This window comes from Peribacillus sp. FSL K6-5616 (assembly GCF_038008245.1).
Classification (GTDB): Bacteria; Bacillota; Bacilli; order Bacillales; family DSM-1321; genus Peribacillus; species Peribacillus frigoritolerans.
This window is the reverse complement of sequence record NZ_JBBOYT010000001.1, coordinates 1142558-1200228: the sequence shown is the minus strand read 5'-3', so window position 1 is coordinate 1200228 and position 57671 is coordinate 1142558. Positions and strand designations below refer to the sequence as shown.

Sequence of the window (57671 nt, the reverse complement as noted above, 5' to 3'; positions counted from 1 at the left end):
ATGGTAAAAAAACCAGAAGAGAATGAACTCTTCCGGCTTACAATTTTCCCTTAAACCTCTTCTTTATCGATGATATCAGCAAAAAGGCCATAAACATATTTCTCGGCATCGAATTCCTGTAGATCATCCATTTTTTCACCTAGCCCGACAAATTTAACGGGAATGGCCAATTCATTGCGAATCGCCAAAACAATTCCACCTTTTGCGGTGCCATCAAGCTTTGTTAAAACAATACCGGAAACATTTGTCGCTTCCTTGAATGTCTTGGCCTGGATAAGGGCATTTTGCCCAGTTGTCGCATCAAGGGCAAGCAGCACCTCGTGTGGTGCACCTGGTACTTCACGTTCAATTACACGTTTCACCTTTTCCAATTCCTTCATTAAATTCACTTTATTCTGCAAGCGACCGGCAGTGTCACAGATAAGGATATCCGCTTTTCGTGCCTTGGCGGCCTGAATGGCGTCGAACATGACAGCTGCTGGGTCAGAGCCTTCACCCTGTTTGATTACACTGACACCGACACGCTCACCCCAAACCTCAAGCTGTTCAATCGCACCGGCACGGAAGGTATCCCCTGCAGCCAATACGACAGATTTTCCTTCTGTTTTGAATTTGTGGGCAAGTTTACCAATGGTCGTCGTCTTACCTACCCCATTAACCCCTACAAACAAAATGACCGTCAAACCTTCTTCTTGTATATTCAGGCTAGAAGTCGCTTCATCATCACCTTGGTAGATTTCAACAAGCTTTTCGGAAATAACGGACTGCACTTCCCTCGTATCAGAGATATTGCGAAGCTTGACTTCCATTTTTAATTGATCAATCAGTTCCATCACAGTATCAAAGCCTACATCAGCCTGTATCAGGATTTCTTCAAGTTCTTCAAAGAAGTCCTCATCCACTTTCCGATAACGGGCAACAAGTTCATTAACCCTTCCAGTAAAGGAATTCCTCGTCTTTGTCAAACCTTGTTTGAATTTTTCCCCAATGGATACTTCTGCTTCAACTGATTTTTCTTTTTCTTCCTGAGTAGTAAATTTCTCTTTTAACTTTTTGAAAAAACTCATTGTCCCACTTCCTCTAATTCATGAATTTTAAACTTCCATAAAGTTTTCTGATTCTTCCATCCGGACGGAAACAAGTTTGGAGACGCCTGACTCCTGCATCGTAATGCCGTATAGGACATCTGCCTCTTCCATCGTGCCTTTGCGGTGAGTAATCACGATGAACTGCGTTTCCCTGCTGAACTTTCTTAAAAATTGGCTGAACCGGACGACATTCGCCTCATCTAGCGCTGCCTCGACTTCGTCAAGGATACAGAAAGGAACAGGACGCACTTTTAGAATCGAGAATAAAAGGGCTATGGCTGTCAATGCTCGTTCTCCGCCGGATAAGAGGCTCAAATTTTGCAGTTTTTTTCCGGGAGGCTGTGCAATGATATCCACCCCTGTATTTAGCAAATCATCAGGATTCGTCAGTTTCAGCTCCGCTCTGCCTCCGCCAAATAAAGCTTTGAAGACTTGTTCGAATTCTTTACGGATCGAATAGAAAGTATCCGCAAAGCGGCGTTTCATTTCATCATCCATTTCATCAATGACTTGGAATAATGTATCTTTCGCCTGTTGAAGGTCTTCCTTTTGACTAAGAAGGAATTCATAGCGTTCAGCTACACGTGCGTATTCATCAATTGCACCTAAATTCACCGTCCCCAGTTCCTCGATTGCAAGCTTGATGAGCTTCACCCTTTTTTGAGCTTCGTCGGCAGGCATCATCAATGGATACCGTTCTTTAGCACCTTCAAAGGAAAGGGTATATTCTTCTCGCAAGTGGTCGAGGCGATTTTCCAGTTCGACATCCAGACGAGTTAATTTCACTTCTTCATCCTTTATCACTTCGACAATGCCTCTATAAAGTCGATTTTCTTCTTTCAAGGACAGTTCGAGCGTTTCAACTTCCATTAGAAGCTCGTTTTTTTCCTGTTTTTTTATGGTGATTCCTTCAATTGCTCCATTTTTATCGAGCAATTTCTGCTGAGCCATATCTTCCAGGGACTCTTCCCCGCTTGAACTGTCTGTCATTTCATTGGTCAGGAGCCCTAAATCATCTTTGTTTTCAGCAAGCCTGCTTGATTCCTTAGAAAGATCCGATTCAATGCGTTCCATCTTCTCTTTTTGGTTTTGCAGCTGGCCACGCTTGGAAGCGAGCATTACCTTCAGTTCATTCGTTTCTTCAGCAAGACTCTCTTTTGAAGATTGTTGTGATTGCTTTTGTTCGGTCATTTCGGAAATCAACCGGTCCAGACCTTCAATTTCCGATTTACATGATTCCAAAAGTTCTTCCAGCTCTTCAAGTCTTGCCGTTTTTTGCTGTTGTTCTTCTAAATATGAATTTTTATCCAAATCATAAAGATGCAGCCGTTCATTCACATTTCTTTCCTGAAGCTCCACTTCACGGAGTTCCCCTTTAAGGGTTTGTTCTTGTAATCGAAGTCTCTCTCCCGTTTTTCTGGTTTGTTCAAGCGTTCGCTCTTGAACACCCACATCCACTTTGAGCTGTTTGACTTGCTTTTCAAGCTGATTCGTTTTGACTTCCATGGCAGCAAGTTTTTGTTGGAGCTCCTCCAATTCCGTTTTCCTTGAAAGCAGGGAGGTCGTTTTTTGCTTTAAGGCTCCACCAGTCATTGAACCACCTGGATTGACGATATCCCCTTCAAGTGTTACGAAGCGGAAACGATGCTGCATCATTTTTGCCAGGTCATTTGCCCCTTTTAAATCCGTGGTGATAATCACTGTTCCTAATAGGTTTTCAGCAATCGCTGCATGCCTATCATCATATTGGATCAATGAGGAACCAGTCCCTACAAAAGCTGAATGGCTCTTCAGCATCGATAATTGGTTAGCTGATATCTCTCTTGCCTTTATGACTGATAAAGGCAAGAAAGTCGCACGCCCGTACCTATTTTTCTTCAAGAAGGAAATGGCTTCCCGTGCATGCTCTTCGCGTTCCACGACAACATGCTGCATCGCTCCGCCCAAAGCCGTTTCAATGGCCGTTTCATATTCCTTTGGAACCTTTATCAATTCCGCAACTGCCCCTTCAATGCCTCGAAGGGTTTCTTTCGCTTTCAAAACCTCTTTTACACCCTGAAAGAAGCCTGCATAATCATCTTCCATTTCTTCAAGCAGTTCCTTACGCGATTTAGCCTGTTGAAGGAATTGATAGGCCTTATAAAGGGTGGTTTCTTGTTTTTGATACGTATCTTTTGCCGCATTCAATTTATTCTGCTGATTTCGGAAATAAGTGACATGCTCTTCAAGCTGCTTGGTCATATTGTCCATCAGCTGTGAATATTCCATTTTTTTAGCAGTGATATCCATTCTTTCAGTTAAGAACTTTTCATTTTCCATATCAAGTTTTGCATTTTTATGTTCCTGCTGCGCAAGCTGCTGAAGCAGGTATTGTTTTTCGTTTTTGGCCGAGGCCTGCTTGTTCAACCACTCGATATAGTCACTCTTTTTCGCTTCGATCACCGCTTCGATATCACTATTGAATAGACCGAGGCTTTTTTGTTTTTCATGTAAGGTTTCAGAAATCCCTTTCACTTCCAAGTTCAGTGCATGAAGGATTTCCGTTTCTCTTTCCTTTTGCAAAGACAAACGCTCGACAGCAGCCTCACCTTCCACAATCGCTTTTTCCAGCTGTGACTTGTTTTGGGCGGCATTTTTTTTCCGTTCTTTCAAAACTTCTTTACGGCCTTCAAGCTTTTCAAGTTCTTCGCTGGCATTCAGGAGAATCTCCTGAAGGCCATTGATCGATGTCTCAAGCGTCGCAAGACTATCCCTTAACTTTTTGAGATGTGCTTCCCTGTCCTGAAGCTGTCCTGCCATTTGCTGTTCCATTTCATTATGTTTTTCAAGTTCCTGTGATAGTTTTTCCCATTTTTCATAAAGCTCTTCAATTTCATAAACGGTTAAAGCCACTTCTATTTGCTCTAGCTCGTCTTTCTTCGCCAAAAATTCCTTGGCGAGGGAAGACTGAATTTTCAACGGCTCCACCTGCCCCTCCAATTCATGGAGGATATCATGGACACGGTTTAAGTTATCCTGTGTTTCCGTCAGCTTCGATTCCGCTTTTCGTTTTCTCGTTTTATACTTCAGGACACCGGCTGCTTCTTCAAAAATCACTCGTCTTTCTTCAGCCTTGCTGCTAAGGATTTCTTCCACTTTCCCTTGGCTGATGATGGAAAACGCTTCTCTCCCAAGACCGGAATCCATGAAAAGGTCTATGATGTCTTTCAGACGGCAACCTTGATTATTAATGAAAAATTCACTTTCTCCCGATCGATATACACGCCTTGTCACACTGACTTCATGAAAGTCGATCGGCAGGGAATTGGTCTCGTTATCAAGGGTCAATGATACTTCCGCAAAATTCAACGCTTTCCTCGTGTCACTTCCCGAAAAGATGATATCTTCCATTTTTGCTCCACGCAGTGATTTCGCAGACTGCTCTCCAAGGACCCACCGGACTGCATCGGTCACATTACTTTTACCGCTTCCGTTTGGTCCAACCACTGCCGTGACACCAGGTACAAAATCTATCGAAATTTTCTCTGCGAAAGATTTAAATCCTACAACGTCCAAACGTTTGAGGAACATGACCTTTCCCCCTCTACTGTTCAACTATCTTGTTGATTTTTTTCTTTTAAAACGATCAATGCATGCTCGGCTGCATGCTGCTCCGCTTCTTTTTTGGACTTTCCTATTCCAGAGCCAAGTTCTTCCCCATTCAGGGAGACCGTCGAAACAAACTCCCGATTATGGGCCGGTCCTTTTTCCTGCAAGATCTTATATTGCAGGACACCGATGGCATCGCGCTGGATCAGCTCCTGAAGCTGGCTCTTATAATCCATCACATGAGAAAAAGCACCCTCGTCTATCTTCGGAAACACGACATTCGTCAAAAACTGCACAACTGGCTCTAATCCTTGATCAAGGTACAAAGCACCAATATAGGCTTCGAATACATCCGCAAGCATGGCAGGGCGTTCCCTTCCACCTGTCATTTCTTCCCCTTTTCCGAGTAATACATATTCCCCGTAAGAAAGGCTATTGGCAAAAGCAACAAGTGAAGGCTCACATACAATGGCTGCCCTTAGTTTGGTAAGTTCACCTTCGCTCATCATCGGATATTTTTGATATAAGTATTTAGAGATGGTCAGTTCAAGTACAGCGTCCCCCAAGAATTCAAGCCTTTCATTATCTTCATAAGGCTTACGGCGATGCTCATTCACATAAGATGAATGTGTAAAAGCTTGTTTCAATAAGTTTTCATCTTTAAAATGAAAACCCAGATTTTCTTGCAACTGTTTGAATTTATTTTCCTTGATTGATGGTTTACGATTATTTCCGTTCCTACGCATCACACAAAACCCTCCACGGTTCAAAAAGCATATTTTTCCAATATATAAAAAGAAACCTGGCAGGAATTCCTGTCAAGCTTTCCTATGTACCATCATACATGATTATCCGCTTAAAGAAAACTAAAGGCAAAAGACACTGCATGCAGGCGGAGCATACCCGTGAACATGCTCATTCCGTTATCTGCCGCTGAATCAAACTTCTTTAAGCAATAAGAGAAAGCCCCGTTAAAAAACGGAGCTTTTAGTCAAATGACAATTCATTACATAGTGCTTTGTATGTAATTCACAGCATCACCTACTGTGGCGATTTTTTCAGCGTCATCGTCCGAAATTTCCATATCAAACTCGTCTTCGAATTCCATGACTAGTTCAACTACATCAAGGGAATCGGCACCAAGATCTTCTTTGAAAGAAGCTTCAAGTTTTACCTCTGATTCTTCTACGTTCAAACGATCTACAACGATTTTAGTTACTCTTTCTAATACATCTGCCAATGTGTTCACCTCCCCTCAAGACATTATAAATTAATTTCGAAAAAAATCAAAGAAAACTTACATGACCATGCCGCCATCTACATGAAGAGTTTGCCCAGTCATATATTTGCTTGCATCGGAAGCAAGGAAAGACGCCACTGCAGCAATATCTTTAGGGTCACCGAAACGTGCAAGCGGAATTTGGTCCAGCATGGCTTTTTGAACGTCTTCAGGCAATTCCCCAGTCATATCCGTTGAGATGAAACCTGGGGCAATCGCATTGACCGTAATGCCTCTTGATGCAAGTTCCTTTGCCGTCGTTTTAGTCAAACCGATGACACCTGCTTTAGCCGCTACATAATTAGCCTGCCCTGCATTTCCGCTGACGCCGACGATCGATGCCATATTTATGATCCTGCCGCTGCGCTGCTTCATCATTTGCCTTGTAACAGCTTTGGTGCATAGGAACACGCCTTTAAGATTCGTATTGATAACAGAATCCCATTCATCTTCTTTCATGCGCATCAAAAGGTTATCACGTGTGATGCCGGCATTATTAACCAGGATATCCACTCTGTCAAATTGTTCGACGACTTCTTTCATCATGCTTGTCACTGATTCACTATTTGCAACATCGCATTGGATGGCGAATGCTTTCCGGCCCAATGCCTTGATTTCATCAACCACTTCATTCGCTTTTGCTTCACTGCCGGAATAGTTAATGGCAACGTCTGCTCCCTGACGGGCAAGTTCCAATGCAACTTCCCTGCCAATACCTCGTGATGCTCCCGTTACAAGTGCTTTTTTACCTTCGAGGATCATGCTTGTACCCCCTTCAATGTTTCAATTGTTTTAGTTAGAGTATCTATATCGGATACCGAATGAATTTGAACGGAACGATCAATTTTCTTTATCAATCCGCCCAACACTTTCCCTGGGCCAACCTCGATGAACGTATCCACGCCCAATTCAAGTAGATTTTTCACACTGTCCTCCCAAAGGACCGGTGAATACAGCTGTTCGATTAATTTTTCTTTTATTTCGGCAGGTGCTGTAATGGGCTTAGCCGTTACGTTTGAAATGACAGGAATTTCTGCCTGTTTGAAGCTTACTTCATCAAGGACACCCTGTAACTTTTCTGCTGCCGGTTTCATTAATTCAGAATGGAACGGTCCGCTCACTTCAAGAGGAAGAGCCCGTTTAGCCCCATTTTCCTTGGCTTTTGCACTTGCAAGTTTAACCCCTTCGGAGGTGCCTGAAATGACGATTTGCCCTGGACAATTAATATTGGCCAATTGAACGGATTCACCTGTGGCCGTAATTTCAGAAGTGACTTCAGATAGAGCTTCACGGTCCATTCCCAAAATCGCAGCCATTGAGCCTTGACCATTCGGTACCGCAGCTTCCATGAATTCACCGCGTTTACGCACTGTATATACGGCATCTTTAAAAGAAATTGCACCAGATGCCACTAATGCCGTATATTCACCTAAACTGTGCCCGGCAGTATAATCGGGTTTGATTCCCGCTTCTTCCAACTCCCTGACAAAAGCATAACTCGTAGTCAATAAGGCTGGCTGTGCATTATAAGTCACCGTTAATTCTTGTTGTGTGCCATTAAAGATCAATTCCGTAAGCGGAAAATCAAGTTTTTCATCTGCTGATCGAAAAATTTGCTGAGCACGCTCTTTTTCCTGAAATAAGCCATGCCCCATTCCTATTGATTGTGATCCTTGTCCTGGAAAGACAAAAGCAATTTTACCCATCTGTTACTCCCCTGCCTCTATGATTTATTATTGTTTTTCTATTGTCTCCGCAATTGTCGATATGACGTCATTTCCAACCATATCGCGAGTCTGGCGTATAGCATTATAGACCGCATTCGCATCTGAAGAACCATGCGCCTTAATGACAGGGGCCTTCAAACCGAAGAGGCCAGCACCGCCATACTCCGAGTAATCCATTTTATTTTTTATGACTTTTAGTTCTGGCTTTACCATCGCTGCAGCCAACTTACTTTTGAGGTTGCTCATCAAGGCAGCTTTCACCATTTTGAATACGCCCATAGCAGTACCTTCCAGCGTCTTTAACACCATATTTCCCGTGAAGCCGTCCGTCACGACAACGTCTGCCGGCCCGTTTAGGAGGTCCCTTGCCTCTACGTTACCTATAAAGGATATCTCCGATGATTGCTGCAGTAATGTAAAGGCATGCTTAGTCAGTTCATTCCCTTTTTTTTCTTCTGTTCCGATATTAAGTAATCCGACACGAGGCTTTTCGATTCCCCGCACTTTTTGGGCATAAACAGACCCCATTATGGCGAATTGAAGGAGATGCTCCGGTTTAGCATCGGAGTTCGCGCCTACATCCAGTAATACAAAACCCTTGCCATCGATCGTCGGAAGGGTGGGAGCCAATGCCGGACGTTCAATGCCTTCTATCCTTCCGACCACAAACAAACCTGCAGCCATTAGCGCCCCCGTATTGCCTGAAGAAATGCATGCGTCCGCTTCTCCGTCAGCCACCTGCTGTGCAGCCAATACCATCGATGCGCTTTTCTTGCGGCGAACCGCACGAACAGGTTCATCGGTACTTAATATCTTTTCATCAGTATGTATAACCCTTATTCGGCCATGCTTCGCTAAGTATTGGTTAATCTCGGATTCTTTGCCTATCAAGGTAATTTCCACATCGGAAAAAGCCTCGACAGCTTTCATCGCTCCCAAAACCTGTGCCTTGGGAGCATTATCGCCACCCATTGCATCTATCGTTATCTTCATTTTTTTTCATCCTTTACTAGCAAGTTAAGAGCGATACATTTCGAACTCGCCTTTAAAAACCAGTTCATTACCTACGTAGCTTCTAACCTCAACCACGGAACGATCGTTGGTGTGGTCCACGTTTTTAACCCTCGCTTTAGCTACCACTCTTTCATTTTCCTTTACAGAACGAGTGAATAAAATGGATGCTTTCGCAGTTAATGCCAATTCATCATTTATGACTGCCACAGCCAATGAGTTTGCTTGGGCAAAAAGGTGATGTCCCCTTGCGATTCCATTCCGCTTAAAGACATGCTCTTTATTTATATCCAAAATCGAAATTGCATTATCATCTAAATTAAGATCAATTACTTCCCCGATGATTTCATCCAAAGGCAATGCCCTGATTTCGTCACTGAATTTTTTCTCGGCCACGCTTTTAATCCGTTCACGCAGTTCCGGTATCGATAATTCAAGACGGTCAAGCCTAATGGTCTGGACGCTCACCGAATATTTTTCAGCCAGCTCCTCATCCGTTACAAAAGGATTCTGTTTAATCGTTTCGATTAATAATTGCTGGCGTTCCTTCTTATTTCTTCGCATTTGAAGGTCACCATCCGTAGTATTATGACTAGGTACTAATAGTAGTATATATATTTTAAAAACAGATTGCAAGATATTGCGTAAAATCTCACAATCTGCTATTGGTTTTTTATTCAGTTCAGTCCAGCTTTTCTCCCGTAAATACTCCCGTTCCCTCTAAATAGTCCCGCAAAGGTGCATACTCCGGGGAATGCCAAAAGCTTTGGGACGCAATTAATTTTGCTGCATCCATCCTTGCCACTTCAAGGGTCCTGTAATCATGGACCATGTCGGCTACCTTGAATTCGGGAAGGCCGCTTTGTTTTTTACCGAAGAAGTCCCCGGGTCCACGGAGTTCCAAATCTTTTTCGGAAAGGGCAAAACCATCGTTTGTCTCAGTCATGATTTTCATCCGCTCTTTGCCGACTTCCGTTTTCGGATCAGCCAGCAGGATGCAAAAGGACTGATCGCTCCCCCGTCCAACCCTTCCCCGTAGCTGGTGCAACTGTGAAAGTCCAAAGCGCTCCGCATCATAAATGACCATTACCGTTGCATTTGGAACATTCACCCCAACCTCGACGACGGTAGTGGAAACAAGGATTTGCGCTTCATTGGCACTGAACTGCTGCATCACTTCTTCCTTTTCATCCGCGGGCAGCCGTCCATGCATAAGACCCACTTTGTACCTGTTCGCAAAGTATTGTGTCAGCATTGCATGAACATCAAGAACATTCTGTAAAGAATCGAGTTTCTCCGACTCCTCAATCAATGGACAGATGACATAAGCCTGTCTCCCTTTCTTTAGTTCCTTTTCGACAAAGGATAAGATCCGATCAAGCATTTGGTGTTTCGCCCAATAGGTCTCTATCGCTTTACGCCCGGCAGGCATTTCATCGATCGTCGAGACGTCCATTTCCCCAAACACTGTAATTGCGAGAGTTCGCGGAATTGGTGTAGCCGTCATGAAAAGTACATCTGGATTGGTACCTTTTTCACGAAGGATGCGGCGCTGCTCCACTCCGAAACGATGTTGTTCATCCGTTATGACAAGACCTAAGTTCCGGAAATTCACTTCATCTTGAATCAATGCATGAGTTCCTATCAAAAGATCCAGTTCCCCGGATTCCAGCATTTGCAATAGTTCCTTGCGCTTTTTGCCTTTTACCGAACTTGTCAACAATGCGACCTTTACTCCACTCGGTTCCAACATGGCTTTCAGCGATTGTGTATGCTGCTCAGCCAAGATTTCCGTGGGGACCATAAGTGCACCTTGGAAACCTGCTGTAATCGTAGCCTTCAGGCATATGGCGGCAACCACCGTTTTCCCAGACCCGACATCCCCTTGAAGCAGACGATTCATCCTGTAGGGAGATTTCATGTCATTCATTATTTCCTCGACGACCCTATTCTGAGCGTTCGTCAAAGGAAAAGGGAGTGTTTCAACAAAGGCTTCCAGCCGCTCCATGTCAAACTCCTGGCCTATTCCTTTTGACTGCTCCCGCTGCACTTTACGAAGTGCCTGCATTTTAAGTTGAAACAATAAAAATTCTTCATACACAAAACGGCGTCGGGCCTTCTTCACCTCATTGGCCGATTGAGGGAAATGCATGGTATGAAGAGCATCATTACGCGGCATCAGTTTGTATGCCGCCAATAATTGCGGGGGCAGATTTTCTTCTATCATTGTCCCATATTCAGAAAATGCATTGGAGATAAAGCGGCGGAGCCCTTTGACGGTAATGCTGCCCTTCACTGAGTACACCGGTTCGAACTCTTTCTCCCGGCTTCGATCACCAACATGGCATTCCGAGCCTGTAATGGTTTGGCGATGACGATCCCACTTTCCCGTTACCGTTACCGTTTCGCCTATCGCAAGCTTCGGCTTCAGATAAGGCTGGTTAAAAAAAATGACATTTATTAAATATCTCCCAGTCAAAACTTTAATCGTGAGCCTGGATTTTTTCTTTCCGAAGTACCCTAACGTGGGTACTGTATGAACTTTGCCTTCTACAGTAACCCGTTCATCATGCTCGACCGTTTCTAAATCCCTCAACCGGTAATCTTCATAGCGATATGGGAGGTGCTCAAGGAGATCCGCGACGGTATGGATCTCCATTTCCCCCAAAGCTGCTGCCGTTTCGGCCCCAATGCCTTTTACTGCGGTAATGGGTTCGCGTAAAGTCGAGTTCACTTCTTATTTAGCGGTAAGCCAAAGATTTTCGCTTCCAACTCCCGCCCAGTCGGTGTAGCCGCTAAACCTCCTTGTGCAGTTTCCCTAAGAGCAGATGGCATCGTTTGCCCGATTTTATACATCGCATCAATTACTTCATCACACGGTATGCGGCTTGTGATACCCGCTAAAGCCATATCTGCTGCAACCATGGCATTGGCTGCACCCATGGCATTACGTTTCACACAAGGTACCTCCACAAGACCAGCAACAGGATCACACACAAGACCAAGCATGTTCTTTAATGTGATTGCCATCGCTTCTGCACTTTGTGCCGGTGTCCCTCCTGCCATTTCAACGATGGCTGCCGCCGCCATACCCGAAGCAGAACCGACCTCCGCCTGACAGCCCCCTGCGGCTCCAGAGATCGAAGCATTATTCGCTACTACAAAACCAAACGCCCCTGCTGTAAATAGGAACTCAATTTTCTGTTCCCGATTCGGTTTTAATTTATTTTGCAAAGCGAAAAGGGTACCAGGCACAACACCAGCAGATCCGGCAGTCGGTGTCGCACAAATCGTTCCCATGGCTGCGTTCACTTCGTTTGTTGCCACGGCTTTGCTTACCGCATCCAACAGCAGTTCCCCGGATAAGGAGTTTCCGGATTTAATGTAATTCTGAAGAAGGACTGCATCCCCTCCCGTCAGGCCGGAAACGGACCGTACACCTTGAAGTCCTTTTTCAACTGCCTGTTCCATTACATCCAGATTGACTCCCATCTGCCGGATGATTTCTTCACGGCTTTTTCCCGTTACTTCCATTTCCTGCTCTATCATCAGCGTTGAAATTTTTTTCTGCTTTGATTCAGCTAATTCTACTAATTCCGCTACATTTCGAAACATGATTTCTTCTCCTTCCTAAGTGGAAACGATTGCTCTATCAATCCACAATCCTTGCTACTTGAGTGATATTGGGGAGTGCTGTAATTTCAGCTATGACGTGATCCTCCAGATTTTGGTCCACTTCAATCGTCATCAAGGCCATCTGCCCTTTCTCTTTTCGGGAGACTTCCATTTGGCCAATATTGATCTGATGCTTGGCTAATATGTTTGAAACATTGGCTATGGCACCAAATCGATCATCATGAACGACGAGTATGGCAGGGTTATGCCCGGAAAGCCTCAATTTAAACCCGTTCAATTCGACGATTTCGATCTTTCCCCCGCCTATCGATATTCCGACAAGTTCCAGTTCACCATCATCATCACCAACTGTTATTTTTGCTGTATTGGGATGTTCCGGTACTGCCTCTTCTTCTCGAAATGTAATTTTTATTTTCTTTTTGCGTGCTATTTCCAGCGATTCTTTGATTCTCTCATCAAATGTATCAAAATCAAGCAAGCCTCCTACAATGGCTACATCCGTTCCATGGCCTTTATAGGTTTTGGCAAACGATCCGTAAAAAGAAATATGGGCCCATTTTGGTTCCCGGTCGAATAAATTCCTGGCAACCCTGCCGATCCTTGCAGCTCCTGCTGTATGGGAACTAGAGGGGCCGATCATAACAGGACCAATTATATCGAATACACTTCTAAATTTCATGATTAGCTCCTCCTTCTATTCACTTGGAGTCAGTTTAATAATAAAGCCTGATATATTGTAATTACAATTATGCTGTCCGTAATCCTTCTTTTCATAAAATTAAAGGCTCTTTTCGTAAAGATTGTTGTTTTTAAAACGAAACTATTTAAGGTTGATTGGAGCGGAAGTGCGAGACTCCTGCGGGAGCAGCGGGACAGGTGAGACCCCACAGGCGTTTACGCCGAGGAGGCTCACCGCCCGCCCCGCGGAAAGCGAGCATCTGGAGGGGAAATCAACCACAACTCACTACCTGGTAAATAGCAACAAAGTATGTGAAAACAGCCAAAATAAAACTGCATAGCCTAATGACATATGCAGTTTATTGCCTTTTATTTTTTCGGGATCCTCCAAACATTATGACGGATAGGTTTCCCTTATTTTCATGTTCTCTACTTATTCAATTGAAAAAATGAAAGAATATAAAGGTTGTTTCCCATTATGGACTTCAACTTCAACGTCTTCGAAATTCTCATTACAAAACGCAACAAGACTTTCGACATCTTCAGCAGTGGCATCTTCACCATATAAAATGGTAAGGATTTCTGAATCTTCGTCAATCATATCGGAGAGAAGATCTTTTGCCGCTTTAGTCATGTCTTTATCCTTCACCTTGATGGTGCCTTCAGCAATTCCCATGAAGTCCCCGGTCTCGATTGCAAGACCGTCAATGTTGGTATCCCGGACAGCATAAGTAATCTGGCCCGTTTTCACATGGGAAAGGGCTTCGATCATCGCTTTTTTATTCTCTTCGGCATCAAGTGATGGGTTGAAAGCCAACAATGCAGCCATTCCCTGCGGTACTGTTTTCGTTGGAATGACAGTCACATGATCCCCAAGTACATCAGCAGCCTGATTGGCGGCCATGATGATATTTTTATTATTAGGCAAGATGATCACATGATCTGCATATGCCCCTTCGACAGCTTTAACGATATCTTCCGTGCTAGGATTCATCGTTTGCCCGCCTTCGATGACGGACTTAGCGCCGATGCTTTTGAATAATTCGCTGATGCCAGCGCCCATCGCCACTGACACTACAGCGTATTTCTCTTTGGTGGGCGGTTTAGTTTGAAGCGGTGTATTCGTCTCACCTACAATCGCAGTATGCTGTTCACGCATATTATCGATTTTCATTTTTATTAAACTACCATATTGCTGTCCATAATTCAGGCACGTGCCAGGCTGTTCAGAGTGAATATGTACTTTGACGACTTCATCATCTGAGATGACTAGTAAAGAATCTCCGTATTCACTTAAATCATTTCTGAATTTTTCTTCATCAAATGATTGATTGGCAAGTTTTTCACTTTCCAATCGGACCATGAATTCCGTACAGTAGCCAAACACGATATCTTCCGTGTTCATATGTCCTTGTACATTCATGTGATGTTCGGCACTGATCATGTCATCCATGCTTGGACCATTAGCGGATCGGACTGGAAGGGCTTCACCTTTCAGCTCAGCAAGGAAACCTTCATATACGAACACCAACCCTTGCCCGCCGCTATCAACGACACCCACTTCTTTTAAGACTGGAAGAAGATCAGGTGTGCGTTTTAATGATGCATTAGCCTCCGTAACGATTTCTTCCATTACCTGAATAAGGTCTATATGCTTTGCTGCTGATGAAACCGCTTGCTTGGCTGCATCTTTTGCAACCGTTAAAATGGTTCCTTCAACAGGTTTCATAACGGCTTTATAAGCTGTTTGAACCCCTGCTTCAAAAGCTTGGGCAAATTCTTCACTATTGATTTCCGATTTATGTTCAATCGCTTTAGCAAAACCGCGGAACAGTTGCGAAAGGATAACTCCCGAATTGCCGCGTGCGCCCATAAGCAATCCTCTTGAAAGGGACGCACCCACTTTTCCGATGTGTTCCTGGACGTTATTTTGCACTTCCTTCGCTCCCGAAGTCATCGATAAATTCATATTCGTTCCTGTATCTCCATCCGGAACAGGGAAAACATTCAATGCATCAACCATTTGGGCATTAGCCGCTAAATGGTTGGCACCTTGAATGATCATTTCTGCAAAGCGCTTTCCGTTCAAACTTGTAATTGACACAAAACTTTCCTCCTATACTTAAGGGTTCGTCACACGAACTCCCTGTACAAAAATGTTAACGGAATCAACAGCTAATCCTACAGTTTTGTCCAGAGTGTACTTTACCTTTGATTGCACATTATGTGCAACTTCCGAGATTTTCGTTCCATAACTTACGATAATATACATATCGATATGAACTTCTTCCTCTTCTTGACGTACAATTACACCCTTAGTAAAGTTTTCTTTTCTTAGAATTTCGGCAATGCCGTCTTTAAATTGTTTTTTGGAAGCCATTCCTATAATTCCATAGCAATCCACGGCTGCGCCGCCTGCTACAGTTGCGATAACATCATTAGAGATATCAATTTGTCCATACTTCGTTTGTAATTCGATAGACATTTTCTTTTCCCTCCCAAAAAATCAAATCAACTAAAGACATTTTACTATAATGTCTCTGGTTTTAAAAGTAAATGTCTTACGGCACTCTATATAATTCAATTTCGAAGTATGTATGTCAAGGTTTTTTTCTTGAAAGTAATTAACTGAAGTATTGCATTCTAGCGGTAGGTATGATAAATTATTAAAGTATTTTACAAAGACTTAAGACGACTGCGAAAAACTTAAGCTTGTTGTAGTTAGGAGGGAATTTGACATGGCACGTAAATGTGTAATCACTGGAAGAAGAACTCGTTCTGGTAACAGCCGCTCTCACGCAATGAACGCTAGCAAGCGTACATGGGGCGCTAACCTTCAAAAAGTACGTATTTTAGTTGACGGTAAACCTAAACGTGTATACGTTTCTGCAAGAGCTCTTAAATCGGGCAAAGTAGAACGCGTATAATGTTACGGCATCCTCTTAGGATGCCTTTTTACTTGTAATGGCCGGTATTTAATGGGGATGGTTTCAAATCTTTGACCAGGTCCAGTCTGCATCAAGAAGGATGCCTTCACCCATTAATGGATGGCCGCCCATATTTACCAAAAAATAACACCTCCCTTATTTTGAGAGGTGTCATGGAGATAAGTATCAGCCTTTTTTAAACGCTCCGAGCATAGCCCTTACCAAACTGCCCAGAACTTTTGGCAATTTAATCGTATAAAATTTCATCATGCCCCTCCTCTTTGCATCCCACAATTAAAGATGAAGTGGAATTTTTCTATTACAACATAAGCTTTTAAGCGGATATAGGATGATCGTAATTATATCCGAATCTGCTCTAAGCATGAATTTTAATCACTGCTTCTTATCACCATTAATATGCCTTTCTCAAATGAAACATTCCCAGATTCGGAAATTAGTTCATTGCTGATGCAAAGCGTCGAACCCATTTCCAAGCTTGCATCGTCCAGCGGATATTTGAAACCCGAAAGAGTAATGCCGGTGACTTCAGCGTTTACTGGGAGCAAGGACAAGTATTTCTTATCTTTCAAAGCAGTGACCTCATAAGAACCGGCTGTCTTTACTGTGATTATATTTTGCCGATCGACTATGTATATATCCATATCGCCATGATGAGGGAGGACACTTTCTTTTTGGAGCAGCTGGATATTCCCGAGAAAATGGTCCATTCTTCCCCCTGTTGCGCCCAGAATGTGAATTTCTCTTGGCTTTTGCCCCATTGCCCATTTAAATGCGATTTCTAAATCCGTTTCATCCTTTTCCGAGGAATATAGATTGATTTCTTGCAGCATTTGCTCAATCTTTTCGTATTCACCTTCCGAAACCGAATCAAAATCCCCAAAACCGTACTTAGGTTCGATACCTTTTTCAAGCAGAGACCATACTCCCCTGTCAACCCCGACCCAAAGATCTGTCTTCTCCTTATACCATGTCAAATCCGGCCAAAAACATTCCGGACCTCCAGCCATTATACTGATAATCATCGAAATCATCCTTTTCCATATATAATCATATCCAAGGTGCCTTAGTTTAATTGATAAAAAAAGCCGATCACCATCATATGAATATGATAGTGTCGGCTTATATCACTTTCCCCGAATCTTTTGAATCGCTGCGTGTCGATCTTCCTGATCATATATTGCCGAACCGGCCACCAGGATTGTCGCCCCTTGTTCAATACATAGTTTAGCCGTTTCTTCATTTACTCCACCATCAATCTCTATCTCGAGATTTTGATTATACTTTCCTGCCATCGCCTTCACTTCGGCAATTTTCGGAAGAACGGATTTAATGAACTTTTGCCCGCCAAAACCCGGATTAACCGTCATCAACAATACCATGTCAATATCTTCGATTATAGGTTGTATCAAGGAAGCCGGAGTGGCTGGATTAAGCACCACGCCTGCCTTTACACCAAAAGATTTAATCAATTGAACCGTTCGATGCAAATGTGTGCAGGCCTCTACATGTACAGTTATATAATCGGCTCCCGCTTTCGCAAAGGACTCGATATAACGATCAGGTTGTTCAATCATTAAATGTACATCAAGCGGAAGCTTCGTTACTGGGCGGATAGCATCAACAATTAGTGAGCCTATCGTTATATTCGGCACGAAATGCCCATCCATGACATCCACATGGATCAAATCCGCTCCGCCCCTTTCCACATCAAGAATTTCTTCTCCCAATTTTGCAAAGTCAGCTGATAAAATGGATGGTGCGATTTTAACCATTTTAATACCTCGGCTTTCTATCTCTTATTTCTTCTAAGAATTGCATATAATGCTCGTATCGATAACGGGGAATTTCCCCGGAATCCACCGCTTCCTTCACTGCACATTTCGGTTCTTTATCGTGCAGACAGGCCCTGAATTTACAGTCTTCCCCATGCTTATGCATTTCCGGGAAGCAATAGGAAAGCCGTTCAGCTTCCATTTCCATGAATTCAAGTGAACTGAACCCTGGAGTATCCGCGACAAGTCCGGAGCCAATATGGATCAATTCAACGTGCCGGGTCGTATGCTTCCCGCGTCCCAGATGTGAAGAAATATCATCCGTCTTTAAAGCCAATTCCGGATTGATCGCATTCAGCAAGGACGATTTCCCAACACCGGACTGCCCCGCAAATACACTGGTCTTTCCTTCTAAATACGGCACTAGTTCTTCAATCCCTCCAGCGGTGACGGAAGATGTCTCCAGTACAGTATAGCCAAGTTTCTGATAGTCCTTGATATACTGAGACAATTTCTTTTTGTTTTCAGCTGTAACCAAGTCCAGTTTCGTCACGACGATGATCGGTTCGATTTCGTTATCTTCGATCAATACGAGAAATCGATCAAGCAAGGCTGGACTGAAATCAGGTTCCACTGCCGAAAAGACAAGGATTGCCTGGTCTACATTCGAGATTTGCGGACGTATCAATTCATTCTTTCGCGGTTTTATTTCGGTCACGGTCCCGTCCGTTTTATTTTCCGCTTCAAAAACAACATAATCACCAACGAGCGGGGTTACCTTATTCTTCCTGAACAGGCCCCTTCCACGGCATTGATAGACCTCTTCACCATCAAGGACATAATAAAATCCACTTAATGCTTTGATTATTTTTCCTTCTGGCATAACCACACTCCTAATTCTTAAATTTATTCTGGATATGAGACGGATTCGTCAATGATGACCTGATTGTCCCGCATGACTTTATATCCTGCTTTCTTATCCGGGGATACCATTAATTCGATCGTTCTCTTCGCATCTTCCAATATATAGAATGTTTCTTGAGGCTCCGTCATGCTATTGTCGATATCCTCGATGAAGATTTGTATTTTTTGTGTTTTGCCTGGCTCAACCGGATCATACTCGATGTTGACTTCCTCCGTTACACTCTTGGGCGGAATCTCTTCTTTCCCTTTTGAAATGACCACTTTCACAGTACTGCCCTTTTCCACCTTCGTAGCAGGTTCCGGTGACTGGGAAATGACAAGCCCCTCCGCTACGGAATCATCATAGATTTCTTCTTCGATCTCTACCTTTATTCCACTCTCGCTTGAATAATCATTAAGGCCAGCCTCATTGAACCCCGTTAAGTTCTTCAAGCTCATGAGATCTGCCCCTTTACTGACCGTCAGCTCAAGCTCCGTTTCGGATGGTACGACCTCAGTCGCACCAGAAGGCGATTGTTCTATGATCGTGCCGGGAGCACTGTCATCATACTTTTCAGTCACGCTTATGTTTTTGAATCCCATTTTTTCAAGCAGGGATTTAACATCAGAGTAATCTCGACCTTCATAGCTGGACAATGAAATCGTCTCTTTACCGACGCTTTGATAAATATCGATCACTGCACCTTCCTTGACCGTCTTACCTTCCTTAGGATTGGTTTTGATCACAAGACCAGCTTCAACCTCTTCATCTTCAATCTCGATCGTATCTCCAATTTCCAAATCCAGTTCAAGCAATTCAGTAATGGCGTCATCCAATTCTTCCCCTTTAAGGTCAGGGATCGTCACTTCCTTCGAGACAAGGAGGGGAGGTAAAACTGTAACAGATAAAACTGCAAGCAGTGCGAGAACTAAAAAGGTGGTCACCAAGATCGCTGGCATGTTCTTTCGTTTTTTACCTTTGTGTTCCGACTTGTTTTTTTGTTTTTTCTGTTTCTTTTGTTTCTTCTGTTTCTTTTTTGAATTACTCTCTGCTTCTGATTCACTTTCCTCATCGTCCGCATAAACTAACGTATTTTTTTCAGGACCCCTAATGATTGTCTCATCGATGCTTGAAAGCTGATCATCCGTTATGACGGGGATGGCTTTTGTTGCATCATGATCTTCGGGAATCGCAAAAGGAGGTTCATTGGAACGCTCCGGATTAAGCGACGTCCGTATATCATCTTCCATCGAGTCCACGCTCTCATAGCGGTAATATGAATCTTTGGCGGTCGCTTTCAAGATAATATTTTCCACACTCTGGGGGATTTCAGAGTTCCAGCGTTTTGGTGAAGGAGTTTCCGATTGTAAATGTTTAAGAGCTATCGACACGGCTGATTCACCCGAAAAAGGCAATCTCCCCGTCAACAATTCAAACATGACGATGCCAAGTGAATAAATGTCCGATTTCTTATTGGCCATACCGCCTCTGGCCTGTTCCGGAGATAAATAATGAACCGAACCCAAGACTGCGTTGGTCTGCGTTATGTTTGTTGCACTTAGGGCCAATGCAATCCCAAAGTCCGTAATCTTGACGGTTCCTTCCTTATCAATCAAAATGTTCTGTGGCTTGATGTCACGATGGATGATCCCATTATGATGGGCATGGGAAATCGCTGCCGTGATTTGCCTCATGATATCCAAGGCTTCATCAACTGGAATTGGATAATATTTTTGTATGTATTGCTTAAGTGTAAAACCGTCAACGTATTCCATTACAATATAATAGATGGAATCTTCTTCACCAACATCATAAATACTTACGATATTGGGATGGGCCAAACTGGTTGCCGATTGGGCTTCCCGATTGAAGCGCTTGATGAACTCTTCGTCATTATTAAAATCCATGCGAAGGATTTTCAATGCAACATCCCTATCCAAAATCATATCCCTTGCAAGGTAAACATTAGCCATACCGCCGCCGCCGACCATCTGGATCAGTTTATAACGGCCGTTGATCCTTCTGCCAATCAACATTCAATTCACCTGCTTTCACTTTCTTCAGTAAATTGAACAAGCACAAGGGTGATATTATCTTCCCCACCGTAGTGATTGGCCTTATCTATTAATGAATTCGCCTTTTCTTCAAGTGACTGTGCATTGGTTACCGTTTCTTCCAGTTCCAGTTCACTCACTTTATTCGTCAATCCGTCCGAACAAAGCAATAGTAAATCATTTTCTTCGAAGATGACCGTCATAATGTCCATTTCCACTTGCATTTCTGTCCCCAAGGCTCGTAATAAAACATTTTTCCGTGGATGGTTTTCGGCATCTTCTTTCGAAATCTGACCGGAACGGACCAATTCGTTAACGAGTGAATGATCTTCCGTGACCTGCTTAAAACCACTCTCATTATACAAATAACACCGGCTGTCCCCGATGTTGGCAATGGTAGCAAATTTGTCGGTGCAAATGGCTGCAACAATGGTGGTCCCCATGCCCTTACATTCCGTATTCGCTTCTGCATGTTCAAAAAGCAACTGATTGACCGTGAAGATTTGCTGCTTAAGCCAATCTTCGGCATCATTTGCCGTTTCGATTCCGGTGGATACTTCCCAGCCCTTTTTCAGAAGGTCTATCGTCATTGCACTGGCTACATCCCCGGCACGGTGGCCGCCCATGCCATCTGCAACGATGGCAAGGCGAACGCCTTCCGAGTTCTTAAAGATTCCGCCATTATCTTCATTATGCTGGCGGACTTTTCCACGGTCTGTCTTAAATATTGCCCTCATAGGGTCACCTCGTCTCTTCTTTGCGCTCCTTGGCCCGAAGCTGGCCGCAGGCTGCGTCAATATCACTGCCTTGTTCCCTTCGGATCGTTACATTAATGCCGCGCTTCTTCAATGTTTTTTCAAACTCAAAAATCTGGTCCCGAGGTGTTCGTACATAGTTGCGTTCCGGTACATAGTTAACCGGTATTAAGTTCACATGGCATTTTATCCCTTTTATTAAAGCTGCTAATTCTTCAGCGTGCTCCACTGAATCATTTTCGCCACCGAATAGACCATATTCAAAACTTACACGGCGGCCTGTTTTTTCTGTATAGTATTTGATGGCCTCAATCAGGTCTGGAAGTTTGTAGGCTTTATTGATCGGCATCAATTTACTTCTCAATTCCGTATTCGGTGCATGAAGGGAAACAGCAAAGTTTATTTGCATGCTTTCTTCGGCAAACTTATAGATTTTAGGAATGATTCCACTTGTGGAAACGGTAATATGACGCGCCCCGATGTTCAAGCCCTTTTCATGGTTTATATTCTTCAAGAATGACATCATATTATCGTAGTTATCAAACGGTTCACCGATTCCCATGATAACGACGGAACTAACACGCTCTTCCGACTCGTCAAGTGCTTGCTGAACTTTAACGACCTGGGCAACAATTTCCCCTGATTCAAGATTCCGCTTTAAACCGCCTAGTGTCGAAGCACAGAATGTACAGCCAATTCTGCATCCTACCTGCGTTGTCACACAAATGGAGTTTCCGTATTCATGACGCATCAGCACCGTTTCAATCGAATATCCATCTTGGAGTTCAAATAAAAACTTCATCGTTCCGTCATTGGACGTTTGCTGAATCAAAGTCTTCAATGTTGTGAAGGTGAATTGCGACTCCAACTTATCCCGTAATGATTTCGAAAGGTTGGACATATCTTCAAAACTGGAGACACGCTTTTTATAAAGCCAGTCATATACTTGCTCGGCCCGGAATGCCTTCTCGCCATTTTGTAGAAGCCATTCTTTAATTTGGTGAAGCTCCAATGAGTAGATCGATGGTTTTTCTGGTGTCGTGTCTTTTCTTACTCTAGATGATTTAGTGATTTCTGCCATTACAGCACCTTCTTTCTAAAACTCGCAATAAAGAATCCGTCACTGCTAAAATATTGCGGAAAAACTTGCAGCGTATGACCCTCGATATATGGCTGAACGCTTTCAGGCATTCTTGTGGACAAGGTTGCATCGCTTTCAAAATCCGGATGGCTTTCCAAAAATGCTGCAGCGACTTTGTCATTTTCTTCTTTATCCACCGTACAGGTACTATATACTAACCGTCCGCCTTGCTTAACAAGCGGGGCAGCCGATTCCAATAATTGTTGTTGTATACTTGAGAGTTTCATTATATCATCTTTTGTTTTAGTATACTTTACATCAGGCTTCCGGCGCATGACTCCCAACCCGGAACATGGTGCATCGATCAGGACCCTGTCAAACCCTTCCTTATTAAAGTGCTCTTGCACTTTTCTGCTATCAAGGGCCATTGTCTTAATATTGTTTCTGAGTTTTAGGCGCTCCGCCTGCTCTTTAATGAGCTTGACCTTATGCTCATGAAGGTCGAGCGCATATACTTGTCCTGTGGTCAAGCCTTCTGCGATATGGGTCGTTTTCCCTCCAGGTGCAGCACAGCAATCGAGCACAGCATCATTTTCATTCGCACCCAATGCATGGGCAACTAGCATTGAACTCTCGTCCTGAATCGATAAATACCCCATTTTATAGCTTTCTGAATGGGCAAGATTCCCTTTATAGCTGACGATTGCTTCGGGAACGACTTCACTCGCTTCAACATCATATCCTTCTTCCGTTAATATGCTGATCAGTTCACGGCGTGAAATCTTCTTTAAATTAACACGTCCTGTCTGTAATGGCGCAGTTAAGTTGATTTCACACATTTCCTTGGTTTTTTCATAACCAAATTGCTCTACCCAACGCTGGACCAGCCAAATAGGATGACTCACCTCTATGGAAAGCCGTTCCAGATCATCTTTAATTTCCTCTAAAGAAGGAACACCATTTCTTTGAATATTACGAAGCACACCATTGACCATTGAAGAGGTGCCCTTGTGTCCGCGCTTTTTGGAAATTTCTACAGCCTCGAAAATGATTGCATGATCAGGCACTTTATCTAAATAGACCATTTGGTAAACGGAAAGTCTAAGTAAATTGATGACCCAGCTTTGCGTTTTTTTAGGTTGTTTAATAAACGGGTTCAAAAAATAATCCAAAGTCATTTTCCGCTGGATGGTACCGTAGCTTATCTCTGTAAGCAAACCGCTGTCCACGGCGGATAACTGGTGCTTTTTAATCAAGTTGTTCAATAATAGGTTACTGTAGGATTGGTTTTTCTCTACAGATTCCAAAATATCGAGAGCGATTTCACGTACTCCCTTTTTAGTTTGCTTCATTCTGTTCTCCTAACTTCATGCCTGCTTTAATGAACGATCCGGCTCCGCGCAAGTAATCTTTCGCCGGCATTTTTTTCTTTCCTGAAGGCTGCAGTTCTGTTACTAGTATTGCCGTCTCATTGCCTGTCGAAACGATGAAACCATCATTTTGTACATCAATGACCGTGCCCGGCAAGGCCTGCTTGCCAGCTTCAAGTTTCATAACTTGCCATATTTTCATAATGGAACCGTCTAAGGTTGTATAAGCAACAGGCCAAGGATTCAGGCCGCGTACATGGTTATAGATGTCTTCCCCTGATTTCGACCAGTCGATTTTTTCCTCAGACCGTTTGATGTTGGGCGCAAAAGATGCTTTAGCATCATCTTGCTTAATTGCCTGTAACTCTTCATTTATAAGTTTTGGAAGTGTCTCCGCAAGTAAATCCGACCCTATCTTGCTTAATTTATCATGCAGTGTACCAACATTGTCTTCTTCCTCTATAGTAACTTCCGCCTGAGTCAATATATCACCGGCATCCAATTTTTCTGCCATATACATGATGGTTATCCCAGTCTTTTCTTTCCCCTGTAAAATGGAATAATGAATTGGCGCCCCTCCACGCAGTTCAGGAAGCAGGGAGGCATGTACATTAATACAACCGTACTTAGGGGCATCCAACAATTCATTCGGAAGAATTTGTCCGAATGCCGCCGTCACCACTAAATCAGCATTCAATGCAATGATTTTTTCAAGTTCTTCTTTTTCCCGGATTTTTTCAGGCTGATAAACGGGTATCCCATGCTTTTCGGCTTCGACTTTAACTGGCGGCGGCGTTAGCACCTTTTTGCGGCCCACTGGACGATCGGGCTGTGTGACAACAGCGATCACATCATACCCTTCATCAATGATTCTTTTCAATACCGGCACCGAAAAGTCCGGTGTACCCATAAAAATTATTTTTGTCATTCTTCTCCATACCTTTCTAACTCTTCTTCCGAAATATACCGGGAAACCTTACTTGTAAATAAGACTCCTTGCAGATGATCGATTTCGTGTAGAAGGGCCCTTGCAAGGAAATCCTCCGCTTCTATCTCGAAATAAGATCCTTTTCGGTCTTGTGCCCGAACTTTGACACGGTAAGGACGCACTACTTCACCATATAAACTCGGGAAGCTCAAGCATCCTTCAACACCTGTCTGTTCTCCTTCCAATTCCAGCACTTCCGGATTAATCAGTTCGATTGCACCTGATCCTTCCTCTATTTCAACGACGGCCACTTGCTTTTTCACGCCAACTTGAGGTGCTGCAAGTCCAACGCCATCCGCCTCCACCATCGTTTCATACATGTTATTTAACAGCTTTGCCAACTTTTTATCAAAACTTGTTACTTTATCGCATTTTTGTTGTAAAATTTTTTCAGGAAACAAAACAATCGGTAAAATAGCCAAAATTAAAGGTACCCTCCTAGATATGAAAAACAACACTTCATTATATAAAAACGCAAGCTGTAACAGCTCGCGGTAATCATCCATCTCTTAAATAATTACATCATGATCTGTGGATTTAAATCTATTGAAATCTGCAAATGATTCTGAGCTGTTTCTTTTTGGTAATGCTCTAAAAGTGTGCGTAAATGCTGATTCAGGTCCGGCTCTCGTTTGTATTTTATCAGACATTGATAGCGATATCTATTGTTGATTCGACTAATGGGCGAAGCAACCGGACCTAGTACGACAGAATCCCGATTCAATCGCGAGCCTAAATAATTGGTGATTTTCTCAGTAACACTCACCGTCTTCATTAAATCTTCATGTGAAACGGTTATCAGGACAACATAATAATATGGAGGGTAATGACTTTGCCTCCTTAGATACATCTCCCGTTCATAAAAAGCATCATAATCCTGCAGGGCAGAAAGCTCGATGCTGTAGTGCTCAGGCGTATAGGTTTGGATGACCACTTCTCCCGGAAGCTGATGACGTCCCGCCCTTCCGCTGACCTGCGTCAGCAGCTGAAATGTCTTTTCCGAAGAACGGAAATCAGGCAGATGTAGCATCGTATCGGCTGAAAGGACTCCAACCAGAGTGATATTAGGAAAATCAAGGCCCTTGGCTATCATTTGGGTGCCTAGCAATATATCCGCCTTTCCTTCACCAAAGGCATTCAGCAATCGCTCATGTGAACCCTTCTTACTCGTCGTATCAACATCCATTCGTATGACCCTTGCTTCAGGGAGGATTTTTGCAAGCTCTTCTTCAACCTTTTGAGTGCCTGTTCCAAAGAACCTTATATGTTCACTTTCACATTCAGGGCAAACGGAAGGCATTCCCTCTTCAAACCCACAATAATGGCATTTCATTATATCATTAAAGCGATGATATGTAAGTGAAATGTCACAATTAGGGCAGTTGATGACCAATCCGCAGCTTCGACACATCACAAAGGAAGAATGTCCCCTTTTATTTAGCATCAGGACAGTTTGCTCCCCCTTATCAAGCCGGTCTTTCAGCTTGGTAAAGAGCAGCTCCGAAAACATGGAACGATTTCCCGTTCTTAGTTCTTCCCTCATATCAACAATATCCACTGCTGGCAAAGCATTTTTATTCATCCTCTGGCTAAGGGTCAATAATTTATAGACATTTTTCTTGGCTCGCGCAAAAGATTCAAGTGTAGGTGTGGCGCTGCCAAGAATAACCGGACAACCATAAGATTTTGCTCTTTCAATGGCAACATCCCTAGCATGGTACCTTGGCGTTTCTTCTTGCTTATAACTGGATTCATGCTCTTCGTCAATGATGACCAGCCCCAGGTTTTCAAAAGGAGCAAACACGGCAGAACGAGCCCCGACCACCACTTTTACTTCTTTGCGGTGAATTTTCCGCCATTCATCATATTTTTCACCTACGGATAAACCGCTATGCATAACAGCTACCTGCTCCCCAAATCGTTCCTTAAACCTCTTCACCGTCTGTGGCGTCAAGGAGATTTCAGGTACAAGCATGATGGCTTCCTTCCCTTTTTCAATGACAGAGGCAATTGCCTGCAGATACACTTCCGTCTTCCCGCTGCCGGTTACACCATATAAAAGGAAGACATCATGTTCATCATGATGTATTTTCTCTTGGATCGGCTTCAATGCAGCGGTTTGTTCAGCTGTCAGTGTAAAGGGAATGGATTTTTCGAACACACGGTTTTCATAAGGATCACGGTATATTTCTTGATCCATTTCTGCCAAGGCCCCTTTTGACACTAGGGATTTGACGGTACCGCTTGATGTGTTCATCAATTCAAGCAAATCCTTTAACGGGATGGGTTCTTGATGTTCAATAAAGTAATGAAGGAGTTCCTGTTGTTTTTTTGCATGGCTGGATATTGCTGATGCCATTTCTTTCAGTTCCATAGGGGAAAGCAAAGATTTTATGACTCGGACCGTCTTCTTGTTAAGTCGGTTTTTCACATTATATTCGAGCTCAAGATTGCCATTTTGCATTTCCTTTTGGAACAGGGAGGCATTCTCCCCTTCAATCACGTCTTTCCAAGATAGTGAATCATTTTTTCCGAAAAGGTTTTGAATGGAGGGAGGGAGCTGATCCTTTTTATCGTCAACGACTTTAATAACTTTTTCATACTTTGCTTTCATTGCTGCCGGAAGCATGGCCTGTAGCGCTGAAATTTTAAAACACATCGCCTCATTGGTCAACCAGTCACCGAGCTGAAGCAATTCATCATTAAGGATGGGCTCCAAATCCATTGGTTCCTTTATAAAGCGTAATTTCGCAAAGTCGCTTTTAGCTTTTAAGCCTGTGACGAACCCCTGCACCATTCTTGGACCGAATGGGACGATGACTCTCATTCCGGGCTTGATGACTTGGTTCCACTTTTCAGGGATGCGATAGTCGAATTCTCGATCCGTTTGTTTAGCAGGTACATCCACGATGACGGATGCTATATCCATAAGACATCATTCCTTTTGCTTGCGAGATACTTCTGCCAGGATGCTTTTAGCTATATCCGCTTTACTCATTTTTGGAAGTTCGGTAGCACTTCCATCTTTATCGTAAATGGTCACGATGTTCGTATCCGTTCCAAATCCTGCCCCTGCGACGGTAACATTATTGGCAACGATCATATCTGCATTCTTTTTGACTAATTTTCCTCTTGCGTATTCTTCAACATTGTTCGTTTCAGCCGCAAAGCCCACCAAAATCTGATGAGTTTTATTTTCACCGAGTTCCTTTAGGATATCCTTTGTCCGTTCAAATTCAATCACATTTTCCCCTGGCTGCTTTTTCATCTTTCGAGTATGATAGACCTTCGGTTTATAATCCGCCACTGCAGCCGTCATGATTACGACATCACTGGTAGCGAACTGATCGAATACCGCATCATACATATCTGCAGCTGATTCCACTGGTATTACACTAGCCTTGGGAGGTGGCGTCAAGTTCACTGGGCCGGTAATCAATGTCACCTCAGCGCCCATTTCAATTGCCGCTTCGGCTAGGGCATAACCCATTTTGCCGCTGGAATGATTCGTCACAAAACGCACCGGATCAATCGCTTCACGTGTCGGTCCTGCCGTTATTAAATATTTCTTTCCTTTAAGAGGCTGTTGCTGTAATTTGCGTTCATTGAAATATCGATTAAGATGTTCTACGATTGTTTCAGGTTCCTCCAATCGTCCTTTCCCTACATATCCGCAGGCCAAATACCCTTCACCCGGTTCAATGAATTGATATCCAAACGCCCGAAGTGTCTCCATATTTTTCTGAACCGCTGGATGTGCGTACATGTGCACGTTCATTGCCGGCGCAACCCAAACAGGTGCTTCCGTTGCCAATAGGGTGGTCGTGATCATATCATCCGCGATTCCATTGGCTACTTTGCCAATGACATTGGCTGTAGCTGGAGCCAACAGGATGATATCAGCCCAATCAGCCAAGTCGATGTGGGCAATGACTGAAGAATCCTTCTCATCAAAAGTATCTGTGTACACATCATTTCTCGAAAGTGCTTGAAAGGTGAGCGGCGTCACGAACTTACGTGCCGATTCACTCATGATCACTTTAACATGCGCACCTTCCTGAGTTAATTTACTTGTCAGGGCAGCAGCCTTATATACAGCAATCCCGCCGGTGACACAAAGAAGTACTTTTTTATCGATAAGCATGCAAATTTCCCCTAACTATACATTCTATTCTTTCTAATTATGACGGAAAACCGAAGAAATTTCATTTGAAATGCGCAATAACCTATGGATTCCCCCAAACATTACTTTTAAAAAAATCAATACAAACAGGCCTGACACCTTGGCCGCAGGAAGGAAGCACTTTCCAAATGTAACGCTCCTGTTTGCTTTAGGGTGTCAGGCCCGATAGGTCAAGCTCTGTGTTCTCTTAGTTTTCCTCGTAAGAATTATCGTAAGTCAATTTACCGGAATGAATTTCTTCAAGGGCACGACCTACCGATTTATGGGAAACCGGTTTTATAAGGCAATTATCTTTAATTTGCATTTCCCTGGCACGTTTAGCTGCCACCGATACAAGTGAGTATTTAGAATCGATTTTAAGTAATAGAGAATCAATTGATGGATATAACATGATTTATTCCGCCTCCAACATTTTTTTATATAAAACTGCAACTCTTTCCCGACGGCAATGCTCGGCAATTACAATTGCATTAATTCTAGCACATGCTGCATCCACATGATCATTTTCAACAACATAATCGTACAGATCCATAAGTTCTATTTCTTCCTTGGCCACTTTCATCCGGCCTTTTATCGCTTCCTCCGTCTCGGTTCCGCGAGTAACGATGCGGCTTTCGAGTTCAGTCAAACTCGGAGGAGCAAGGAAAATGAAAAGTCCTTCAGGGAACTTCTCCCGGACCTGTTTAGCTCCTTGAACTTCTATTTCCAGAAATACATCTTTTCCGGAATCGATTGTTTCACGGACATAATCCACGGGTGTTCCATAATAATTACCGACGAACTCAGCATATTCCAGCAATTTTCCTTCTTCGATCAGTGCTTCGAATTCCTCGCGTTTTTTGAAGAAATAGTCCACTCCGTCCACTTCACCATGGCGAGGCAGCCTTGTCGTCATCGAAATTGAATATTCGAATGCCGTTCCTGGCTGAGAAAAAATCGCCTTCCTAACAGTTCCTTTACCAACACCGGATGGTCCGGACAAAACGATTAATAAACCTTTTTCTCTCATATTGTTTCAGTTACCCCTCTTCTACGCTGTCATCTCTATCTTGTAGCCGTGCAGCAACCGTTTCCGGTTGAACGGCAGATAAGATAACATGGTCGCTGTCTGTAATTATAACGGCCCTGGTTCTTCTACCATATGTAGCATCTATTAAGGATCCGCGATCTCGGGCGTCTTGGATGATCCTTTTTATCGGAGCCGATTCAGGGCTCACGATGGATACGATCCGGTTCGCGGAAACGATATTCCCAAAACCAATATTAATGAGCTTAATTGACATTTTTGTCCCCCATTCATATATATTGTCACCTTGTTAGGTTCATCATAAACCGACTACTCGATATTTTGAACCTGTTCCTTTAATTTTTCAAGCAAACTTTTCATTTCCACCACTTCTTTCGTAATGGCCGAATCATTTGCCTTTGATCCAATCGTATTGACTTCCCTATTCATTTCCTGGACAAGGAAGTCAAGTTTCCTTCCAATTGGTTCACTGAGGGTAAGGGTCCTTGAAAATTGCTGTACATGGCTATCGAGTCTGGTCAGTTCTTCATTTATATCACATTTATCAGCAAAAATGGCCGCTTCTGTCACAATACGGCTATCTTCAATCAATCTATCAGTCAACTCGGCCAGTTTGATTTCCAATCGGGCTTTATATTTTTCGACGACTGAAGGTGCATGCATTTTGACCCCTGCTACTATCTCACCAAACTTTTCAAGCTGGCGTTTCATGTCCGAGGCAAGCTCCTGACCTTCCAGATCCCGCATTTTTTTCAGATTTTCCAATGCCCCCGTGACAGCCTTCATTAACAGGGATTCCAAATCGGCAGGAACCGCAGGTACTTCTTCCGTCACGAAAATCGAATCAAGTTGCAGCATATCCTGTAATGTAATTGAACTTTCCAGATTGTATTTTCCCTTGACTTCATCCATCAATCCCACATATTGATCAGCAAGATCCCAATCGATCTTCACCTTTTTGGAAACCAGGCTCTCACCTTCCACTGTAATGAAGATTTCCACCCGTCCCCTTCTTATGTATTGATTCGCCTTCTTTTTTACCTTTTCTTCCAAAACCAAAAGCTGGCGCGGCATTCGAATCGTATATTCACAAAAACGATGGTTAACGGTCTTGATTTCAGCAAAAACCCTGACCTGTTCGTTTTCCGCTTCTTCTCTTCCATAGCCCGTCATACTGGTAACCATGGTTCCACATCCTATCAAAACATAATGTAGTAATTTGGTCTTTTAACATTCATTATATATTAGCTAAAGTACGGAAACATTAGCTTACAAATAAAATACTACAAAAATAAAAAGGCAATAGAGCAAGACTCTACCACCTTAAAGATTATACCATATATCATTGTGCTTTTCTTGCTAAAAAGGTTCCAGCCAGTAAAAAAGTTGGTATGGATGCCATTCCTATTACTAATAGCCAATCCCTTCCCGAAATCGGTACCGTATGAAAGATGGTTTGTAAAGGCTGCACATACATGACGGCTACCATCAATAATAGGGAGGATAGTACCGCCCCCACTAGATAAAGGTTACCGAATGGATTTCTCGAGAAGATCGAACGTTCACTTCGGCAATCGAATACATGTATAAGCTGAGCCAGGACCAGGGTAGCGAAAGCAATCGTTTGTGCATAAGCAAGGTTATCCGGATTTGCACGATATACAACATAAAATGCAATCAATGTGGAAACCCCTATCAGAAAACCGCGTGAGATGATCTTCCAGCCAAGCCCCCTTCCAAAAACACCTTCATTGGCATTTCTTGGATTCCTTTTCATTACATCTTCTTCTGCGGCATCCAGTCCCAATGCCATCGCGGGCAGTCCGTCGGTTACAAGGTTCACGAATAAGATCTGGATTGGTATCAATGGTAATGGCAAGGCGCATAGCATCGCAAAAAACATGACCAAAATCTCCCCAACATTTGAAGCAAGCAGGTAACGGATGAACTTCCTGATGTTTTCGTAAATATTCCTGCCTTCTTTGATGGCCGATTTTATTGTGGCAAAATTATCGTCAACCAATATCAAGGAAGAAGCTTCTTTAGCAACATCAGTCCCCGTGATGCCCATGGATATACCAATATCCGCTGATTTTATCGCAGGGGCATCATTGACACCATCCCCTGTCATTGCAACGACATGTCCTTTATTTTGCAAGGCTTTTACGATTTTCAACTTATGTTCCGGGGAAACTCGGGCAAATACCGAAACAGTTTCAACAACTTCCTCAAGTTCCCCGACTTCCATGTCCGCCAATTGCCGTCCTTCAAGTACACGGTCTTTTCCTTTTAAAATTCCAAGCTCTTTAGCAATTGCCTTTGCGGTTATCACATGGTCGCCTGTAATCATGACAGTTTTGATCCCGGCGTCCCTGCATTCCTTAACTGCCTGTTTCACCTCCGGACGAGGGGGATCGATCATGCCCTGCAGTCCCATGAAGGTCAAATTACGCTCAGCTTCGGTTTCATGCAGCAAAATCGTTCCTTTTGAAAGAGGTTTATAACCTACAGCAATCATTCTAAGTGCCTGCGAAGCAAGCCCATTCATGTCCTGTTGCACCCTTTCCTTACTCTCCCGATTTAATATTTCCGACCTTCCTTCCCAAAGAATCGTGTCGGACTGGGCAATCAATACGTCCGGGGCACCTTTTACGATAACGAAATGATTATCTTTATCATCCTTCACTATGACACTCATCATTTTGCGGCTCGAGTCAAATGGAAACTCCTTTACTATCGTAAACCTCTTAGATAGGTGTTCCCTCGTCAATCCCGCTTTCATTGCCGCGACCAACATCGCCCCTTCTGTCGGATCACCGTCTAGAATATATTGTTTACCATTCTCCTTTAACTCAGCTTTATTACAGAGCATGCCGAATGTAATTATTTGAAGCAAGGCATTATGGTTTTTCGGGGCAACTGAAACTCCCTCTAAAGAAAATTCTCCGACCGGATTGTAACCAGTACCGCCCACATCCCAAGTTTTTCCTCCACTCCAAACCTTCGTCACCGTCATTTTGTTTTGTGTCAGTGTACCTGTTTTATCTGAGCAAATCACTGTTGCACAGCCAAGCGTTTCTACGGCAGGAAGCTTACGGACAATTGCTTTTTGTTTGATCATACGCTGAACACCTAAAGACAAGGCTACGGTCACAATGGCTGGCAAGCCTTCGGGAATCGCCGCAACAGCCAAAGATACCCCGGCCAAAAACATCGTATAAAGATCATGTCCTTGAATGACACCAGTCAGGACCACGATTACAGTTAATATTAAGGCCGTGACGATCAAGATTTTGCCTAGCTGCTCCAACCTCCGTTGAAGCGGTGTTTCTTTTGTTTCTGCAGTCTGCAGGAGATCCGCAATCTTTCCCATCGCCGTATTCATTCCTGTAGCGATTACGATTCCGACTCCATTCCCTCTTGTCACCATCGTTCCCATAAAAGCCATATTTTCCTGATCACCGATACCTTCAACCTCATTCATCAATGGATCAGAACATTTAACGGCCGGGAGTGACTCGCCGGTAAGTGCCGACTCTTCTATTTCAAGGCTTGAATGGTCGATGATCCGTAAATCGGCACCAATACGGTCACCGCTCGAAAACTTCAGGATATCCCCTACAACCACTTCTCTCGATGGGATTTTCATCCACTGGCCATCCCGAAGCACGTTAACTTGCGGTGCAGCCATTTCCTTTAAGGCATCCAAGGATTTTTCTGCCTTCCGTTCTTGAAAAAAACCAAGTAATCCATTCAAAAAAACAATCGCCATGATGGCAATCGCATCGATATATTCACCCAATATCCCTGAAACCAATGTCGCGGCAAGTAAAACTATGACCATGAAATCTTTGAATTGGGCGAAAAATAAAAGAATGGCTGACTGTTTTTCTCCTTCCTTCAATTCGTTAAAACCGTTCTTTCGCAGCCTGTCCTTTACTACATCATCGTCCAAACCGTGTGTAACGTTTGTTTGAAGCGCTTTCTCCATTTCTTGATTATTCATTTCCCTGAACTCCATCAAGTATCACACATCCCTTTGAATAGAATGAAATAGGCTCCTGTATACATCTCAACAGGCGCTTTTTGCTTTATTCTTCCAACACCTGCCTGCTTACCGATACATAAAACAACCTGCTCTTCTTCCATGATTATTCAGACTCGTCCAAAATAATGCTATAATTAAACAGAATTGCGGAAAGAAGAACGATCCGGATAATTTTTTGTATGAACGAACTGTAATCATGATGAATGGACCAATTTTGTATTCAATATCAGGAAATAAAAAAAGCATCCATTCATTGTACCTGAACTGCTGCTTTCACCCAGTTCGCTAAAAAATTGTAGTTAACTAAAATGGGCAGTGATGCATTTATAACGCCCGGCAAAAATGAGTTCTTAGAAAATCTTATGTAAAGGAAGTAAAAATAGAATGTCATTTGATGGATTATTTACGAAAGCGATGACGGAAGAAATCGCTTCTTTATTAGAAGGTGGACGAATCAATAAGGTACATCAGCCTTATAAAAATGAAGTAATACTGGTTGTTCGTGCTGGAGGTAAGAACCATAAGCTCTTATTATCAGCCCATCCAAGTTATTCGAGGGTGCAAATGACCGAAGAAAGTTATGAAAATCCCAAAGAGGCACCCATGTTCTGCATGCTTCTTAGGAAGCACCTCGAAGGCTATACGATAGAAAATATTTATCAATATGAACTTGATAGGATGATCATTTTTGAAGTGAAGGGCCGCAATGAGCTTGGCGATGTCTCTCAAAAGCAGTTAATCATCGAAATCATGGGGCGACACAGCAACATTGTTTTAGTAGATAAAGAACGAAATATGATTTTGGACAGCATTAAGCATGTTTCACATGCCGTCAACAGTTATCGGGCGATATTGCCCGGCCAGGAATATAAGGCTCCACCCGCACAGGAAAAGAATGATCCCTTCAAGGCTACCGAGGACGATATCAGGAAGAATATTGACTTCAATTCAGGAAAGCTGGATCGACAGCTTGTTGCCCATTTTTCAGGAGTTTCACCATTAGTTGCAAAGGAAGCCGTCTACCGGGCCGGACTTGCCAACAGCACGACCCTTCCAACAGCCTTTTTAAAGATTATCCAGGAAATCTCGGAACAGAAATATGCTGCCACGATCAAACAAGATGGAAATAAAGAAGTTTTTTATATGCTCTCACTAGAGCATCTGTCTGGGAATCAACGTACGTTTTCTTCATTGAGCGAGATGCTGGACCGCTATTACTTCGGAAAGGCAGAAAGAGATCGGGTTAAGCAAAAGAGTCAGGATGTAGAACGTTTCATTACTAATGAAATCGAAAAGAACTCAAAAAAAATCGGCAAGCTCGAACGTACATTGAAAGATACGGAACGCGGAGAACAGTATCAGTTGTTCGGTGAGCTGCTTACAGCTAATCTATATCAAATGAAAAAAGGCATGAAGGAAATAGAAGTCGTCAATTATTATGATGAAGAACAAAGTATGGTCACCATCCCGCTTGACCCATTAAAAAATCCGTCAGATAATGCACAAAAGTACTTCTCCAGATACCAAAAGTCCAAAAATGCAGTTGGAGTGGTCCAAGAACAAATCGAAAAAACAAAATTGGAATTGGCCTACTTCGAAGCCTTGCATCAGCAGCTCCAATCAGCGTCACCCAGGGATATAGAGGAGATTCGGGAAGAACTTCAGGAAGAAGGATACATTAGGCAAAAAAAGAAAAAAGGCATGAAAAAGCCTGCAAATGCAAAACCGCAGCTTGAAACATATTATGCTACGGATGGAGATCTCATTTTTGTCGGGAAGAATAATAAACAAAATGATTATTTAACGAATAAGTTTGCACGCCGTGATGAAATATGGCTTCATACCAAAGATATACCCGGCTCACATGTTGTGATTCGAAATGAATCGCCAAGTGAAAAAACAATAAAAGAGGCAGCCGTATTAGCAGCTTTCTTCAGTAAAGCAAAGCAATCGAGTTCAGTGCCCGTTGATTTCACACAGGTTCGCCATGTTAAGAAACCGAATGGTTCCAAGCCCGGGTTCGTAATCTATGACCAGCAGCAGACCGTTTATATTACACCGGATGCCGATACTGTCATACGCTTAAAGGAAGCGGTAAAAGAGTAAAAAAATAGAGGGGGCCCAGTCCTTAGTGATTGGGCCCCCTCTATTTTCATGCCAAAATCCAAGCTGTATCAGCCGGATTCTCCCGCCATTTTTTTAGCTTTTCCAATTCTTCTGCCGTGATGTACCCTTTATCATTAGCGACTTTTATCAAAGTAGAGTAGTCACTCAACGAATGGTTAATAATGCCCTCAGCTTCGAATTTTTCTTTTCCCTTTTCCAATTCGTAAGTAAAGATCGAAACGACTCCTAGAACATCACATCCAGCCTCTTTCAGCGCGTTAACAGCAGTAATCACACTTCCGCCGGTTGAAATCAAGTCTTCTACAACCACCACTTTTTGTCCTGGAACTGCGCGGCCTTCGATTTGATTGCCCTTTCCGTGCTCCTTGGCTTTGGATCGAACATAGCACATCGGTGCATTTAATTTTTCACTCACCCAAGCTGCATGCGGAATGCCGGCAGTTGCTGTGCCTGCAATCAGTTCAGCCTCAGGAAAATGCTGTTCAATCAAACCTTTCAATCCTTCCGCTATTTCATTGCGAACCTCTGGGTATGAAAGGGTTAAGCGATTATCACAATAAATGGGTGATTTAATTCCAGATGCCCAAGTAAAGGGGTCATTCGGCTGTAGGTACACTGCTTTTATTTCCAATAGATGTTCAGCTATCTTATTATTTAACATGATATTCCCTCCCAAGCTGCTTTCATATCCAAATACGCCCTTAATGGATCTGCCGCCCCCGTAATGGCTCTCCCTACAACGATGGCATCCGCTCCAAAATCCCTAGCTTGTTCAGGCGTGGCAATTCTCTTTTGATCATGCGTCTGTCCACCTGCACTTCGGATTCCAGGTGTGACGGTTAAGAATTCATGACCGATGCGTTCATGTATGTTCTTTACTTCATGGGTAGAACAGACGACGCCATCCAATCCTGCCTGTCTAGTAAGGTTTGCATAATGGAGAACCGAATCTTCCAGAGACCCGGCAATGTTTTGCTCAGCATTCATTTGTTCTTGTGACGTACTCGTCAGTTGGGTAACCCCAATGCATAATGGACGTTTTTTACCAGCGGACGTCCCCTTATCCAGACCTTCCATGGCTGCTTCCATCATCTTTTGTCCACCTGCCGCATGTACATTGACCATGTCAGCGCCTAAAGCTGCCAATCCAGTCATGGCCATTTTAACGGTATTTGGAATATCATGAAGCTTCAAATCCAAAAACACATCGTGGCCTTGCTCCTTTACGAAAGAAACGATTGATGGACCATTTTGATAAAATAATTCCATCCCCACTTTTACAGCCAGTTTTTCCGAATGGAACTGTTTTAGGAATGTCTCCGTTTGAAGGAGGTCAGGGAAATCAAGAGCGATTATTAGTGACTGTTTCATTTTGCTTCCAGCTCCTTCCGGTACATTCTGAAATATGGTCAAATCCCAGCTCATCCAACAATTTTGGTAATTCTTCGATGATGGTCGGGCATACAAAGGGATCCACGAAATTCGCGGTTCCCACCGCAACAGCACTGGCACCCGCATAGAAAAATTCAATGACGTCTTCCGCCGTAGCGATGCCGCCCATTCCGATTATTGGAATAGAAACTTGCTGGCTAACCTCATAAATCATCCGGAGCGCTACAGGTTTTATTGCAGGACCAGATAATCCACCCGTTCTGTTAGAAAGGATCGGTTTGCCCGTTTTTAAATCCAATCGCATGCCGACTAATGTATTTATCATTGTCAACCCGTCGGCCCCGCCATCTTCAACCGCTTTGGCCATATCCACAATATTACTGACATTCGGTGAAAGCTTCACATAGACTGGGACGGAAGATACTTCCTTTACCGCCTTGGTTACCTCTTTGGCAACTTCCGGTACCGTACCGAAAGCTATGCCTCCTTCTTTTACATTCGGACAAGAGATATTCAATTCAAGTGCTTTCACATTCCCCGCCTTACTTATTTCACTGGCAACTTTTACATAGTCATCTATTTGCGAACCTGCAACGTTGGCAATGATGGGAACATCATACCTACTTAGCCAGGCCAGTTCTTCACTGATCACCTTTTCCAAGCCTGGATTCTGCAGACCGATGGCGTTCAGCATTCCCGAAGAGGTTTCCGCAACTCGCGGAGTCGGGTTACCGAACCTCGGCTCAGGAGTGGTCGCTTTGATCATGATCGCCCCAAGAATATCCAAGTCGAAAAATTGACTGTATTCACGGCCGAATCCAAAGCATCCAGATGCTGGCATGACCGGGTTTTTCAAGTGTAATCCTGGTAATTCAACTGAAAGCCTGCTCATAATACCACCTCTCCTGCCCGGAATACGGGTCCATCGCTGCAAACCTTTTTATAACTGAAACCAGTTGGATCATCCCCTGTATGACACACGCAAGCAAAGCATGCACCGATGCCGCATCCCATCCTTTCCTCAAGGGACAGGAAAAGCTTTTTCTCACGATAGCCCGCTTCCAAGGCTCTTAACATTGGTGTAGGCCCGCATGAAAAGATCGTTGCAAACTCTTGCTCCAGATTGTCTATTACAGTCGTAACAAATCCTTTTGTCCCGTATGAACCATCCACAGTGGCAATATAGGTATCACCTAATTCACTGAATTCTTTTTCGTAAAAGATGGCTGACTTGGTCTGGAAGCCCAATACATGGATTACCGTAACACCTTTCGCAACCAACATTTGTGATAATTGATACAGGGGCGGGACACCAACCCCGCCGCCAACCAATAATGCCGTTTCACCCTGTTTAGCCTCATGAACGGGAAATCCGTTGCCAAGGGGTCCAAGGATATCGACCGCTTCCGCCTCTTTACGCTGCGATAACAATGTCGTTCCTTTACCTTCAGCCCGGTATATCATCGTGAACTGTTTTTCACTGCTGTTGTAAGAAGAAATCGAAATCGGGCGTCTTAACAATGGCTCAGTGCCTTCTGTTGTCTTGACTTGGACAAACTGGCCTGGTTGATTCATCTCTGAAACCAATTCACCTTGCAGGGTAAGTTCAAAGATGGATGGGGCCAGTTCCTTATGATTTAACACCTTCATTCTTTCCTTCTTGATCATATATAGCTCACCTCACGACTTTTTTCCGTTTTTCCCATTGCTTCTGCCGAGAAGGTCATGGATTCTATCACTCTTAAAATGGCTTCTGCCGTATCAAGTGATGTTAGGCATGTCACTCCATTTTCAACCGATTCACGTCGGATTCTGAAACCATCCCGTGCCGGTTGCTTACCTTTTGTCAAAGTATTTATGACAAATTGCGCATCCCCGTTCCGGATGACATCCAGCAGGTTTGTACCTTCTTCGCCAATTTTTCCGACAATCGCAGTCGGGATTCCTGATTGCTCCAATAGGGCAGCAGTTCCGCTGGTGGCTATCAGCTTGAAGCCGATATTATGGAAACGCCTTGCTAAAAGCAGCGCTTCTTGCTTATCTTTATCCGATATCGTCAATAACACCGAACCATGCCCCTTGATCTTGAAACCGGAAGCGACCAGCCCTTTATATAAAGCTTTTTCAAGGGTGCTATCTTTCCCCATTACTTCACCGGTCGATTTCATTTCAGGTCCGAGTGAGATGTCCACACCTCTTAATTTCGCAAATGAGAAGACCGGCACTTTCACATAGACCCCAGTTTGTTCTGGCACTAACCCCGATTTGTAACCTTGGCTTTCAAGCGTGTGGCCCAAGATGACCTTCGTGGCTAAGTTAGCCATCGGCACATTCGTAATTTTACTTAAGAATGGAACGGTTCGGCTGGAACGTGGATTTACTTCAATCACATACACTTCTTCATTGCTGATGACATATTGAATGTTCAAGAGACCAATTATATTCAAGCCTTTTGCCAATCGGGTCGTATAATCAATGATTACTTCTTTTTGTTTTTCCGTTAAGTTTTGTGGCGGATAGACTGCAATCGAGTCACCTGAATGGACGCCGGCACGCTCAATATGCTCCATGATCCCAGGGATAACGACCGTTTCGCCATCGGAAATACCATCCACTTCGATTTCCTTACCCGTTAAGTAGCGGTCTATCAGGACAGGATGATCCGGATTTATTTTCACGGCATTTTTCATATAATGCAGCAATTCTTCTTGTTTATAGACGATTTCCATCGCTCTTCCTCCGAGGACATACGATGGCCTTACTAAAACCGGGTACCCGATATCTTCAGCGATGACGATCGCTTCATCAACCGATGTTGCAGTTTTGCCCTTTGGCTGAGGGATGCCTAAATCCTTAAGTGCTTTTTCAAATTTATTTCGATTTTCCGCCCTATCCAGGTCTTCAAGTGAAGTACCAAGGATTTTCACTCCTCTTTCAACAAGACCATCTGCAAGGTTGATTGCTGTCTGTCCGCCAAACTGGACGATGACCCCTTCCGGTTTTTCCAAATCGATGACATGCATGACATCTTCAATAGTCAATGGTTCGAAATAAAGTTTGTCGGAGATACTGAAATCCGTCGAAACTGTTTCTGGATTGTTGTTGATGATGATCGCTTCATATCCCGCTTCCTTAATGGCCCATACCGAGTGTACGGTCGCATAATCAAACTCTACTCCTTGCCCGATCCGAATTGGGCCTGATCCCAGAACAATGACACTTTTCTTGTCAGTGACGATGGATTCATTCTCATCTTCGTATGTCCCATAAAAATACGGAGTTTCCGATTCGAATTCGGCAGCACATGTATCAACCATTTTGTAAACAGGGATGATTCCTTGCTGTTTCCGGTATTCATAGACATCAATTTCGGGAACTCCCCATATTTCTGCGATTGTTTTGTCAGAAAACCCTAGTTCTTTAGCCTTTTGCAATACTTCACAATCAAAAGAATGTTCTTTAAGCTGCTTTTCAAAGTCGATTATCTTTTTCAACTTATGCAAGAAGAATAAATCGATCTGGCTCCATTCGTGGATGGTTTCGATCGTTTTTCCCCTTCTTAACGCTTCACCGATATAGAATAACCGTTCATCTCCGGCTTTTCTGATCCGTTTCTCTATCTTTCCATCCTCAAACTCGTCATTCAAATTAAGATGGAATATACCCGCTTCAAGGGAACGCACAGCTTTTAAGATTGATTCCTCGAATGTACGGCCGATTGCCATGACTTCTCCTGTCGCTTTCATTTGGGTACCGAGCCTACGGTTGGCGCTTTCGAACTTATCGAAAGGCCAGCGCGGAATTTTCGTAACGACATAGTCCAGTGCCGGTTCAAAGCTGGCATAGGTTTTGCCAGTGACAGGGTTCATCATTTCATCGAGCGTCAAACCAACGGCTATCTTTGCTGCTAGCTTTGCAATTGGATACCCAGTCGCTTTTGAAGCAAGTGCCGAAGAACGGCTGACCCTTGGGTTCACTTCAATGACATAATATTGATAGCTGTTTGGATCTAGCGCAAGCTGAACATTACATCCACCTTCAATTTTCAAGGCGCGGATAATCTTCAAAGACGTATTTCGAAGCATTTGATACTCTCTGTCACTTAATGTTTGGCTTGGGGCCGCAACGATTGAATCGCCTGTATGGACACCGACAGGATCGAAGTTTTCCATATTACAAACAACTATTGCATTATCATTGGAATCACGCATCACTTCATATTCCACTTCTTTGAAACCGGCAATGCTCTTCTCAAGCAGACATTGGTGAACCGGGCTGCTTTTCAGGCCACCCTCAACGATCTCGATAAGCTGCTCTTCGTTATCACAAATCCCACCGCCTGTTCCGCCAAGCGTGAAGGCTGGACGAACAATGACCGGATAGCCGACTCGTTCAACGAATGTATAAGCTTCTTCCAGGTTATGAATAATGTCGCTGTCAGGCACTGGTTCCCCCAGATCATTCATTAGCGTACGGAAAAGGTCACGGTCTTCCGCTTGTTGGATAGCCGAAAGTTTGGTCCCAAGAATTTGGACATTGCATTCTTCCAGGATTCCTGATTCGGCAAGCTCAACTGCCATGTTCAAGCCAGTCTGTCCGCCCAAGGTAGGTAACAGTGCATCCGGGCGCTCTTTACGAATGATTTTGCTGACAAATTCCAATGTGATCGGTTCGATATAAACCGCGTCAGCCATTTCAGTGTCTGTCATGATTGTCGCAGGGTTAGAGTTAATCAGGATCACTCGATAGCCTTCTTCTTTTAAGGCTATACACGCTTGGGTTCCTGCATAATCGAACTCGGCGGCCTGTCCGATGACGATCGGACCGGAACCAATTACTAGGATGCTTTTTATATCATTGCGTTTTGGCATGTTTTTTCCCCCTTGTTGGTTGCAGCTTCAATCATTTGTAAGAATTCATTGAATAGGTAGTTGGCATCTTCCGGACCTGGTGATGCTTCCGGGTGATATTGTACGGTGAAAGCTGGATACTTTTTATGGCGCAGACCTTCAATCGTATCGTCATTCAATGCTGTATGTGTCACAATAAGATCTGTACTTTCAATGGAAAGCTCTTCAACTGTATATCCATGATTTTGAGATGTGATGGATACCTTTCCGGTACGAAGGTCCCTAACCGGATGATTCGAACCTCGATGGCCGAATTTTAATTTTGCCGTATCCGCCCCGTTTGCAAGTGCGAATAATTGATGTCCTAAACAGATTCCGAATAACGGTACTTGCGTTTGGATTGTACGGATCATTTCGAGCGTCTCATGAACACTTTTCGGATCTCCAGGGCCGTTTGAAAGCATCACGCCATCCGGATGGTATTGCATCACTTCTTCGGCCGTGACGTTATAAGGGACAACCACGACATCACAGCCGCGCTTCGTCAACTCACGTAAAATCCCATGCTTCATGCCGTAGTCTACAAGAACAACCCGCGGGCCTCTGCCCGGGCTGGAATAAGGTGCTTTTGTTGAAACCTGTTTTACCTGATTAGAAGGAATCACTGTTGCTTTCAATTGGGAAACCACTTCACTTGCATCTTTATTGATATTGCAAAGCGCCCCTTTTAGTGCACCTGATTTCCTGATGATTCTTGTCAGCTTTCTCGTATCGATTCCGCTTATTCCAGGTATGTTCTTCATTTTCAGATATTCATCTAGTGATAATTGGTTTCGCCAGTTGGAAGGAAGTTCTGCTGTTTCCTTAACGACGAATCCTGCTATGGCTGGATTGATGGATTCAAAGTCATCACGGTTTATCCCGTAATTCCCGATTAATGGATACGTAAGTGTAACGATTTGACCGCAATACGATGGATCGGATAGAATCTCTTGGTAACCGGTCATTCCTGTGTTAAAAACGACTTCACCTATTTTTTCTACGTCCCCGCCGAATGCTTCCCCAAGGAATACTGTCCCATCTTCTAAAATTAGCTGTCTTTTCATCCTTGAACACGTCCTTTTTCCCAAGCTATTTTTCCTTCTGCAATCGTCATGACTGGCCAGCCATAACATTTCTTTTCATTAAAAGGTGTATTTTTCCCTTTTGAAGCAAACTCTTCAGCATTGATTTCTTTTTCCGTTTCCAAATCGATGAGTACGATATCCGCAGTAGCACCTTCTTTTAGCTCTCCATAAGGAAGGGAGAAGCTTTCGGATGGTTTGATTGTCATGAAATCGATCAATTGCTTTAATGTTATGACGCCCTTTTTAACCAATTCGGTGTAAAGCAGCGGGAAGGCCGTTTCCAATCCTACGATTCCGAAAGGAGCCAGCTGCATTCCCTGCGCCTTTTCCTCTGCCGCATGCGGGGCATGGTCTGTTGCTATAAAATCGATGGTTCCGTCAAGCAGTCCTTCAATCAACGCGTCCCGATCTTCACGGCCCCTTAATGGCGGGTTCATTTTATAATTCGTATCAAGTCCCGGTATATCATCTTCACATAATAATAAGTGATGCGGTGTTACTTCGGCGGTGACGCGGATACCTGCACTTTTTGCATCCCTTACCGTCCTTACCGATTCCTTAGTGGATATATGGCACACGTGATAATGGCAGTCTGCCGCTTCGGCAAGAAGTATATCCCGGGCGATATGTACAGCTTCACATACCGACGGAATTCCATTGATCCCCTGTTCTTTTGAGAATCTTCCTTCATGGACGGAGCCTTTATTGATTAAGCTATTGTCTTCACAATGAGCAACAATGGCCATATCTTGAGCGGCTGCCCGTTTCATCGCTTCCAGCATCATCCCGGCTTCTTGAATTCCTACGCCATCGTCTGTAAAGGCGAAAGCACCCGTTTGTTTTAGTGAAGCAAAGTCGGTCAGCTCCTTGCCAGCTTCCCTAATCGTAATGGATGCATATGGGAGTACCCTGACATGAGCCGTTTCTTCAATTTTCCTGTTAAGCGCTTCTAGGTTCTCCACTGTATCAGGAACTGGCCTTGTATTAGGCATCGCCGCTACCGTAGTGAAACCGCCTCTTGCCGCTGCAAGCGTCCCGCTTGCGATTGTTTCCTTATGTTCACCGCCCGGTTCGCGTAAATGGACATGCAGGTCAACAAGCCCAGGTGTAATCAGTAATCCTCCAGCGTCAACTACGTTACAATTTTCCGTCGCCAAGTTCTCGCCGATCTTTGTGATGACCTTGCCTTCTATCTCAATGTCCGCTTTTTTGAATGAGTTTTGATTATCTAGCAATACTCCATTTTTGATTACTGTTTTCATGGATGTTTCCCCCTTCGGTTTGTTCAAGCACATTTTTTAATACGGCCATTCTAATGAACACGCCATTTTCCATTTGTTTAAAAATTCTCGAGCGGCTGCATTCGACTAAATCACTGTCTATTTCAACACCGCGGTTTATTGGTGCAGGATGCATGATGATCGCATCCGGTTTCATATTTTTTTCACGTTGTTTGGTCAGGCCGAATTTTTCCAGGTAATCTCCATTTGCCTGATCGTATTTATCAATATGCCTTTCATGCTGTATTCTGAGCAGCATGACCACATCCGATGTAGCTACCGCATGATCGATGTCTTCATACCTTCCTAAACTGTTTGTTCTGTCAAACCATTCAGGCGGACCCGAAAATACGACATTCGCTCCTAAACGAGTCAGTGCTTCTGCATTCGATTTCGCAACCCGACTATGCCTTACATCACCGATTATCGCAATCTTCAGACCTTTGAAACTTTTAAACTCTTGTTTAATCGTCAATAAGTCCAGTAATGATTGGGTTGGGTGATTTCCGCAGCCATCCCCTGCATTGATTATTGGAATCCCGATCTTCTCATTCAATTCGTCAAAATAATTATCCTGTTCATGACGGATGATCAAGGCATTTACACCTATCGCTTCTAACGTTTTAACTGTGTCATATAAGGTTTCGCCTTTTAACACGGATGATGTACCCGCATCAAAAGGAATGACCTCAAGTCCCAATTTTCTTTCAGCCATTTCAAAGCTTGATTTTGTACGTGTACTTGGTTCAAAGAAGAGATTGGCAACTGTGGTCAGCTGCTTTGGAATCCAGCTGGTTCCGTTGGCAAAACACTCTGCCTCATGTAAAATCCCTTCAATCTCACTTATTGTCAATTCATTCATGGTCAATAATTTTTTCATCGATCCTGCTCCTCTCACATTTGTGATGCGGGGCATAAAAAACACCCCGCCATTAAGGACAGGGTGTAGGTCATAAAGATTGTGAGGACACGGAATGGTTTACACTTTTCTCCGTTCTCATTCATCTTTACAGCAACACCCTTTTAAGCCTCTCTGGACTTCTTTTAAAAGGTGATCTATTGTTTTGATGCAATATCTTATTTTCCAAATATATCTCCGGATATTTTTTCCCTGTCAGGAAGAATCAAGTTAAGAAGGATTCCGACGATGGCTGAAAGTGCCATTCCGGAAAGCGATACCGTTTCCGATAGTTGTACGAACGCCCCTCCGATTCCTAACACCAGGATGACTGAAGCTATCATCAGGTTTCTTTTCTTGTCAAAGTCGACCTTATTATCAATTAGCATCCTCAATCCACTTGAGGCGATGATACCGAAGAGCAAGATGGAAATGCCGCCCATCACAGCTGTAGGTATCGAGCTGATGACTGCTGAAATCTTACCGTTAAAGCCAAAGATGATTGCAGTCAATGCCGCCCCTCCGATGATATAGACACTGTACGCCTTCGTCATAGTCAGGACCCCAATATTTTCACCATACGAAGTCAGCGGCGGCCCACCGATGAAGGACCCAATCATGATTCCTGCGCCATCTCCTAAAATCGAGCGATGCAAACCTGGCTTTTCCAAAAAGTTTCTGCCGACTACTTTGCTCAGTACCATCTGGTGACCGATATGTTCTGATAAAGTTACGATGGCAACCGGTACCATGATGGCAATGACTTCCCATGAGAAGGTCGGTGTATAGGTTACATACGGAAACATGAATTCAGGCATTTCCCACCATTTTGCTGCCTTGATTGGTTCATAATCTATTATACCTGCTACAGCCGAACAGCCGTAGCCCACTAGGATTCCCATTAAAATGGGGATCAAGTTAATGAATCCCTTAAAGAATACGTTGCAGATGATTGTTACCGCTAAAGTGATCAGCGCTATAATTATATAAGTGACGCTGTATTTATCTTGCGGATCATACATTGCCATGTCCACTGCCGTTCCGGCAAGGCTTAATCCGATTACGATAATCACCGGACCCACCACAACCGGAGGAAGTATATTCATTAACCAGCTCAAACCGACTTTTTGGATGATCAAAGCTACAATCCCATATATGAACCCTGCCGCAAAACAGCCGATCATGGCCGCTTCCGGACCTCCCAAAGCCTTAGCCGCGATGATTGGCGTAATGAAAGCGAAAGATGAACCGAGATAAGCTGGTATCTGACCTTTCGTTATCAATAAGTACGAAAGTGTTCCCAACCCGCTTGAAACCAGTGCTACCGCCGGGCTTAAACCTACCAGGAATGGCACCAGCACCGTTGCGCCGAACATGGCGAACAAATGCTGGATGCTTAACGTAATCCACTGTCCAGCCTTTGGCACGTCCTCGACATCCAGTACGATGTCCCTTTTCATTTCTTCCATTTCCGTATCCCCCTCATGAAAATTCCATCAAAACTGTAAAAACCCTCTTTGCAGTATACAAAGAGGGTTTCTCAGAAGGTAAATGCCTATACATGGGCATAGCTCTTCCGATTGACTCCCCTTTGCCAGCCTCTCTGGACTGTCTTTAAAAGGGTAATATGAAATTTTCATGGTGTTTAGTTTTCTAATATAGTAACTTGATCTACTTGATCTACTTCTGTTAAAGTAACTGTAATTTTTTCAGATTGGGAAGTCGGAACGTTTTTACCGACGAAATCCGCGCGAATCGGCAGTTCCCTGTGTCCCCTATCCACTAATACGGCAAGCTGGATCTGCGAAGGTCTTCCCAAATCCACCAGAGCATCCATTGCCGCTCTAACGGTTCTGCCTGTGAAAAGAACATCATCCACTAAAATCACTTTCTTGTCAGTGATATTGACCGGAATGTCCGAACCTTTTACGATGGGTTCCCCATCATTGGTCTTTTTCGAAAGGTCGTCGCGATAAAGTGTAATATCCAGTTCACCCAGCTCTATTTCCTTGCCTTCTATTTGATTGATGCGCTTTGCAAGTCGGTCAGCGAGGAAAATCCCGCGTGTACGTATCCCGATTAAGACGCAATCCTCAATCCCTTTATTTTTCTCAATGATTTCATGGGCAATCCTCGTCAAGGCTCTGCTAATGGCCTGCTCATCAAGTACTATGGCTTTCTCATTCAACACGTCGGCCACCCCGATTCTTTTTTCTGATAAGTCAATTTCAACAAAAAAATCCTCATGCCAAGAAGGCATGAGGATTTTATCGCCATGGGCATAATTATCCCACTTTGCGTATCCGTTTCCTTCTCAGTCTCTCTGAACTGTGTTAAAGGTTCTTATTAAGTTGTTATTATAATATATCAAAAAAATGAATTTGTCAATCCTTACTTCTACGTAATTGATTAATTAGATTTTCAAACTCCTCCGGAATCGGCGCTTCGAATTCCATATACTCATTTGTTCGTGGATGAATGAAACCTAGAAGACCGGCGTGCAACGCTTGTCCATCCAATTTCAGGGTCTTTTTCGGACCATATTTCGGATCTCCCGCCAGTGGGAAGCCAATGTATTTCATATGAACACGGATTTGATGTGTCCTTCCTGTTTCAAGCTGGCATTCCACCAAAGTGAAATCTTTGAAGCGTTCGATGACACGGAAATGCGTGACAGCATTTTTGGCATTCGAATCTGTGACAGTCATGCTTTGGCGATCTTTTTTATCGCGGCCGATCGGTGCATCGATCGTTCCGAAATCATGAGGGATCACACCATGAACTACAGCTTGATACTTACGGGTAACCGTTTTGTCAACGAGCTGCTGTACCAGTTTCTCATGTGCCATATCATTTTTGGCAACCATCAATAGCCCTGATGTATCTTTGTCAATCCGATGGACGATTCCAGGACGCATGACACCGTTGATTCCAGAAAGATCCTTGCAGTGAGCCATCAATCCATTTACAAGCGTGCCAGATACATGTCCCGGTGCCGGATGGACGACCATACCGCTCGGTTTATTAACCACGAGTACATCTGCATCTTCATAATAGATATCCAAATCCATTTCCTCTGCTACCGCATCCAATTCCTCAAGTTCTGGAATCGTCACTTCGATTGTATCGCCAGGAACGGCTTTGTAATTCGTCTTAATAACCGCGCCATTAACCAAAACGTGATCTTCCTTGATCCATTGCTGGACTTGCGTGCGAGACCATTCCTCATTTAAAGTGGAAAGGGCCTTATCAATCCTAACTCCTTTTAGTGTTTCATCGATGCTGTATAACCTTTTATCCATTATCTTTCTCCTTAGCGTTTTTTTCTTCTAAAAACATATGAATCACGAGCAGTCCGACACCAATTGAAAGCGCAGCATCAGCAACATTAAATACCGGGAAACTATAGCTGAAAATATAGGTATGAACGAAATCCACTACTTCCTGACGAACAACACGATCGATGAAATTACCAATCGCACCGCCTAGCATGAGACCAAGTGCAACTCCGAGTAAAATGCTTTCCTTCGCCATTTTCTGAATATAATAGACAAGTCCAATAATGACAGCGATGGTGATGATGTAGAAAAACCACATTTGACCTTGTAGAATTCCCCATGCTGCCCCACGATTACGATGCGAGGTGATATATAGAAGGTTTTCAATAATTTCAATGCTTTCTCCGTACTCCATTTTTTTCACAATCATCCATTTTGTCAGCTGATCGAGAGCTATGACCAAAAGGGCAATCAAATAATAAAACACATTTTTTCCCCCAAACTAATCAAATCTTCACTTTTGAATTGTAGCATAAACTAGAAATAATGACTAATCCGAAAAACAGAAGTCCGCTAACTGTTCCTTAAGAATATCGGGAAGATTGGATAAAGGCAAAATTCCCGATTGGGGCTTTAGCTTTCATTCACACAAAAAAGCCGGCCCTTCATATAGGGACCGGCTTTTTTGCAGGAATTATTGATTCACGTAATGTTCTTTCACGACTGTAGCACAACGCGGGCAAAGTGTTGGATGATCCTCCACTTGACCTACTTCCTTCGAAACATTCCAGCAACGTTCACACGTTTCACCTTCTGCTTTTGTAACAAGGATTGCTATATCCTCAAGTTTAACCGCTTCGGCTGGGGCACTTGCCACATCTCCAGCGATTTCAAATTCAGATACGATGAATAGCTGTTCAAAGCTTTCCTTGATGCCATCAAGCAGGTTTTTCGTTTCTTCATTAACATATACCGTCACTTTAGCATTCAGTGATTTTCCGATGACCTTCTGGTTACGGGCTTCTTCCAATGCTTTCAGAACATTATCACGGACATCCATGAACGCCGTCCATTTTGCTTCAATGACTTCAGCATCATCAATGGAAATTTCTTCAGGCATCAATGTCAACTGTACACTTTCTTCCGTTACACCCGGAATGAACGCCCATACTTCATCAGCTGTATGAGAGAGGATCGGTGATACCAATTTAGTCAAGCTGACCAACGATTCGTAAAGGACCGTTTGAATGGCCATACGCTCTTTCCCATTTGGTGCTTCACAATAAAGAATGTCTTTTGCATAATCAAGGTAGAACGAACTTAAATCCTGTGTACAGAAATTATTGACCATATTATAAATGGTAGCAAACTCATAATTTTCATAACTTAGCTTCGACTGTTTGATCAGTTTATTTAATTTAACCAGCATGTATCGATCGACTTCAGGCAATTCTTGAACAGCCACTTTATCGGTCTTAGGATTGAATCCATCCAAGTTCCCTAGCAGGAAGCGGAAAGTATTACGGATCTTACGGTAAACTTCCGAAACTTGTTTTAAAATAGGATCGGAAACCCTGACATCCGATTGGTAATCCACCGAAGCTACCCAAAGGCGTAAGATATCTGCACCCAGTTGGTTCATGACCTTGGATGGCAGGACAACATTCCCAATCGACTTACTCATTTTACGGCCTTCGCCATCCAATGCGAATCCGTGGCTAAGTACACCTTTATATGGTGCTTTGCCTGTAACGGCAACGCTCGTTGAAAGTGATGAGTTAAACCAGCCGCGATATTGATCGGACCCTTCTAAATAAAGGTCAGCAGGGCGTTGCAAGTCGTCTCTTTCTTCAAGTACCGCTTGATGAGAAGAACCGGAATCGAACCATACGTCCATGATGTCCGTTTCTTTCGTGAAGATACCATTCGGGCTGCCTTCATGTGTATAGCCCTCAGGCAGAAGATCTTTCGCTTCACGCTCAAACCAGATGTTTGAACCGTGTTCGCGGAATAGGTTTGAAATATGGTCGATGGTTTCATCCGTAATGATCGGCTCGCCATTTTCTGCATAAAACACTGGAATTGGCACGCCCCAAGCGCGTTGGCGGGAAATACACCAATCCCCACGGTCACGGACCATATTGAATAGGCGCGTTTCGCCCCAAGCCGGTACCCATTTCGTTTCTTCAATCGCTTCCAGAAGTTCATTGCGGAAGTCCTTGATTGACGCGAACCATTGTGCTGTTGCACGGAAGATCGTTGGCTTCTTCGTCCGCCAGTCATGTGGATAAGAGTGCGTGATGAACGTCAAGTTCAATAACGCGCCTGCTTCAGTTAATTTTTCGGTAATCGGTTTATTCGCTTGATCATAAAATAATCCGGCAAATTCCCCTGCTTCTTCCGTCATGACCCCTTTTTCATCTACAGGACAAAGTACGTCCAAGCCATATTTTTGCCCAATGATAAAGTCATCTTCACCATGGCCTGGCGCAGTATGAACACAGCCCGTTCCAGCTTCAGTCGTTACGTGTTCACCTAACATCACTAAAGATTCACGGTCATAAAGAGGATGTTTGGCAACAGCACGGTCCAACTCGCTCCCTTTTACTGTTTTTTGGATGGACGGGTTTTCCCAGCCTAATGTTTCCGTAACCGATTCAAGCAGTGCCTCAGCAATTAAGAATTTTTCATTTTCGACAGCCACTACTACATAATTTAATTGCGGATGCAATGAGATACCAAGATTAGCCGGAATCGTCCATGGAGTTGTCGTCCAGATGATGATCTTGACGCCTTCATCGATTACACCTTTGCCATCTGTGACTTCAAAAGCAACATAGATCGAAGCAGAGCGTTTGTCTTGATATTCGATTTCAGCTTCGGCTAGCGCTGATTCACTTGAAGGGGACCAGTAAACAGGTTTTTTCCCTTTATAAATGTAGCCTTTTTTCGCCATTTCACCGAATACCTTGATTTGCTGTGCTTCATATTCAGGCTTCAATGTGATATAAGGATTTTCCCAATCACCACGGACCCCTATTCTCTTAAACTGCTCACGTTGATTGTCAATCTGGCCATAAGCATACTCTTCACAAAGCTTTCTGAATTCGGCAACGCTCATTTCTTTCCGTTTCACGCCTTTTTTCGTCAATGCCGTTTCGATTGGAAGCCCATGTGTATCCCAGCCAGGTACATACGGTGCTTGAAAACCGCTCATCGATTTAAATCGGACAATGAAATCCTTTAAAACCTTATTCATTGCATGGCCCATGTGGATATCGCCGTTGGCATATGGAGGTCCATCATGCAAAATGAATAAAGGACGTCCTTCCGTTTGTTCTTGCACTTTTTTATAGATGTTCATTTCTTTCCATTTTTCTTGGATTTCCGGTTCACGCTTCGGCAAATTCCCCCGCATTGGAAATTCAGTTTTAGGCATCAATAAGGTATCTTTGTATTCCATCATAAAATCCTCCATCCGTCTTTTAAAAAAATTCATTCGAACCGATGACTTGATATCCGGCCAAAATAAAAAGCCCTCTCATCCCTAAAAAAGGGACGAGAAAGCTTTGCTTCCCGCGGTACCACCCTGGCTAGAAAGATTCACGAAGTGAATCCAACCTCTCGAGCATTCGTAACGTGAATGAAACGCTTCATTTACTTACTGCAAAAGCAGGTTCAACTCAGAACTCAAGGGTGATCTTCAATATCTTCGCTTATTCCGGGCTTTCACCATCCCCGGTTCGCTAAAAATAAGTGTGTGAAGAATTTACTTTCCCTGTCATCGTCTAATTTCATAATGAATTGTATTGTTAAAAAATTATATGCGAAAAAAGTGTTCAAAGTCAAGGAATCGTTTAAATTTCCTCTTCCACTCTCTCATTTAATTCTATTTCAGTCGCATCCACTTCATAATCCAGAAGATGATCCCAATCGTCATTGTCCAGCAAATCCAGCTGTGCACCGACAAGCATTTTGAAACGTGTCCGGAATACTTTGGATTGCTTTTTCAAATCTTCAATATCCATCGCTATTTTCCTTGCTTTCACAAGTGACTCATTTACGATCCTGTCAGCATTTTTCTCTGCTTCCTTTATGATCAGTTTCGCTTCTTTTTGGGCATTGCGCCTTAATTCTTCGGCTGCTTCCTGAGCGACAATAATCGACTTGTTAAGTGTACCCTCAATTGTCGTAAAATGTCCCAAACGATCGAAAGTCTCGTTCAGTTTATCTTCAAGTTCCTTCTTCTCCCTCAAAATCAGTTCATAATCTTTAATGACCTGGTCGAGAAATTCATTTACTTCATCTTCATCATACCCTCGAAATACTTTGTTAAATTCCTTGTTATGTATATCTATCGGGGTTAAGGGCATTACGGCACCTCCAGAACGGTTTCTACTCTAGTATGTTAAAACTCTATATTCGACAATAAATTTATGATTCCTGCTTTTTCTTGAATTATTTTTGTCTGCCTAACGAGATTCTCCACTTATCCTTCTTGGTTTTCCCATCGATTGAAGTTATTTTACATCTTCCAAAACCTCTGATGGAAAGTGTGTCACCCTCACGGCATTCTTCCGAGACGTTTTCCGTTTGCTTGAAATTCACCTTTACTTTGCCTGACGTTATCAAGGACTGGGTTTTTTGACGGGACAAATTCAGGACGGCCGATAGCACACTGTCAAGCCTAAGAGAACTGACGGTGGTTACTTGCTCTTCCCATTTTTCCTTAACTTGGACGATATTCTCGATTGGAAGCCGTTTGATGGAAACGGAAGCATTCCCTATTTTCTCCAGATTCCCAGTGAGATATGAATCCATCTCTTCGGCAGCTATAAATTGAATATGCTCTTCCGTCACTATTATATCACCAAATTTTTCACGTTTTACCCCTAGTGACATCAAGGTTCCAAGTATTTGCCTATGTTCAAGCGTTACAAATTTTTTTGGATAGGAGATATCGTATAAGGAGATATTGAAATCAGATGGTTCAGGAGAGTAATAATCAGGGAAAATGAGCACACGTTTTCGCTCTACGAAATCGCTCCCGCCATTGAATTGCAGTTTCGCTTCCGGATCATTCCCTATTAAGGAAGTAAGGATTTCCTGCTGACGCGGATCAAGAAAATCAGATAGTTTCGGAGCGTAGGAATGTTTAACCTGATCAATCCAATTCATAGCCTGGTCGATAAAATCTTTTTCCTCCGGCCTGAAATGCTGATAAATACTCATGATTGAATAAATGCTCCTTAGTTATCAAATTAATGGTCGATCATAAGGAATTGATTGAACTCATTCTGCGTTGCAACTACACAGCGGAAATGTTCCGACTGTGTAGTAATATGCATGTCAGGTTAATTGTTGATCATCCAATTAATGTCTGTAAGTAATAGATTCCATAACCGCTGGCAAAATTAAGAACCAGTAAGGCCACAAGAGGTGAAAGATCAATCATGCCAAGTGGCGGAATGAACTTTCTGAACGGTTCTAAATACGGTTCGCAAATTTTTTCCAAAAATTGACCGATTGATGTCTCCCTTGCATTGGGGAACCATGACATCAATATGTAAACGATTAATGCCATTGAATAAATTTCAATTAAATAATATAAACCCTGAAGCACTAGACCCATTAACCATTACCACCTCGCTTCTTCGTACTCCTCTTCGGCGGCGAAGCCGGTAATATTACCGGAAACATCGACGTTGTCCGGGGTACATAAGAATATATCTGTTCCGATTTTTTGGATATCCCCGCTGATTGCATAGACAGTCCCACTTAGAAAATCGATGATTCGCTTTCCTTGGTCATGCTGGATTCGTTGAAGGTTCACGACTACTGCGCGCCTGTTTTTCAAATGATCAGCTACCTCCTGGGCTTCTGCATAAGCACGCGGCTCCAATAATACTACTTTAGAAGATTTCTGTACGCTTTGCAAACTTACGATATTCTGATTGGTATTATTCCCTGCAGAAGCGGACTGCTGCTGTTTAGCTGACTTCACGACTTTTGGTTCAGCCTCCTCTTCTTCCACCACTTCATCCCTGTACTCATACTCATCATCCAGCGCGAAATAAGATTTAAATTTTGATACGAACGACATCTTTAGCGTACCTCCTTAAAATTATTCGCCTACAAGTGCTGTACCAATCCGGATCATTGTAGCGCCTTCCTCAATGGCAATCATGAAATCATTGGACATACCCATGGACAATTCAGTACAGGGGGCATGCTTCAACTCCAAAGCTTGTACTTCGACCTGGATGCCTTTCAGTTTCCGGAAACATTCCCGCAAAATCCGTTCATCATCGGTCAATGGAGCCATCGTCATCAATCCTGCAACATTCACCTTATCAAAAGCAGATAACCCTTTGATGAAATCAATAGTCGCCTCTGGATTCAGACCATGTTTTGATTCCTCACCAGATACATTCACCTGCACTAAACAGTTTATCGGCTCATTTGCGCGTTTTTGAATTTCTTCTGCCAAAGAAATTCGATCCAATGAATGGATATATGAAATTTTACCGATGACATTCTTAACTTTGCGTGTTTGCATGGAACCAATATAATGCCAGTTTGGCTTGTCCTTCAGCACTTCATATTTAGCCAATAGACCTTCGTCACGGTTTTCGCCCAAATCAAGTATTCCCGCTTCCAATGCTTCATTCGCCCTCTCGACCGAAACATATTTCGTCACTGCGATCAACTTTATCGCTTCACGGTCCCTACCACTATTTTCACATGCTATATTTATTTTTTCTTCGATGTTTTTTAAATTGTCCACTACTTTCACTGTTACTCTAAATCCTCCTTCCAACCGATAAAACTCATCAATCTGCCTGTCTTCCCGTTATCACGGCGATGTGAAAAAAACAATTCATGATCACAGCTTGTACAGTATGATGTAACGTCGATCTGACTATTTGGAATTCCTGATTTTTGAAGAATCAATGCATTAAGTTGCTTAAGGTCTAACTGATATTGTCCTTCACTGATTAAATTATAGGGCTTTTCGTCAATATCTACCAGCAAATTCTGCACTAAATCCATGACATAATCATCAACTACATAGCATTTCGAACAAATCGAAGGTCCAATAACAGCAAATATCTCACTTGCTTTTATACCCTCATTCAGCCATGCCTCAACCATTTTTCGTGCAATCCCATTAACCGTGCCCTTCCAGCCAGCATGTGCCACCCCAATCATACCATGTGCCGGAGCAAGAAAGTATAAGGGCACGCAGTCTGCATAGCAAAGGGTCAATAGAACGTTTGGGTCCTTCGTATAGAATCCATCAGTCGCTTTAAAGGCTGAATCATAATCCGCAGCACCTCTCCCGCAATCGCGGCTGGTAACCTGATGGATATTCGTTTCATGTGTCTGCTCGGCCCCTATCCATTCATTAAGCGGATACATCAGCTTATCGGCTATAATCCTGCGGTTTCCCTGGACATCACCAAGTTTATCCCCGACATGAAAACCGGTATTCAATGTTTGAAATTCACCTGTACTGACTCCCCCATTTTTTGTGGTGAAGCCCGCTACGAGCTGGAGATTTTTTTGTCTCCAGCTGTCAATGAGCATATATTGGTCTTTTATTAAAACAAATGGCTCTTTCATGCTAAAAACCTCTTTATTTTTAGTCTAGTGTATCATATATTTGCGCCATGCACCTTTAAAAACGTTCATCTTTCAGTTCTCCTTGAAATACCGTCTGATGTTCAACAAGTATGACATCCGCACCGATTTTTTTTATTTTGCGCCATGGAATCACAATGTCTTGTTCTCTTCCAAAAAAACCCATTAATCGGGTACCATTTGAAACGACGATGGCCTCTATTTTCCCCGTGGCCGTATTTATTTCAAGGTCTGACATATTGCCCAACTTCTTTCCATCCGCTATATTGACGATATCCTTTATTTGAAATTCTGAAATCCTGGTCACATCACTCAGCTCCTCAAAAATTCATCATAGATGAAGGTCCTATTCCTATGTATATGACAAGATGCGCTCAAGGATGAAGATTACGATAAATAAACGTCCCCGATTCACGATCCCTTCCGGAAGGGATTTTCAACAAAATAAAAAAGCCGCAATGGATAAGTAGCTATGAAGCGGGTATCGACATTTTTGCCCTGCCCGCTTCAGCTAACTTTTTCTCATGCTCAGCTTCTACTGTTGGATATTTTTATTCATTTGCTTGATTGCCGCTTTTTCCAAGCGGGAGACCTGTGCTTGTGAAATGCCGATTTCCTCGGCTACCTCCATTTGCGTCTTCCCTTGGAAAAACCGTTTGCGAAGGATCATTTTTTCCCGGTCATTCAACCGTCTCATGCCTTCATTTATAGCTATTTCATCAATCCAGGTACTATCTTTATTTTTTTCATCACTCAGTTGGTCGAGTACATAAATCGGATCCCCGCCATCATTATAAATCGGTTCAAAAAGTGAAACTGGATCTTGTATAGCATCTAGTGCAAAAACAATTTCTTCATGAGGTACTTCCAACACCTTGGCGATTTCTTCAGCTGTCGGCTCACGAAGGGTCTGGCTTATGAGCTTTTCTTTTACCTGC

At 43.3% G+C, this 57671-nt stretch carries 54 protein-coding genes (1 of these 54 cut by a window edge); 2 read left to right on the top strand and 52 right to left on the bottom strand.

Annotation, left to right across the window (positions count from 1 at the left end; translation table 11 throughout):
* Positions 1 to 50 precede the first annotated feature (50 nt).
* The 13 genes from ftsY to MHB45_RS05735 all read right to left on the bottom strand — a co-directional run bounded on the left by ftsY (position 51) and on the right by MHB45_RS05735 (position 15492).
* Positions 51 to 1067 carry a signal recognition particle-docking protein FtsY gene (ftsY, locus tag MHB45_RS05795; protein WP_034313721.1) on the bottom strand — a complete coding sequence of 339 codons (1017 nt, stop codon included), beginning with the start codon at positions 1065 to 1067 and terminating at the stop codon, positions 51 to 53.
* A gap of 27 nt (positions 1068 to 1094) precedes the next feature.
* Positions 1095 to 4658, bottom strand: coding sequence for a chromosome segregation protein SMC (smc, locus tag MHB45_RS05790; protein WP_072272716.1), 3564 nt, complete (start codon positions 4656 to 4658; stop codon positions 1095 to 1097).
* A 20-nt stretch (positions 4659 to 4678) separates the two neighbouring features.
* Complete coding sequence (gene rnc / locus MHB45_RS05785; RefSeq protein ID WP_034313726.1) at positions 4679 to 5422, bottom strand: ribonuclease III; 744 nt, start codon at positions 5420 to 5422, stop codon at positions 4679 to 4681.
* Between the two features lie 260 nt (positions 5423 to 5682).
* Positions 5683 to 5916 (bottom strand): acyl carrier protein, encoded by a 234-nt coding sequence (locus MHB45_RS05780; protein ID WP_034313729.1) that lies wholly within the window; start codon positions 5914 to 5916, stop codon positions 5683 to 5685.
* 57 nt (positions 5917 to 5973) lie between these two features.
* A complete protein-coding gene (gene fabG, locus MHB45_RS05775; RefSeq protein WP_072272715.1) occupies positions 5974 to 6717 on the bottom strand; it encodes a 3-oxoacyl-[acyl-carrier-protein] reductase in 744 nt (247 codons plus the stop codon).
* Complete coding sequence (gene fabD / locus MHB45_RS05770) at positions 6714 to 7661, bottom strand: ACP S-malonyltransferase (protein ID WP_072272714.1); 948 nt, start codon at positions 7659 to 7661, stop codon at positions 6714 to 6716. Before fabD ends, fabG begins: the two co-directional genes overlap by 4 nt.
* Before the next feature lie 27 nt (positions 7662 to 7688).
* Positions 7689 to 8675: a phosphate acyltransferase PlsX gene (gene plsX, locus MHB45_RS05765; RefSeq protein ID WP_072272713.1), complete on the bottom strand. Its 987-nt coding sequence runs from the start codon at positions 8673 to 8675 to the stop codon at positions 7689 to 7691.
* A 24-nt stretch (positions 8676 to 8699) separates the two neighbouring features.
* A complete protein-coding gene (fapR, locus tag MHB45_RS05760) occupies positions 8700 to 9257 on the bottom strand; it encodes a transcription factor FapR (RefSeq protein WP_034313744.1) in 558 nt (185 codons plus the stop codon).
* A gap of 118 nt (positions 9258 to 9375) precedes the next feature.
* Complete coding sequence (gene recG, locus MHB45_RS05755) at positions 9376 to 11427, bottom strand: ATP-dependent DNA helicase RecG (protein WP_048684929.1); 2052 nt, start codon at positions 11425 to 11427, stop codon at positions 9376 to 9378.
* Entirely contained in the window at positions 11424 to 12308 is an 885-nt protein-coding gene (gene sdaAA / locus MHB45_RS05750) for an L-serine ammonia-lyase, iron-sulfur-dependent, subunit alpha (protein ID WP_048684931.1), read from the bottom strand. The genes recG and sdaAA overlap by 4 nt, the downstream gene beginning before the upstream one ends.
* Positions 12309 to 12345: 37 nt before the next feature.
* Positions 12346 to 13008 (bottom strand): L-serine ammonia-lyase, iron-sulfur-dependent subunit beta, encoded by a 663-nt coding sequence (gene sdaAB / locus MHB45_RS05745; protein WP_072272712.1) that lies wholly within the window; start codon positions 13006 to 13008, stop codon positions 12346 to 12348.
* A 432-nt stretch (positions 13009 to 13440) separates the two neighbouring features.
* Positions 13441 to 15111, bottom strand: coding sequence for a DAK2 domain-containing protein (locus MHB45_RS05740; protein WP_048684654.1), 1671 nt, complete (start codon positions 15109 to 15111; stop codon positions 13441 to 13443).
* An 18-nt stretch (positions 15112 to 15129) separates the two neighbouring features.
* Positions 15130 to 15492 carry an Asp23/Gls24 family envelope stress response protein gene (locus MHB45_RS05735; RefSeq protein ID WP_048684651.1) on the bottom strand — a complete coding sequence of 121 codons (363 nt, stop codon included), beginning with the start codon at positions 15490 to 15492 and terminating at the stop codon, positions 15130 to 15132.
* A 253-nt stretch (positions 15493 to 15745) separates the two neighbouring features.
* On the opposite strand from MHB45_RS05735, the gene rpmB reads away from it, so the two are divergent.
* Positions 15746 to 15934: a 50S ribosomal protein L28 gene (rpmB, locus tag MHB45_RS05730; protein ID WP_034313767.1), complete on the top strand. Its 189-nt coding sequence runs from the start codon at positions 15746 to 15748 to the stop codon at positions 15932 to 15934.
* Between the two features lie 186 nt (positions 15935 to 16120).
* On the opposite strand, the gene spoVM is transcribed toward rpmB, so the two are convergent.
* The 18 genes from spoVM to MHB45_RS05640 form a co-directional block, all read right to left on the bottom strand.
* On the bottom strand, positions 16121 to 16201 hold the full coding sequence (spoVM, locus tag MHB45_RS05725; RefSeq protein WP_034313769.1) for a stage V sporulation protein SpoVM: 81 nt from the start codon (positions 16199 to 16201) through the stop codon (positions 16121 to 16123).
* 122 nt (positions 16202 to 16323) lie between these two features.
* Positions 16324 to 16977, bottom strand: a complete 654-nt coding sequence (locus tag MHB45_RS05720; protein ID WP_048684650.1) for a thiamine diphosphokinase — start codon at positions 16975 to 16977, stop codon at positions 16324 to 16326.
* Positions 16978 to 17079: 102 nt separating this feature from the next.
* Positions 17080 to 17727: a ribulose-phosphate 3-epimerase gene (rpe, locus tag MHB45_RS05715; RefSeq protein ID WP_072272711.1), complete on the bottom strand. Its 648-nt coding sequence runs from the start codon at positions 17725 to 17727 to the stop codon at positions 17080 to 17082.
* A gap of 1 nt (position 17728) precedes the next feature.
* Complete coding sequence (gene rsgA / locus MHB45_RS05710; RefSeq protein WP_340907483.1) at positions 17729 to 18610, bottom strand: ribosome small subunit-dependent GTPase A; 882 nt, start codon at positions 18608 to 18610, stop codon at positions 17729 to 17731.
* Positions 18611 to 18633: 23 nt separating this feature from the next.
* Positions 18634 to 20667, bottom strand: a complete 2034-nt coding sequence (gene pknB / locus MHB45_RS05705) for a Stk1 family PASTA domain-containing Ser/Thr kinase (RefSeq protein ID WP_048684643.1) — start codon at positions 20665 to 20667, stop codon at positions 18634 to 18636.
* 5 nt (positions 20668 to 20672) lie between these two features.
* A complete protein-coding gene (locus tag MHB45_RS05700; protein ID WP_034313784.1) occupies positions 20673 to 21422 on the bottom strand; it encodes a Stp1/IreP family PP2C-type Ser/Thr phosphatase in 750 nt (249 codons plus the stop codon).
* A gap of 4 nt (positions 21423 to 21426) precedes the next feature.
* Complete coding sequence (gene rlmN / locus MHB45_RS05695; RefSeq protein WP_034313788.1) at positions 21427 to 22521, bottom strand: 23S rRNA (adenine(2503)-C(2))-methyltransferase RlmN; 1095 nt, start codon at positions 22519 to 22521, stop codon at positions 21427 to 21429.
* Positions 22521 to 23873 (bottom strand): 16S rRNA (cytosine(967)-C(5))-methyltransferase RsmB, encoded by a 1353-nt coding sequence (rsmB, locus tag MHB45_RS05690; protein WP_048684640.1) that lies wholly within the window; start codon positions 23871 to 23873, stop codon positions 22521 to 22523. Before rsmB ends, rlmN begins: the two co-directional genes overlap by 1 nt.
* Positions 23860 to 24819, bottom strand: a complete 960-nt coding sequence (gene fmt, locus MHB45_RS05685) for a methionyl-tRNA formyltransferase (protein WP_072272710.1) — start codon at positions 24817 to 24819, stop codon at positions 23860 to 23862. The genes rsmB and fmt overlap by 14 nt, the downstream gene beginning before the upstream one ends.
* The gene (gene def / locus MHB45_RS05680) at positions 24816 to 25301 is read right to left on the bottom strand and encodes a peptide deformylase (protein ID WP_034313798.1); all 486 of its coding nucleotides are present in this window, start codon (positions 25299 to 25301) and stop codon (positions 24816 to 24818) included. Before def ends, fmt begins: the two co-directional genes overlap by 4 nt.
* Positions 25302 to 25396: 95 nt before the next feature.
* Positions 25397 to 27808, bottom strand: a complete 2412-nt coding sequence (gene priA / locus MHB45_RS05675) for a primosomal protein N' (protein WP_072272709.1) — start codon at positions 27806 to 27808, stop codon at positions 25397 to 25399.
* Between the two features lie 6 nt (positions 27809 to 27814).
* Complete coding sequence (gene coaBC / locus MHB45_RS05670; RefSeq protein WP_072272708.1) at positions 27815 to 29023, bottom strand: bifunctional phosphopantothenoylcysteine decarboxylase/phosphopantothenate--cysteine ligase CoaBC; 1209 nt, start codon at positions 29021 to 29023, stop codon at positions 27815 to 27817.
* A gap of 226 nt (positions 29024 to 29249) precedes the next feature.
* Complete coding sequence (gene rpoZ / locus MHB45_RS05665) at positions 29250 to 29453, bottom strand: DNA-directed RNA polymerase subunit omega (protein ID WP_034313807.1); 204 nt, start codon at positions 29451 to 29453, stop codon at positions 29250 to 29252.
* A gap of 3 nt (positions 29454 to 29456) precedes the next feature.
* The gene (gene gmk, locus MHB45_RS05660) at positions 29457 to 30071 is read right to left on the bottom strand and encodes a guanylate kinase (RefSeq protein ID WP_034313809.1); all 615 of its coding nucleotides are present in this window, start codon (positions 30069 to 30071) and stop codon (positions 29457 to 29459) included.
* A 10-nt stretch (positions 30072 to 30081) separates the two neighbouring features.
* On the bottom strand, positions 30082 to 30345 hold the full coding sequence (remA, locus tag MHB45_RS05655) for an extracellular matrix/biofilm regulator RemA (protein ID WP_034313813.1): 264 nt from the start codon (positions 30343 to 30345) through the stop codon (positions 30082 to 30084).
* Positions 30346 to 30398: 53 nt separating this feature from the next.
* A complete protein-coding gene (locus MHB45_RS05650) occupies positions 30399 to 31274 on the bottom strand; it encodes a YicC/YloC family endoribonuclease (protein WP_072272707.1) in 876 nt (291 codons plus the stop codon).
* A 157-nt stretch (positions 31275 to 31431) separates the two neighbouring features.
* Positions 31432 to 34110, bottom strand: coding sequence for a calcium-translocating P-type ATPase, SERCA-type (locus tag MHB45_RS05645; protein ID WP_048684670.1), 2679 nt, complete (start codon positions 34108 to 34110; stop codon positions 31432 to 31434).
* The gene (locus tag MHB45_RS05640) at positions 34110 to 34238 is read right to left on the bottom strand and encodes a hypothetical protein (RefSeq protein WP_260088759.1); all 129 of its coding nucleotides are present in this window, start codon (positions 34236 to 34238) and stop codon (positions 34110 to 34112) included. Before MHB45_RS05640 ends, MHB45_RS05645 begins: the two co-directional genes overlap by 1 nt.
* Positions 34239 to 34521: 283 nt before the next feature.
* On the opposite strand from MHB45_RS05640, the gene MHB45_RS05635 reads away from it, so the two are divergent.
* Positions 34522 to 36243, top strand: coding sequence for an Rqc2 family fibronectin-binding protein (locus MHB45_RS05635; protein WP_048684630.1), 1722 nt, complete (start codon positions 34522 to 34524; stop codon positions 36241 to 36243).
* Between the two features lie 46 nt (positions 36244 to 36289).
* Here the strand turns inward: MHB45_RS05635 and pyrE are convergent, their stop codons facing one another.
* From pyrE to sigG, 21 genes are all read right to left on the bottom strand, one after another.
* Positions 36290 to 36925, bottom strand: a complete 636-nt coding sequence (gene pyrE, locus MHB45_RS05630) for an orotate phosphoribosyltransferase (RefSeq protein ID WP_048684628.1) — start codon at positions 36923 to 36925, stop codon at positions 36290 to 36292.
* Positions 36919 to 37635 (bottom strand): orotidine-5'-phosphate decarboxylase, encoded by a 717-nt coding sequence (pyrF, locus tag MHB45_RS05625; RefSeq protein ID WP_048684626.1) that lies wholly within the window; start codon positions 37633 to 37635, stop codon positions 36919 to 36921. The genes pyrE and pyrF overlap by 7 nt, the downstream gene beginning before the upstream one ends.
* Positions 37607 to 38548 carry a dihydroorotate dehydrogenase gene (locus tag MHB45_RS05620; RefSeq protein ID WP_063591681.1) on the bottom strand — a complete coding sequence of 314 codons (942 nt, stop codon included), beginning with the start codon at positions 38546 to 38548 and terminating at the stop codon, positions 37607 to 37609. Before MHB45_RS05620 ends, pyrF begins: the two co-directional genes overlap by 29 nt.
* Positions 38545 to 39324: a dihydroorotate dehydrogenase electron transfer subunit gene (locus MHB45_RS05615; RefSeq protein ID WP_072272706.1), complete on the bottom strand. Its 780-nt coding sequence runs from the start codon at positions 39322 to 39324 to the stop codon at positions 38545 to 38547. The genes MHB45_RS05620 and MHB45_RS05615 overlap by 4 nt, the downstream gene beginning before the upstream one ends.
* Positions 39321 to 42527 carry a carbamoyl-phosphate synthase large subunit gene (gene carB, locus MHB45_RS05610; RefSeq protein ID WP_048684619.1) on the bottom strand — a complete coding sequence of 1069 codons (3207 nt, stop codon included), beginning with the start codon at positions 42525 to 42527 and terminating at the stop codon, positions 39321 to 39323. The genes MHB45_RS05615 and carB overlap by 4 nt, the downstream gene beginning before the upstream one ends.
* Positions 42506 to 43612 carry a carbamoyl phosphate synthase small subunit gene (locus MHB45_RS05605; protein ID WP_048684617.1) on the bottom strand — a complete coding sequence of 369 codons (1107 nt, stop codon included), beginning with the start codon at positions 43610 to 43612 and terminating at the stop codon, positions 42506 to 42508. The genes carB and MHB45_RS05605 overlap by 22 nt, the downstream gene beginning before the upstream one ends.
* Positions 43609 to 44895, bottom strand: coding sequence for a dihydroorotase (locus MHB45_RS05600; protein ID WP_072272705.1), 1287 nt, complete (start codon positions 44893 to 44895; stop codon positions 43609 to 43611). The genes MHB45_RS05605 and MHB45_RS05600 overlap by 4 nt, the downstream gene beginning before the upstream one ends.
* Positions 44858 to 45793, bottom strand: coding sequence for an aspartate carbamoyltransferase catalytic subunit (locus MHB45_RS05595; protein WP_034313843.1), 936 nt, complete (start codon positions 45791 to 45793; stop codon positions 44858 to 44860). The genes MHB45_RS05600 and MHB45_RS05595 overlap by 38 nt, the downstream gene beginning before the upstream one ends.
* A 197-nt stretch (positions 45794 to 45990) precedes the next feature.
* A complete protein-coding gene (locus MHB45_RS05590) occupies positions 45991 to 47280 on the bottom strand; it encodes a solute carrier family 23 protein (protein WP_081088559.1) in 1290 nt (429 codons plus the stop codon).
* Between the two features lie 176 nt (positions 47281 to 47456).
* Positions 47457 to 47999 carry a bifunctional pyr operon transcriptional regulator/uracil phosphoribosyltransferase PyrR gene (gene pyrR, locus MHB45_RS05585; protein ID WP_048684666.1) on the bottom strand — a complete coding sequence of 181 codons (543 nt, stop codon included), beginning with the start codon at positions 47997 to 47999 and terminating at the stop codon, positions 47457 to 47459.
* A 196-nt stretch (positions 48000 to 48195) separates the two neighbouring features.
* The gene (locus MHB45_RS05580; RefSeq protein WP_034313849.1) at positions 48196 to 49113 is read right to left on the bottom strand and encodes an RluA family pseudouridine synthase; all 918 of its coding nucleotides are present in this window, start codon (positions 49111 to 49113) and stop codon (positions 48196 to 48198) included.
* The gene (gene lspA, locus MHB45_RS05575; protein WP_048684609.1) at positions 49106 to 49576 is read right to left on the bottom strand and encodes a signal peptidase II; all 471 of its coding nucleotides are present in this window, start codon (positions 49574 to 49576) and stop codon (positions 49106 to 49108) included. Before lspA ends, MHB45_RS05580 begins: the two co-directional genes overlap by 8 nt.
* A gap of 207 nt (positions 49577 to 49783) precedes the next feature.
* The gene (gene ileS, locus MHB45_RS05570; protein ID WP_072272704.1) at positions 49784 to 52552 is read right to left on the bottom strand and encodes an isoleucine--tRNA ligase; all 2769 of its coding nucleotides are present in this window, start codon (positions 52550 to 52552) and stop codon (positions 49784 to 49786) included.
* Between the two features lie 394 nt (positions 52553 to 52946).
* Complete coding sequence (locus tag MHB45_RS05565) at positions 52947 to 53462, bottom strand: DivIVA domain-containing protein (protein ID WP_034313857.1); 516 nt, start codon at positions 53460 to 53462, stop codon at positions 52947 to 52949.
* 85 nt (positions 53463 to 53547) lie between these two features.
* Entirely contained in the window at positions 53548 to 54321 is a 774-nt protein-coding gene (locus MHB45_RS05560) for a YlmH family RNA-binding protein (RefSeq protein ID WP_048684605.1), read from the bottom strand.
* A 133-nt stretch (positions 54322 to 54454) separates the two neighbouring features.
* Positions 54455 to 54721: a YggT family protein gene (locus MHB45_RS05555; protein ID WP_034313862.1), complete on the bottom strand. Its 267-nt coding sequence runs from the start codon at positions 54719 to 54721 to the stop codon at positions 54455 to 54457.
* Between the two features lie 6 nt (positions 54722 to 54727).
* The gene (locus tag MHB45_RS05550) at positions 54728 to 55192 is read right to left on the bottom strand and encodes a cell division protein SepF (RefSeq protein ID WP_034313864.1); all 465 of its coding nucleotides are present in this window, start codon (positions 55190 to 55192) and stop codon (positions 54728 to 54730) included.
* A 21-nt stretch (positions 55193 to 55213) separates the two neighbouring features.
* The gene (locus tag MHB45_RS05545) at positions 55214 to 55885 is read right to left on the bottom strand and encodes a YggS family pyridoxal phosphate-dependent enzyme (RefSeq protein ID WP_048684603.1); all 672 of its coding nucleotides are present in this window, start codon (positions 55883 to 55885) and stop codon (positions 55214 to 55216) included.
* Positions 55886 to 55887: 2 nt separating this feature from the next.
* Positions 55888 to 56715: a peptidoglycan editing factor PgeF gene (gene pgeF, locus MHB45_RS05540; protein ID WP_048684601.1), complete on the bottom strand. Its 828-nt coding sequence runs from the start codon at positions 56713 to 56715 to the stop codon at positions 55888 to 55890.
* Between the two features lie 55 nt (positions 56716 to 56770).
* A complete protein-coding gene (locus tag MHB45_RS05535; RefSeq protein ID WP_034313870.1) occupies positions 56771 to 57040 on the bottom strand; it encodes a YlmC/YmxH family sporulation protein in 270 nt (89 codons plus the stop codon).
* Between the two features lie 228 nt (positions 57041 to 57268).
* Positions 57269 to 57671, bottom strand: partial view of an RNA polymerase sporulation sigma factor SigG gene (gene sigG, locus MHB45_RS05530; RefSeq protein WP_034313871.1) — the 3' portion only. It continues 377 nt past the right edge of the window; only the last 403 of its 780 coding nucleotides appear in the window; its start codon lies off the right edge, out of view; its stop codon occupies positions 57269 to 57271.

What these genes read in the sequence shown, in the direction of transcription:
- ftsY (WP_034313721.1), bottom strand. Translation starts at nt 1,067, where the DNA reads ATGAGTTTTTTCAAAAAGTTAAAAGAGAAATTTACTACTCAGGAAGAA.
- smc (WP_072272716.1), bottom strand. Translation starts at nt 4,658, where the DNA reads ATGTTCCTCAAACGTTTGGACGTTGTAGGATTTAAATCTTTCGCAGAG.
- rnc (WP_034313726.1), bottom strand. Translation starts at nt 5,422, where the DNA reads ATGCGTAGGAACGGAAATAATCGTAAACCATCAATCAAGGAAAATAAA.
- fabG (WP_072272715.1), bottom strand. Translation starts at nt 6,717, where the DNA reads ATGATCCTCGAAGGTAAAAAAGCACTTGTAACGGGAGCATCACGAGGT.
- fabD (WP_072272714.1), bottom strand. Translation starts at nt 7,661, where the DNA reads ATGGGTAAAATTGCTTTTGTCTTTCCAGGACAAGGATCACAATCAATA.
- plsX (WP_072272713.1), bottom strand. Translation starts at nt 8,675, where the DNA reads ATGAAGATAACGATAGATGCAATGGGTGGCGATAATGCTCCCAAGGCA.
- fapR (WP_034313744.1), bottom strand. Translation starts at nt 9,257, where the DNA reads ATGCGAAGAAATAAGAAGGAACGCCAGCAATTATTAATCGAAACGATT.
- sdaAA (WP_048684931.1), bottom strand. Translation starts at nt 12,308, where the DNA reads ATGTTTCGAAATGTAGCGGAATTAGTAGAATTAGCTGAATCAAAGCAG.
- sdaAB (WP_072272712.1), bottom strand. Translation starts at nt 13,008, where the DNA reads ATGAAATTTAGAAGTGTATTCGATATAATTGGTCCTGTTATGATCGGC.
- MHB45_RS05735 (WP_048684651.1), bottom strand. Translation starts at nt 15,492, where the DNA reads ATGTCTATCGAATTACAAACGAAGTATGGACAAATTGATATCTCTAAT.
- rpmB (WP_034313767.1), top strand. Translation starts at nt 15,746, where the DNA reads ATGGCACGTAAATGTGTAATCACTGGAAGAAGAACTCGTTCTGGTAAC.
- spoVM (WP_034313769.1), bottom strand. Translation starts at nt 16,201, where the DNA reads ATGAAATTTTATACGATTAAATTGCCAAAAGTTCTGGGCAGTTTGGTA.
- MHB45_RS05720 (WP_048684650.1), bottom strand. Translation starts at nt 16,977, where the DNA reads ATGATTATCAGTATAATGGCTGGAGGTCCGGAATGTTTTTGGCCGGAT.
- rpe (WP_072272711.1), bottom strand. Translation starts at nt 17,727, where the DNA reads ATGGTTAAAATCGCACCATCCATTTTATCAGCTGACTTTGCAAAATTG.
- rsgA (WP_340907483.1), bottom strand. Translation starts at nt 18,610, where the DNA reads ATGCCAGAAGGAAAAATAATCAAAGCATTAAGTGGATTTTATTATGTC.
- pknB (WP_048684643.1), bottom strand. Translation starts at nt 20,667, where the DNA reads ATGTTGATTGGCAGAAGGATCAACGGCCGTTATAAACTGATCCAGATG.
- MHB45_RS05700 (WP_034313784.1), bottom strand. Translation starts at nt 21,422, where the DNA reads ATGAGGGCAATATTTAAGACAGACCGTGGAAAAGTCCGCCAGCATAAT.
- rlmN (WP_034313788.1), bottom strand. Translation starts at nt 22,521, where the DNA reads ATGGCAGAAATCACTAAATCATCTAGAGTAAGAAAAGACACGACACCA.
- rsmB (WP_048684640.1), bottom strand. Translation starts at nt 23,873, where the DNA reads ATGAAGCAAACTAAAAAGGGAGTACGTGAAATCGCTCTCGATATTTTG.
- fmt (WP_072272710.1), bottom strand. Translation starts at nt 24,819, where the DNA reads ATGACAAAAATAATTTTTATGGGTACACCGGACTTTTCGGTGCCGGTA.
- priA (WP_072272709.1), bottom strand. Translation starts at nt 27,808, where the DNA reads ATGGATATAGCATCCGTCATCGTGGATGTACCTGCTAAACAAACGGAT.
- coaBC (WP_072272708.1), bottom strand. Translation starts at nt 29,023, where the DNA reads ATGCTTATCGATAAAAAAGTACTTCTTTGTGTCACCGGCGGGATTGCT.
- rpoZ (WP_034313807.1), bottom strand. Translation starts at nt 29,453, where the DNA reads ATGTTATATCCATCAATTGATTCTCTATTACTTAAAATCGATTCTAAA.
- gmk (WP_034313809.1), bottom strand. Translation starts at nt 30,071, where the DNA reads ATGAGAGAAAAAGGTTTATTAATCGTTTTGTCCGGACCATCCGGTGTT.
- remA (WP_034313813.1), bottom strand. Translation starts at nt 30,345, where the DNA reads ATGTCAATTAAGCTCATTAATATTGGTTTTGGGAATATCGTTTCCGCG.
- MHB45_RS05650 (WP_072272707.1), bottom strand. Translation starts at nt 31,274, where the DNA reads ATGGTTACCAGTATGACGGGCTATGGAAGAGAAGAAGCGGAAAACGAA.
- MHB45_RS05645 (WP_048684670.1), bottom strand. Translation starts at nt 34,110, where the DNA reads ATGGAGTTCAGGGAAATGAATAATCAAGAAATGGAGAAAGCGCTTCAA.
- MHB45_RS05640 (WP_260088759.1), bottom strand. Translation starts at nt 34,238, where the DNA reads ATGGAAGAAGAGCAGGTTGTTTTATGTATCGGTAAGCAGGCAGGTGTT.
- MHB45_RS05635 (WP_048684630.1), top strand. Translation starts at nt 34,522, where the DNA reads ATGTCATTTGATGGATTATTTACGAAAGCGATGACGGAAGAAATCGCT.
- pyrE (WP_048684628.1), bottom strand. Translation starts at nt 36,925, where the DNA reads ATGTTAAATAATAAGATAGCTGAACATCTATTGGAAATAAAAGCAGTG.
- pyrF (WP_048684626.1), bottom strand. Translation starts at nt 37,635, where the DNA reads ATGAAACAGTCACTAATAATCGCTCTTGATTTCCCTGACCTCCTTCAA.
- MHB45_RS05620 (WP_063591681.1), bottom strand. Translation starts at nt 38,548, where the DNA reads ATGAGCAGGCTTTCAGTTGAATTACCAGGATTACACTTGAAAAACCCG.
- MHB45_RS05615 (WP_072272706.1), bottom strand. Translation starts at nt 39,324, where the DNA reads ATGATCAAGAAGGAAAGAATGAAGGTGTTAAATCATAAGGAACTGGCC.
- carB (WP_048684619.1), bottom strand. Translation starts at nt 42,527, where the DNA reads ATGCCAAAACGCAATGATATAAAAAGCATCCTAGTAATTGGTTCCGGT.
- MHB45_RS05605 (WP_048684617.1), bottom strand. Translation starts at nt 43,612, where the DNA reads ATGAAAAGACAGCTAATTTTAGAAGATGGGACAGTATTCCTTGGGGAA.
- MHB45_RS05600 (WP_072272705.1), bottom strand. Translation starts at nt 44,895, where the DNA reads ATGAAAACAGTAATCAAAAATGGAGTATTGCTAGATAATCAAAACTCA.
- MHB45_RS05595 (WP_034313843.1), bottom strand. Translation starts at nt 45,793, where the DNA reads ATGAAAAAATTATTGACCATGAATGAATTGACAATAAGTGAGATTGAA.
- MHB45_RS05590 (WP_081088559.1), bottom strand. Translation starts at nt 47,280, where the DNA reads ATGGAAGAAATGAAAAGGGACATCGTACTGGATGTCGAGGACGTGCCA.
- MHB45_RS05580 (WP_034313849.1), bottom strand. Translation starts at nt 49,113, where the DNA reads ATGGATAAAAGGTTATACAGCATCGATGAAACACTAAAAGGAGTTAGG.
- ileS (WP_072272704.1), bottom strand. Translation starts at nt 52,552, where the DNA reads ATGGAATACAAAGATACCTTATTGATGCCTAAAACTGAATTTCCAATG.
- MHB45_RS05565 (WP_034313857.1), bottom strand. Translation starts at nt 53,462, where the DNA reads ATGCCCTTAACCCCGATAGATATACATAACAAGGAATTTAACAAAGTA.
- MHB45_RS05560 (WP_048684605.1), bottom strand. Translation starts at nt 54,321, where the DNA reads ATGAGTATTTATCAGCATTTCAGGCCGGAGGAAAAAGATTTTATCGAC.
- MHB45_RS05555 (WP_034313862.1), bottom strand. Translation starts at nt 54,721, where the DNA reads ATGGGTCTAGTGCTTCAGGGTTTATATTATTTAATTGAAATTTATTCA.
- MHB45_RS05550 (WP_034313864.1), bottom strand. Translation starts at nt 55,192, where the DNA reads ATGTCGTTCGTATCAAAATTTAAATCTTATTTCGCGCTGGATGATGAG.
- pgeF (WP_048684601.1), bottom strand. Translation starts at nt 56,715, where the DNA reads ATGAAAGAGCCATTTGTTTTAATAAAAGACCAATATATGCTCATTGAC.